This is a genomic window from Amycolatopsis sp. NPDC057786 (assembly GCF_042797905.1).
Taxonomy (GTDB): Bacteria; Actinomycetota; Actinomycetes; order Mycobacteriales; family Pseudonocardiaceae; genus Amycolatopsis.
Map to the genome: position 1 here is coordinate 1 of NZ_JBHVKW010000070.1, position 44,305 is coordinate 44,305.

The 44,305-nt window shown below is 70.0% G+C and carries 42 protein-coding genes and 1 pseudogene; 21 read left to right on the forward strand and 22 right to left on the reverse strand.

Features of this window, described 5'->3' with window-relative positions; all coding sequences use genetic code 11:
* Window positions 1-152: 152 nt before the first annotated feature.
* A complete protein-coding gene (locus ACFVM3_RS28800; RefSeq protein WP_378443107.1) occupies window positions 153-1,550 on the reverse strand; it encodes a class II fumarate hydratase in 1,398 nt (465 codons plus the stop codon).
* A gap of 113 nt (window positions 1,551-1,663) precedes the next feature.
* On the opposite strand from ACFVM3_RS28800, the gene ACFVM3_RS28805 reads away from it, so the two are divergent.
* Complete coding sequence (locus ACFVM3_RS28805; RefSeq protein WP_378443108.1) at window positions 1,664-2,653, forward strand: NAD(P)/FAD-dependent oxidoreductase; 990 nt, start codon at window positions 1,664-1,666, stop codon at window positions 2,651-2,653.
* A 61-nt stretch (window positions 2,654-2,714) separates the two neighbouring features.
* Here the strand turns inward: ACFVM3_RS28805 and ACFVM3_RS28810 are convergent, their stop codons facing one another.
* The 6 genes from ACFVM3_RS28810 to ACFVM3_RS28835 form a co-directional block, all read right to left on the reverse strand.
* On the reverse strand, window positions 2,715-3,494 hold the full coding sequence (locus tag ACFVM3_RS28810; protein ID WP_378443109.1) for a S1 family peptidase: 780 nt from the start codon (window positions 3,492-3,494) through the stop codon (window positions 2,715-2,717).
* A gap of 9 nt (window positions 3,495-3,503) precedes the next feature.
* Window positions 3,504-4,574 (reverse strand): class II fructose-bisphosphatase, encoded by a 1,071-nt coding sequence (gene glpX / locus ACFVM3_RS28815; RefSeq protein WP_378443110.1) that lies wholly within the window; start codon window positions 4,572-4,574, stop codon window positions 3,504-3,506.
* An 84-nt stretch (window positions 4,575-4,658) separates the two neighbouring features.
* A complete protein-coding gene (locus ACFVM3_RS28820) occupies window positions 4,659-4,880 on the reverse strand; it encodes an exodeoxyribonuclease VII small subunit (protein WP_125674025.1) in 222 nt (73 codons plus the stop codon).
* The gene (locus tag ACFVM3_RS28825; protein WP_125674024.1) at window positions 4,877-5,278 is read right to left on the reverse strand and encodes a hypothetical protein; all 402 of its coding nucleotides are present in this window, start codon (window positions 5,276-5,278) and stop codon (window positions 4,877-4,879) included. Before ACFVM3_RS28825 ends, ACFVM3_RS28820 begins: the two co-directional genes overlap by 4 nt.
* Complete coding sequence (xseA, locus tag ACFVM3_RS28830; RefSeq protein ID WP_378443111.1) at window positions 5,275-6,540, reverse strand: exodeoxyribonuclease VII large subunit; 1,266 nt, start codon at window positions 6,538-6,540, stop codon at window positions 5,275-5,277. Before xseA ends, ACFVM3_RS28825 begins: the two co-directional genes overlap by 4 nt.
* Window positions 6,537-7,193 (reverse strand): lipid droplet-associated protein, encoded by a 657-nt coding sequence (locus tag ACFVM3_RS28835; protein WP_378443112.1) that lies wholly within the window; start codon window positions 7,191-7,193, stop codon window positions 6,537-6,539. The genes xseA and ACFVM3_RS28835 overlap by 4 nt, the downstream gene beginning before the upstream one ends.
* Before the next feature lie 151 nt (window positions 7,194-7,344).
* On the opposite strand from ACFVM3_RS28835, the gene ACFVM3_RS28840 reads away from it, so the two are divergent.
* On the forward strand, window positions 7,345-8,358 hold the full coding sequence (locus ACFVM3_RS28840) for a 4-hydroxy-3-methylbut-2-enyl diphosphate reductase (RefSeq protein WP_185927417.1): 1,014 nt from the start codon (window positions 7,345-7,347) through the stop codon (window positions 8,356-8,358).
* A gap of 90 nt (window positions 8,359-8,448) precedes the next feature.
* On the opposite strand, the gene ACFVM3_RS28845 is transcribed toward ACFVM3_RS28840, so the two are convergent.
* Window positions 8,449-9,342, reverse strand: a complete 894-nt coding sequence (locus tag ACFVM3_RS28845) for a DUF6542 domain-containing protein (protein WP_378443113.1) — start codon at window positions 9,340-9,342, stop codon at window positions 8,449-8,451.
* A gap of 503 nt (window positions 9,343-9,845) precedes the next feature.
* A complete protein-coding gene (rmuC, locus tag ACFVM3_RS28850) occupies window positions 9,846-10,760 on the reverse strand; it encodes a DNA recombination protein RmuC (RefSeq protein WP_378443114.1) in 915 nt (304 codons plus the stop codon).
* 178 nt (window positions 10,761-10,938) lie between these two features.
* Between rmuC and ACFVM3_RS28855 the strand changes: the two genes are divergently transcribed.
* Together ACFVM3_RS28855 and ACFVM3_RS28860 are read left to right on the forward strand one after the other, a co-directional pair.
* Window positions 10,939-12,090 (forward strand): exonuclease SbcCD subunit D, encoded by a 1,152-nt coding sequence (locus ACFVM3_RS28855; RefSeq protein WP_378443115.1) that lies wholly within the window; start codon window positions 10,939-10,941, stop codon window positions 12,088-12,090.
* Window positions 12,087-15,038 (forward strand): AAA family ATPase, encoded by a 2,952-nt coding sequence (locus ACFVM3_RS28860; RefSeq protein WP_378443116.1) that lies wholly within the window; start codon window positions 12,087-12,089, stop codon window positions 15,036-15,038. The genes ACFVM3_RS28855 and ACFVM3_RS28860 overlap by 4 nt, the downstream gene beginning before the upstream one ends.
* A gap of 82 nt (window positions 15,039-15,120) precedes the next feature.
* On the opposite strand, the gene ACFVM3_RS28865 is transcribed toward ACFVM3_RS28860, so the two are convergent.
* Together ACFVM3_RS28865 and ACFVM3_RS28870 are read right to left on the reverse strand one after the other, a co-directional pair.
* Window positions 15,121-15,621, reverse strand: coding sequence for a methylated-DNA--[protein]-cysteine S-methyltransferase (locus ACFVM3_RS28865; protein ID WP_378443139.1), 501 nt, complete (start codon window positions 15,619-15,621; stop codon window positions 15,121-15,123).
* On the reverse strand, window positions 15,621-17,078 hold the full coding sequence (locus tag ACFVM3_RS28870; protein ID WP_378443117.1) for a DNA-3-methyladenine glycosylase 2 family protein: 1,458 nt from the start codon (window positions 17,076-17,078) through the stop codon (window positions 15,621-15,623). The genes ACFVM3_RS28865 and ACFVM3_RS28870 overlap by 1 nt, the downstream gene beginning before the upstream one ends.
* 105 nt (window positions 17,079-17,183) lie before the next feature.
* Between ACFVM3_RS28870 and ychF the strand changes: the two genes are divergently transcribed.
* On the forward strand, window positions 17,184-18,266 hold the full coding sequence (ychF, locus tag ACFVM3_RS28875) for a redox-regulated ATPase YchF (RefSeq protein ID WP_378443118.1): 1,083 nt from the start codon (window positions 17,184-17,186) through the stop codon (window positions 18,264-18,266).
* Here ychF and ACFVM3_RS28880 read toward each other — a convergent pair.
* On the reverse strand, window positions 18,256-18,816 hold the full coding sequence (locus tag ACFVM3_RS28880; protein WP_378443119.1) for a DUF4303 domain-containing protein: 561 nt from the start codon (window positions 18,814-18,816) through the stop codon (window positions 18,256-18,258). The genes ychF and ACFVM3_RS28880 overlap by 11 nt on opposite strands.
* A gap of 138 nt (window positions 18,817-18,954) precedes the next feature.
* On the opposite strand from ACFVM3_RS28880, the gene ACFVM3_RS28885 reads away from it, so the two are divergent.
* From ACFVM3_RS28885 to ACFVM3_RS28905, 5 genes and pseudogenes are all read left to right on the forward strand, one after another.
* Window positions 18,955-19,233, forward strand: a complete 279-nt coding sequence (locus ACFVM3_RS28885) for a hypothetical protein (RefSeq protein WP_378443120.1) — start codon at window positions 18,955-18,957, stop codon at window positions 19,231-19,233.
* A 349-nt stretch (window positions 19,234-19,582) separates the two neighbouring features.
* Window positions 19,583-20,065 (forward strand): hypothetical protein, encoded by a 483-nt coding sequence (locus ACFVM3_RS28890; RefSeq protein ID WP_378443121.1) that lies wholly within the window; start codon window positions 19,583-19,585, stop codon window positions 20,063-20,065.
* Window positions 20,066-20,097: 32 nt separating this feature from the next.
* A pseudogene (locus ACFVM3_RS28895) lies at window positions 20,098-22,055 on the forward strand (DUF6357 family protein).
* Window positions 22,052-22,933: a hypothetical protein gene (locus ACFVM3_RS28900; RefSeq protein ID WP_378443122.1), complete on the forward strand. Its 882-nt coding sequence runs from the start codon at window positions 22,052-22,054 to the stop codon at window positions 22,931-22,933. Before ACFVM3_RS28895 ends, ACFVM3_RS28900 begins: the two are co-directional and overlap by 4 nt.
* Before the next feature lie 11 nt (window positions 22,934-22,944).
* Window positions 22,945-24,006, forward strand: coding sequence for an ankyrin repeat domain-containing protein (locus tag ACFVM3_RS28905; RefSeq protein ID WP_378443123.1), 1,062 nt, complete (start codon window positions 22,945-22,947; stop codon window positions 24,004-24,006).
* A 47-nt stretch (window positions 24,007-24,053) separates the two neighbouring features.
* Here ACFVM3_RS28905 and ACFVM3_RS28910 read toward each other — a convergent pair whose 3' ends face one another.
* Both ACFVM3_RS28910 and ACFVM3_RS28915 read right to left on the reverse strand, forming a co-directional pair.
* On the reverse strand, window positions 24,054-25,415 hold the full coding sequence (locus ACFVM3_RS28910; RefSeq protein WP_378443124.1) for a M20/M25/M40 family metallo-hydrolase: 1,362 nt from the start codon (window positions 25,413-25,415) through the stop codon (window positions 24,054-24,056).
* A 91-nt stretch (window positions 25,416-25,506) separates the two neighbouring features.
* Window positions 25,507-25,881: a hypothetical protein gene (locus tag ACFVM3_RS28915; RefSeq protein ID WP_378443125.1), complete on the reverse strand. Its 375-nt coding sequence runs from the start codon at window positions 25,879-25,881 to the stop codon at window positions 25,507-25,509.
* Window positions 25,882-26,167: 286 nt separating this feature from the next.
* Between ACFVM3_RS28915 and ACFVM3_RS28920 the strand changes: the two genes are divergently transcribed.
* Genes ACFVM3_RS28920 through ACFVM3_RS28930 form a run of 3 tightly spaced genes read left to right on the forward strand, consistent with a single transcriptional unit; the run spans window position 26,168 to window position 27,104 of the window.
* Window positions 26,168-26,371, forward strand: coding sequence for a hypothetical protein (locus tag ACFVM3_RS28920; RefSeq protein WP_016337139.1), 204 nt, complete (start codon window positions 26,168-26,170; stop codon window positions 26,369-26,371).
* A complete protein-coding gene (locus ACFVM3_RS28925; protein ID WP_378443126.1) occupies window positions 26,368-26,748 on the forward strand; it encodes a type II toxin-antitoxin system death-on-curing family toxin in 381 nt (126 codons plus the stop codon). The genes ACFVM3_RS28920 and ACFVM3_RS28925 overlap by 4 nt, the downstream gene beginning before the upstream one ends.
* 17 nt (window positions 26,749-26,765) lie before the next feature.
* Entirely contained in the window at window positions 26,766-27,104 is a 339-nt protein-coding gene (locus tag ACFVM3_RS28930) for a winged helix-turn-helix transcriptional regulator (RefSeq protein WP_378443140.1), read from the forward strand.
* A 377-nt stretch (window positions 27,105-27,481) separates the two neighbouring features.
* Here ACFVM3_RS28930 and ACFVM3_RS28935 read toward each other — a convergent pair whose 3' ends face one another.
* Window positions 27,482-27,772: a 4a-hydroxytetrahydrobiopterin dehydratase gene (locus ACFVM3_RS28935; protein WP_257484417.1), complete on the reverse strand. Its 291-nt coding sequence runs from the start codon at window positions 27,770-27,772 to the stop codon at window positions 27,482-27,484.
* A gap of 77 nt (window positions 27,773-27,849) precedes the next feature.
* On the opposite strand from ACFVM3_RS28935, the gene ACFVM3_RS28940 reads away from it, so the two are divergent.
* The 3 genes from ACFVM3_RS28940 to ACFVM3_RS28950 all read left to right on the forward strand — a co-directional run bounded on the left by ACFVM3_RS28940 (window position 27,850) and on the right by ACFVM3_RS28950 (window position 31,750).
* A complete protein-coding gene (locus ACFVM3_RS28940) occupies window positions 27,850-28,902 on the forward strand; it encodes a thiamine ABC transporter substrate binding subunit (protein WP_378443127.1) in 1,053 nt (350 codons plus the stop codon).
* 221 nt (window positions 28,903-29,123) lie between these two features.
* Window positions 29,124-30,701 (forward strand): ABC transporter permease, encoded by a 1,578-nt coding sequence (locus ACFVM3_RS28945; RefSeq protein ID WP_378443141.1) that lies wholly within the window; start codon window positions 29,124-29,126, stop codon window positions 30,699-30,701.
* Window positions 30,701-31,750: an ABC transporter ATP-binding protein gene (locus ACFVM3_RS28950; protein WP_378443128.1), complete on the forward strand. Its 1,050-nt coding sequence runs from the start codon at window positions 30,701-30,703 to the stop codon at window positions 31,748-31,750. The genes ACFVM3_RS28945 and ACFVM3_RS28950 overlap by 1 nt, the downstream gene beginning before the upstream one ends.
* Here ACFVM3_RS28950 and ACFVM3_RS28955 read toward each other — a convergent pair.
* The 5 genes from ACFVM3_RS28955 to ACFVM3_RS28975 all read right to left on the reverse strand — a co-directional run bounded on the left by ACFVM3_RS28955 (window position 31,712) and on the right by ACFVM3_RS28975 (window position 37,461).
* The gene (locus ACFVM3_RS28955; protein ID WP_378443129.1) at window positions 31,712-32,611 is read right to left on the reverse strand and encodes a universal stress protein; all 900 of its coding nucleotides are present in this window, start codon (window positions 32,609-32,611) and stop codon (window positions 31,712-31,714) included. The genes ACFVM3_RS28950 and ACFVM3_RS28955 overlap by 39 nt on opposite strands.
* Window positions 32,612-32,788: 177 nt before the next feature.
* Window positions 32,789-34,360, reverse strand: a complete 1,572-nt coding sequence (locus tag ACFVM3_RS28960) for an alanine/glycine:cation symporter family protein (RefSeq protein ID WP_378443130.1) — start codon at window positions 34,358-34,360, stop codon at window positions 32,789-32,791.
* 148 nt (window positions 34,361-34,508) lie between these two features.
* Window positions 34,509-35,387, reverse strand: coding sequence for an ABC transporter permease (locus ACFVM3_RS28965; protein ID WP_378443131.1), 879 nt, complete (start codon window positions 35,385-35,387; stop codon window positions 34,509-34,511).
* Window positions 35,384-36,379, reverse strand: a complete 996-nt coding sequence (locus ACFVM3_RS28970) for an ABC transporter ATP-binding protein (protein WP_378443132.1) — start codon at window positions 36,377-36,379, stop codon at window positions 35,384-35,386. The genes ACFVM3_RS28965 and ACFVM3_RS28970 overlap by 4 nt, the downstream gene beginning before the upstream one ends.
* Window positions 36,376-37,461 (reverse strand): outer membrane lipoprotein carrier protein LolA, encoded by a 1,086-nt coding sequence (locus ACFVM3_RS28975; RefSeq protein ID WP_378443133.1) that lies wholly within the window; start codon window positions 37,459-37,461, stop codon window positions 36,376-36,378. The genes ACFVM3_RS28970 and ACFVM3_RS28975 overlap by 4 nt, the downstream gene beginning before the upstream one ends.
* Window positions 37,462-37,605: 144 nt before the next feature.
* Here ACFVM3_RS28975 and ACFVM3_RS28980 point away from each other — a divergent pair, with 144 nt between their 5' ends.
* The 3 genes from ACFVM3_RS28980 (at window position 37,606) to ACFVM3_RS28990 (ending at window position 40,115) form a co-directional block, all read left to right on the forward strand.
* On the forward strand, window positions 37,606-38,334 hold the full coding sequence (locus ACFVM3_RS28980; RefSeq protein ID WP_378443134.1) for a response regulator transcription factor: 729 nt from the start codon (window positions 37,606-37,608) through the stop codon (window positions 38,332-38,334).
* Window positions 38,331-39,662, forward strand: coding sequence for an ATP-binding protein (locus tag ACFVM3_RS28985; protein WP_378443135.1), 1,332 nt, complete (start codon window positions 38,331-38,333; stop codon window positions 39,660-39,662). Before ACFVM3_RS28980 ends, ACFVM3_RS28985 begins: the two co-directional genes overlap by 4 nt.
* A gap of 63 nt (window positions 39,663-39,725) precedes the next feature.
* Window positions 39,726-40,115: a (deoxy)nucleoside triphosphate pyrophosphohydrolase gene (locus ACFVM3_RS28990; protein ID WP_378443136.1), complete on the forward strand. Its 390-nt coding sequence runs from the start codon at window positions 39,726-39,728 to the stop codon at window positions 40,113-40,115.
* Between the two features lie 115 nt (window positions 40,116-40,230).
* Here ACFVM3_RS28990 and trpS read toward each other — a convergent pair whose 3' ends face one another.
* Complete coding sequence (gene trpS / locus ACFVM3_RS28995; RefSeq protein ID WP_378443137.1) at window positions 40,231-41,196, reverse strand: tryptophan--tRNA ligase; 966 nt, start codon at window positions 41,194-41,196, stop codon at window positions 40,231-40,233.
* Window positions 41,197-41,474: 278 nt separating this feature from the next.
* Between trpS and ACFVM3_RS29000 the strand changes: the two genes are divergently transcribed.
* Window positions 41,475-41,774, forward strand: coding sequence for a YciI family protein (locus ACFVM3_RS29000; protein ID WP_126737471.1), 300 nt, complete (start codon window positions 41,475-41,477; stop codon window positions 41,772-41,774).
* Window positions 41,775-41,781: 7 nt separating this feature from the next.
* Here ACFVM3_RS29000 and ACFVM3_RS29005 read toward each other — a convergent pair whose 3' ends face one another.
* Window positions 41,782-41,940, reverse strand: coding sequence for a hypothetical protein (locus ACFVM3_RS29005; RefSeq protein WP_007028942.1), 159 nt, complete (start codon window positions 41,938-41,940; stop codon window positions 41,782-41,784).
* 194 nt (window positions 41,941-42,134) lie between these two features.
* Between ACFVM3_RS29005 and typA the strand changes: the two genes are divergently transcribed.
* Window positions 42,135-44,057, forward strand: a complete 1,923-nt coding sequence (gene typA / locus ACFVM3_RS29010; protein WP_378443138.1) for a translational GTPase TypA — start codon at window positions 42,135-42,137, stop codon at window positions 44,055-44,057.
* Window positions 44,058-44,305 lie beyond the last annotated feature (248 nt).

Here is a 44,305-nt window from a genome sequence, read left to right on the forward strand (position 1 = left end):
CTCTCGCGACGGCCCGATCCGGCTCTCGTGCACGCGATCCTGCTCGGCCCGGTGCTGACGTGGCTGCACCTGTTCACCGAGACACCGCCTTCGGGTGGGCTGGCGGCTTCGCTCGCCTCACCGCTTCACGCGGCTGTGGTCGCTCTCGGCGCTTAGCGGCCTCCGCGCGCCATGCGGAGTACGTCGAGGGCTTCGTCCAACTGGGCTTCGGTGAGCTTGCCGTTCGCGACGTGACCGCGTTCGATCACGACCTCGCGGATCGTCTTCAGCTCCTTGAGCGCCTGCTTCGCGATGGCGGCGGCTTCTTCGTAGCCGATGTACTTGTTCAGCGGCGTCACGATCGACGGCGAACCCTCGGCGTACTCGCGCGCGCGGTCGGCGTTCACCGTCACACCCGCGAACACCTTGTCCGCCAACAGACGCGAGACCGCCGCGAGCAGCCTCGACGATTCGAGCACGTTGCGCGCGATCACCGGCAGGTTCACGTTGAGCTGGAAGTTGCCCGCCGCGCCGGCGAAGGCCACCGCCGCGTCGTTGCCGATCACCTGGGCGACCACCTGCAGCGTCGCCTCCGGGATCACCGGGTTCACCTTGCCCGGCATGATCGACGAGCCCGGCTGGAGATCCGGCAGCGCCAGTTCGGCGAGGCCGGTGCGCGGGCCGGAACCCAGCCAGCGCAGGTCGTTCGCGATCTTGTTCAGCGACACCGCGACCGTGCGCAGATGCCCGGACGTCTCGACGACGCTGTCCTGCGTCGCCTGCGCCTCGAAGTGGTCACGCGCCTCGGTCAGCGGGAGGCCGGTCACCGAAGCCAGCTCCTGCGAGACAGCCGCGCCGAAACCCTCGGGCGCGTTCAGCCCCGAACCGACCGCGGTCCCGCCGATCGGCAGTTCGCCGAGCCGCGGCAGCCCCGACTTCAGCCGCTCGACCCCGAACCGGACCTGCGACGCCCACGCGCCCGCCTCCTGGCCGAAGGTGATCGGCACGGCGTCCATCAGATGCGTGCGGCCGGATTTCACGATGTCCGCCCATTCGCCCGCCCGCGTCTCGATCGCGGCGGCCAGGTACTCCAGAGCGGGGATCACATCGGAGAGCACTGCTTCCGTCGCGGCGACGTGGATCGTCGTCGGGAAGGTGTCGTTCGAGGACTGCGAGGCGTTGACGTGATCGTTCGGGTGCACGTCGCGGCCGAGCGCCTTCGACGCGAGCGTGGCGATGACCTCGTTGGCGTTCATGTTCGACGAGGTCCCGGAACCGGTCTGGAACACGTCGATCGGGAAATGCGCGTCGTGCTCGCCCTCGGCGACCTCGTCCGCGCCCTTCGCGATGGCCTCGGCGACGTCGGCGTCCAGCACGCCGAGCCGCGCGTTGACCCGCGCCGCGGCGGCCTTCAGCAGGCCGAGCGCGCGGATCTGGGCGCGCTCCAGGCCCCGGCCGGAGATCGGGAAGTTCTCGACGGCGCGCTGCGTCTGCGCGCGGTAGAGGGCGTCGACGGGGACGCGCACCTCGCCCATGGTGTCGTGTTCGATCCGGTATTCCTGTTCAGCCATACCCCAAGTCTCGCGCAGCGCCCCGTGGCGCGCTCCGTGTCTTTCGGCACGCGAGGGCTAGGATCGAATGTGTTCTCGATCACGCCGCCCACCACCGGCCGGGAGAGTGCCGAATGAGCGAGTCCGCTGGGGAAACGTCGTACGACCTCGTCATCATCGGGGCAGGTCCGACAGGCCTGTTCGCCGCCTACTACGCGGGATTCCGCGGCCTTTCGATGGCCGTCGTGGATTCACTGCCGGAGGCGGGCGGGCAGGTCACCGCGATGTACCCGGAAAAGATGATCTACGACGTCGGCGGGTTCGCCGAGGTCCGTGGCCGCGATCTGGTGCAGGGCCTGCTCGACCAGGCCGCGCCGTTCAAACCCGCGTATCTGCTCGGGCGCAAGGCCGAGAAACTCGAGAGCGCCGAAGGCGGCATCACCGTGACGCTCGACGGTGGACAGGTCCTGCGCGCCGGTGCGGTGCTGATCACCGCCGGGATCGGCGAATTCACCCCGCGGCCGTTGCCCGCCGGTGACGGCTGGCTCGGGCGCGGCATGGTCCACTTCGTGCCCTCGTTGAAGGCGCACGAAGGGCAGCACGTGGTCGTCGTCGGCGGCGGGGACTCGGCGTTCGACTGGGTGCTCGCGCTGCACCCGGTCGCCGCGAGCGTCACCCTCGTGCACCGGCGCGCGAAGTTCCGCGCGGCCGAGTCGATCGTGCGGCAGGCGCGGGAACTCGGCGTCCGGATCGTCACCGACGCCGAAGTCACCCGGTTCCTCGACCGCGACGGCACGCTGGCCGAGGTCGAGATCCAGGTCAAGGGCGCCGAACCGGAGATCCTGCGCGCCGACACGGTCGTCGCCGCGCTCGGCTTCACCGCGGACCTCGGGCCGATCGAAAGCTGGGGACTCCAGATCGACCATCGGGCGATCGCCGTCGACTCGACCATGGCGACCCCGCGGGAGCGGGTCTACGCGGCGGGCGACGTCGCGGCGTATCCGGGGAAGGTGAAGCTGATCGCGACCGGGTTCGGGGAAGCGGCGACGGCGGTGAACAACATCGCGGTCATGCTGGATCCGGACGCGCATCTGTTCCCTGGGCACTCCAGTAACGCGGAGTAGCGCGCGCCAGGAAAGGCTCTTTCCTTGCAAAATTTGCAAGGAAAGAGCCTTTCATTGCACTTCAGGCAGGCGGAGCGGGCGTAGGCGGCGTGATCTTCTCGGCGATCCACTGCGCGTAGGCCACCACCGAAGTCGCGATCGACGGCGAGGTCGCGCACACCGGGTCGGCGTTGCCCGGACGGCTGATCGTGCCCAGCAGCACCCACTTCTCGTCGACCTTGGCGATCTCCGGCCCGCCGGAATCGCCGTAGCACGAGCCCGTGTTCCCGCCGGGATTGTCGGTGCACAACTCGACGGCACCGTCGAACTTCGCGGTGCACCGCACGCCTTCGACGATCTTCGTGTCCAGTTGCTGCAGCTTCGCCGGACCCTTGCCACAGCCCGACGTCGGGCAAGTCTGGCCCCAGCCGAGCAGCCGCGTCGGCGTGCCGGGCGCCACGACGGCGCCGATCGTGATCGGCGCCGCCTTCACCGGGGCGGCCAGCCGCACCAGGGCGAGATCACCGCCCGCGTGCTCGGGCTCGGGGTTGTAGGACGGGTTCACGACGATCTCGGCGAGTTTCGCGATTTCGCCGCCCTGAGTGTTGTCGGGGCTGCCGATCCGCGCGCTCAGGTTCGCCGGGTTCTTGCCCTCGACACAGTGCCCCGCCGTCACCAGCCAGTCCGCCGCGATCAGCGTCCCGGCGCAGAAAGCCTTGCCGGAGGCCGAATGCAGCGACGCGATGAACGGATAGGGCTCATCGGCCTCTCTGCCGCCGACGAGGTCGCCCGCGCCCGCGGCCTGCCCGGCAGGCGTGATGACCATCGCCGCGAGCAGGACCACGAGCACGCGCTTCAGCACGGGTTCTCCTTAGGGGAGCGGGGGAACTACGTCGTCTTCCAGCGAATCGTCGAGGTGGCCGTCGAAGTTGACGGACGAGTACGAGCGGAGCTTGGTCAGCCGGTGGTAGCCGTCGATCATCCGGACCGTGCCGGACTTCGAACGCATCACGATGGACTGGGTCGTCGCGCCGCCCGCCCGGTAGTGCACACCGCGCAGCAGGTCGCCGTCGGTGACGCCGGTGGCGCAGAAGAACACGTTGTCACCGCGGACGAGGTCGTCGTTCCCGAGCACACGGTCGAGGTCGTGGCCCGCGGCCAGCGCCTTCTCACGTTCCGCGTCGTCCTTCGGCCACAGGCGGCCCTGCAGTTCACCGCCGAGGCACTTCATCGCGCAGGCCGCGATGATGCCCTCGGGGGTGCCGCCGATGCCGAGCAGCATGTCGACGCCGGTGCTCGGCCGGGCCGCGGCGATCGCGCCCGCGACGTCGCCGTCGGAGATGAAGCGGATCCGGGCGCCCGCCTCGCGGACCTCGGTGATCAGCTTTTCGTGCCGAGGCCGGTCGAGGATGCACACGGTGACGTCGGAGACGCTGGAGTTCTTGGCCTTCGCGACCCGGCGGATGTTCTCCGCGATCGGGGCGGCCAGGTCGACCTTGCCCGCGGCGTCCGGGCCGACGGCGAGCTTCTCCATGTAGAACACCGCCGACGGATCGAACATCGCGCCGCGTTCGGCGACCGCGAGCACGGCGAGCGCGTTCGGCATACCCTTGGCCATCAGGGTCGTCCCGTCGACCGGGTCGACCGCGACGTCGCAGTCCGGCCCGTCGCCGTTGCCGACCTCTTCCCCGTTGAACAGCATCGGGGCTTCGTCCTTCTCGCCCTCGCCGATGACGACGACACCGCGCATCGACACGGTCGAGACCAGCTGGCGCATCGCGTCCACCGCGGCACCGTCCCCGCCGATCTTGTCCCCGCGCCCCACCCAGCGGCCCGCGGCCATCGCGGCGGCCTCGGTCACGCGGACCAATTCCATCGCGAGGTTGCGGTCGGGCGCTTCAGGGCGTCGAGAAGAGCTGGCGGACGAGGTGGGGGTGGGCATGAGGCCTCCCGGGTCAGGAACTCGGCGGGGTCACAGTCTCTCAGATACCCACGGCGGTTCGGTGGCGCAGGAGCATGGTGAACGTCACTGACCGTTGCCGGTCTCGTCCTCGACGGAGGACAGCGCCGCCTCGATCCGCTCCCGCGCGCCCTCGAGGTGGTGCTCGCAGACCTTCGCCAGCTGCTCGCCCTTCTCCCACAGGGCGAGCGACTGTTCCAGGGACAGCCCGCCCGCTTCGAGCTCGCGGACGACCTCGACGAGCCTGTCGCGGGCCTGTTCGTAGCCGAGTTCGGCGGTCTCGCTCACGCTGTGCTTCCTTCTACCGGACGTCGGTGCTTGCCGATACCCGCGCACACTACCGCGCCGGCCATGGCGTTGTCGTAACCCACGAAGGCGAGAGCGAACTCCTGGCCGTCACCCTCCGCGATCGCCGCGACCAGGTTCTCCTGGGCCCGCGCCACCCGTTTGCGGTGCACGGTGCCGTCCGCGAACCACCATCGGGTGCCGACGTGCTCGGCCGTCGCTTCGGAGAGTTTGCGCAACTGGGCGTCGAGACTCCGCTTCGTCGAAAACTCACATCCCGCGAGCAGCACCGTCCAGCACTCCCCGGCCGCGCGGTCGGTCAGCAGCGCGTTGCGCAGCACTTCGGGCGCGTCGGCACGTCTCGCGGCGTCGATGGTCAAAGGCAGGAAACTGGCCGTCAACGCTCCTCCTCCGGCGTATCCGACACGACGGCGCCGAGCGCGCCGTCGACCACGCGGACGCGCAGTTTCGCGCCGTCCGCGACTTCGGAGACGGACCGGAGTACCTGGAGGTTGCCTTCCGCGTCGGTGTACTGCACCACGGCGTAGCCGCGTTCGAGGGTCGCCGCCGGGCCGAGCGCGGTCAGCCGCGCGCGGGCGCTGGCGATCTCGGCCTGGTCCTTCGCGAGCAGGGTGAGCATCGCGCGCCGCCCGCGTTCGCGGTGGATCCCGACGTCGTCGGAGCGCCGCTGGATCGGGCCGAGCGGGTCGGCGAGCACAGGACGGCTGCGCATCTGGTTCAGCAGTCTGACCTGGGTGTCCACCCAGCCGTGCAGCGCGCGGCGGCCGCGATCGCGCATCTGGTGGACGCGCTGGGTCTCCTCGCGCACGTCGGGCACGATCCGCTTGCTGGCGTCGGTCGGCGTCGAACAGCGGAGGTCGGCGACGTGGTCGAGCAGCGGGGTGTCGGGCTCGTGGCCGATGGCGCTGACCACCGGGGTCCCGGCAGCGGACACGGCGCGGCACAACGCTTCGTCGGAGAACGGCAACAGGTCTTCCACGCTGCCGCCGCCGCGCGCGATCACGATGACGTCGACATCCGGGTCACGGTCCAATTTGGACAGTGCCTGGAGGATCTGCGGGACGGCCAGCGAACCCTGCACGGCGGTGTTGATCACCTTGAACGCGACATGCGGCCAGCGGGCCTGCGCGTTCACCAGCACGTCGCGTTCGGCGGCGGACGCGCGGCCGGTGATCAGCCCGATCCCCCTGGGCAGGAAGGGGATCTTGCGTTTGCGTTCCGGCGCGAACAGGCCCTCGGCGGCCAGCAGCCGCCGAAGCCGCTCGATCCGCGCGAGCAGTTCGCCGATGCCGACCGCGCGGATCTCGTTGGCGCGCAGGCTCAGCGAACCGCGGTTCATGAAGAACGTCGGTTTCGCGTGCACCACGACGCTCGCGCCCTCGCGCAGCGGCGGTTCGATCGTGCGCAGCAGGCCCATCGGGCAGGTCACCGACATCGAGACGTCCGCGGACGGGTCGCGCAGCGTCAGGAACGCGGTGTTGGTGCCTTGGCGGGCCGAGATCTGCGTGACCTGGCCCTCGACCCAGACCGCGCCGAGCCGGTTGATCCACTCGCCGACCTTGCGGGCGACCGTGCGGACCGGCCACGGGTTTTCGGCGGTGGTGGACGGACCCGCCGCCGCGGAGGTGGGTTCGGCGCTCACTGGCCTTCCGCGCCGTCGCCGTCGGCCTTCTTCACGTTCCCGATGCGCCGCGTGAGCATGCCGACGAACGAGGCCCTGTCGGCGTTCGCCCGTTCGTAGGTCAGGAGCTCTTCCAGCTGCGCGAGGTCGAACCGGCGCAGGCGGGCGCGCAGCTGCGGCAGGGTGAGCGTGTCGTAGTCGTCGAGCCCGGCCGGACCGGAGGTCACGGGCGCGCTCGCGCTGTCGAACTCACCGTCGGCGTGGTCCTCGGCGAGCGCGCGCTCCTCCTCCGCCCACGGGTCGTCGGTGAGGGTTTCGAGGTCGTGCAGGTGCCCGTTCGTCTCGGCGCGCGGCTCGGGCACCTCGGCGTCCTCCCGTAGCGGGACGACGCACGAGTCGCGCTCGTACCTGCGTTCGCCGAGGTCCGGCGGGAGATCTTCGTCGAAGGTCGCCCAGCTCGGCGTGTCCTCGACCGGGCGGAGCCCCGACAGCGCGTCGTCGCCCTTGATCGCGAGTTCGGTGACGTGCTGCTGGACACGCATGGAGAACTGGAGCACCTGGCTGACCACCGTGACGGGGAGCCCGGTGAGCTGCTTGGGAAGTTCGCGAACCCGCTCGGCGGTGGTGACGGCGAGGCCCGCGGCGACCCGGAGGGGGAGCGGGAGAGGCTTCATGCGTCTAGCCTGCCGTATTCGGCCCATCCTGCCCAACCGAACGGGTGTTTCGGCTCACCGGACGTGACTCCACGCACATCCTTTGGAGGGGTTCCCTGGTCACCTGAACGTGAGTGCGAGGGGCCCCTGGGGCAGCCCGTACCCTGGGGGCATGAGTTCTGCGAGTCCCGGAATCACGCCCGCCGGCAGTCCGACGATCACCGAGTCCGGTGTGCCGGCAGGTGGCAAACGTGTCCTGCTCGCCAAGCCACGCGGCTACTGCGCCGGTGTCGACCGCGCGGTCATCGCCGTCGAGAAGGCACTCGAGCTCTACGGCGCACCGGTGTACGTGCGCAAGGAGATCGTGCACAACCGGCACGTCGTGGACACCTTGCGCGAACGCGGCGTGATCTTCGTCGACGAGACCTCAGAGGTGCCGGAAGGCGCGCTCGTGGTGTTCTCCGCGCACGGCGTCTCGCCCGCGGTGCACGCCGAGGCCGCCGAGCGCAACCTGCGGACCATCGACGCGACCTGCCCGCTCGTGACGAAGGTGCACAAGGAAGTCAACCGGTTCGCGAAGGACGACTACGACATCCTGCTGATCGGTCACGAAGGCCACGAAGAGGTCGAAGGCACGGCCGGCGAGGCTCCCGACAAGGTGCAGCTCGTCGACACCGCCGAGGACGTCGACAAGGTCGAGATCCGCGATCCGTCGAAGGTCATCTGGCTGTCGCAGACCACCCTTTCCGTCGACGAGACCATGGAGCGCGTCGACCAGCTGCGGGACAGGTTCCCCGGCTTGGCCGACCCGCCCAGCGACGACATCTGCTATGCCACCACGAACCGTCAGGTCGCGGTCAAGGCCATGGCCGCCGAGTGCGACCTGGTGCTGGTGGTCGGTTCGCAGAACTCGTCCAACTCGAAGCGGCTGGTCGAGGTCGCGCTGAAGGCGGGGGCGCGCGCGTCGCACCTGGTCGACTTCGCGCACGAAGTCGACGAAGCGTGGCTCGAAGGTGTCGAGACCGTCGGCGTCACCAGTGGCGCTTCGGTGCCGGAGGTGCTGGTCATGGACCTGCTGGCGTGGCTGGCCGAGCGCGGCTGGGACAGCGTCGACGAGGTCACCACGGCCAACGAGAAGATCGCGTTCGCGCTGCCGCACGAGCTGCGCAAGGCCGCTAAGGCCTGACGTTCCTTACGAGAAAGGGCCGTCCGAGGAAGTCCTCGGGCGGCCCTTTCTGCTGGTCAGAGGCTCAAGTGAGAGCAAAGGTCCCTTGCTTCACCGCTCGTCGTCCCACGGACGGCGGCGGGGCGGCTGCCCTCCGCGGCGCGGATCGTCCGCACGCGGCGGACGGCGGCGCGGGGCACCGGGGGCGCTTTCGCCGCGGGGATCGCGACGGCGCGGTTCGCCGTCTTCCGGCGGACGCGGCCGCCGGGGCTGGCGTCCGGGAGGCGGCGGTTTGCGGGCGCCGGGCTCGGCGTCGCGGCGGGGACGGCGCTCGTCATCGGCCGGTGGGCGACGGCGCGGCGGCGCACCGTCACGCGGCCCGCCGTCTCGCGGGGCACCACGGCGGGAAGGTGGGGGCGGGGTCTGGCCGGTCCGGGACGCGGGACGGCCACGGCCCGGCGCGGCGGCCGCGGCGGGCCGGGCGGCGGGCTTGCCCTCGTCGCGACGCTCGGGTTTGGTACCCGGCTTCACCTTCACCGGAGCGTCGGGATCGCGCTCGCGGTAGATCCGGAAGATACCGATCGCCAAGGTGACGCCGGTGGTGATGGCCATCGTCGGGAAGCCGTTGATCAGCGGCGTGCCGACGTCGAAGGCTCTCGACAGCAGGTCCGTGCCCTTGCTGCCGTCCGAGGTCAGGAGGATGACCCCCGGGACGGTCACGGCGAGGACCAGGGGCGGCTGCACCATCGGGCCGAACAGCCCGCGGCGCTGGACGGCCACCACGGCGGCCACCGCGCCGAGCGCGTAGCACGCCTTGAACAGCAGGCCCAGGTCCTTCTGCATCATCATGTCGACGAAGGCGCCAAGGATGGCGAGCCCGAAGCCCACCAGGACGGCCGCCCACCAGGGCAGCCCCCGCCTGGCGCCGACGAGCGGACGCTCGTCCCAGGCAACGGGGACGTCGTCGGCATCAGGATCGCTCTGGCGATCGCGAATCGCGGTCACAGGTCCCACCGTATATCCAAGCTACGGGCATACCGCCAACAGGCGGTGTGTCTATCGCCTGGTAGTGGTCATTCCGGACCACCCGGACGGACTGTCCGGATGCTTACCGGAAGTACTACGAGTGAGGGACCCGCAAGGTTGTCGGACAGGCCGAACTGGAGCTTGCTCTTCCGGAAGTCGCAGGTAGGGAAGGTGCGGTCGGTGCGATGAGCACTCGGGAAGGTGGCGTGGTACTCGGATCGGCGGCGACTTCCCCTGTGGCTACTCGACGTGCTTGTGGAGCGCGTGAGCGCTACCGCGAGTGAGGGGTGTGTGGAAATAGGGACGTTCAACGTCCCTATTTCCACACACCTCCTCGCATCCCGGGGCGCGGCACGCGGGACTGTGTGGATTTCTGGTCGTCTAACGCCCCAAAATCCACACGGTGGACGTCCTTGGGGGCGACGTGACCTTGCCTTACCTCTTGTTGTTGCCTTGCCCCTCGAGAGAACGGTTCTGGCCACTCACGAGGCCGGGAGTTCGTCCGCCTTCCTGATCAGCGGGACCGGCGCCGGGCTGCCCGCGGCGTCGGTCAGTGGCGAGACCGTGCTCCGGAAGCTCTCGAGCGCCTCCAGCTCTCGCCGCCGGGCCGAGATGAAGCGCTGCAGGTGCGTGCTCGACAGGTTCAGCGCGTCGATCGCGTTGCCCGCGGCCCGGTGCGCGGCCGCGGCGCCCGCCCGCACCTGCTCGACGTCCTCGACCAGCGCCCGTTCGGTCGCGGCGAACAGCGCGGCGGACGCCAGTACGGCGAACCCCGTCGGCCCGCAGAGGAACACCCGCCGGTCCAGCATCCAGCGCAGTAGTTCCGGGTCGGTGTCCAGCGCGGCGACCACGGCCGCGTCGGACGGGACGAACATGATCGTCCCGTAGATCGCGTCGGCCCAGCGCTGGTAGCCCTTGCCCGCCAGCTCGGCCGCCCGCGACCGGAGCTGCCGGACGTGGACGCGCAGCGCGTCCAGCCGTTCTTCGGGGTCGTCGGTCTCGACGGCCTCGGCCCAGCAGGCCATGCTCGCCTTCGCGTCCACCGGCACGGTCCGGCCGCCGCCGACCCGCAGCACCATGTCCGGTTTCGCGGCGCCGCCGCCCGCCAGATCCGTTTGCAGCGTGAAGTGCAGCTCCTCGCGGAGCCCGAGCGCTCGTGCGGTCTCCAGGAGGACTTGCTCGCCCAGCTCGCCCCGGCCGCTGATCGACGCGAACGCGACCTCGTACCGGCGCAACGCGAGCTGCTGCTGATCGGCCTTCGCCCGCTCGGCCGCGACCTGTTTCGCCGCCGCGTCCGCCCTCCGCATGCCGTCGTTGTACAGCCGCCACAGCAGCGCGACGGCCGCGAGCAGCAGCAACGCGAGCACGACGGCCGCGGTGGTGATCACCGTCGCCACCGGTACCTCCCCTCCGGATTCGAGTCGGGGACATCATGGCGGACCCCACCGACAAAAACGGAGCTGCCCGGTCGCGCTCCGTATCTGACCTGCGCCGTCCCCGGCGTGTCGGAAAGCGCAGTGCCGACCAGGGCGCGCCTCCCCTCTCCGGCCGGTGCGCGGCCCTACCTTGGGCTGCGTGAAGCTCCTGCACACGTCCGACTGGCATATCGGCCGTACCTTCCACGGCGCCGATCTGCTCGCCGAGCAGGAAACCGTGCTCGGCCATCTCGCCGACCTCGTGGCCGCCGAGTCGGTCGACGTCGTGCTCGTGTCCGGGGACATCTACGACCGCGCGGTGCCCTCGGCGGAGGCCGTCCGCGTGGCCACGACCGCGCTGGGCCGGATCCGTCAGGCCGGGGCCGAACTGGTGATGACACCGGGCAACCACGACTCCGCGCCGCGGCTGGGCGCGTTCGCCGAATTCGCCGCGGCGGGCGGGCTGTACCTGCGCGCCACGATCGACGGGCTCGCCGAGCCGGTGCTGCTGTCCGACGAGCACGGCGAGGTCGCCCTCTACGGGATCCCGTACCTCGAACCGGAGCCCGCGCGGCACGCCCTCGGTGTGCCCGAGGCACGCGGCCACACCGGCGTGCTCACCGAAGCGATGCGGCGGGTCCGGGCGGATCTCGCCGGACGGCCGTCCGGAACGCGGTCGGTGGTGCTCGCGCACGCCTTCGTCACCGGCGGCGAACCGACCGAATCCGAGCGGACCATCGCGGTCGGCGGCGTCGAGCAGGTGCCGGGTTCGGTGTTCGACGGCGTCGACTACGTCGCGCTCGGCCACCTGCACGGTCCGCAGACCCTCGCCGAGCACCTGCGCTATTCGGGCAGTCCGCTGGCGTACTCGTTTTCCGAGACGCGCCAACGGAAATCGGTCTGGCTGGTGGAGCTGGGCGCCGACGGGCTCGCCGAAGTCCGGCGCCACGAACTGCCGGTGCCGCGCCACCTCGCGATGCTGCGCGGCGAGCTGGCGGATCTTCTTTCCGATCCCGAGCACGACGGGCTCACCGAACATTTCCTCTCCTTCACGGTCACCGACCGGGTCCGCCCGATCGACGCCATGCGCAAGCTGCGTGAGCGGTTTCCGTACGCGGTGCATATGGACTGGCAGCCGGAAGGCGGGCACGACGGTGTCACGCTGAAGTACGCCGAAGCCGTCCGCGGGCGGTCCGACGTCGAGATCACCCGGAGTTTCCTGGAGGACTGCCGCGGATCCGCGCCGTCGGAGAGCGAGGAGCGTCTGGTGCTGACGGCGCTGGGCGCGGCGGGCAGGGAGCGCGAAGTATGAGGCTGCACCGGTTGGAGGTCGCCGCTTTCGGTCCGTACGCGGGCCGCGAGGTGGTGGACTTCGACGTGCTCGGCGCCGACGGGCTGTTCCTGCTGCACGGTGACACCGGCGCGGGGAAGACGACGCTGCTCGACGCGATCGCGTTCGCGTTGTTCGGCACCGTCCCCGGCGCGCGGGGAGAGGTCAAACGGCTGCGCTGCGACCTCGCGGAGCCCGACCAGGTCACCGAGGTCGTCCTGGAACTGACCGTGCAGGGCCAGCGGATGCGGATCGCGCGCAACCCCGAGTACCAGCGGCCGAAGCGCCGTGGCGAAGGCATGACCGTCCAGCAGGCGAAGGCGGTGCTGAGCTGGGTCGGCACGGTACCCGCCGGACACGTGGCCGAGGGCATCACGCGGATCGACGAGGTCGCGCGCACGGTCGAGCGGCTCATCGGCATGACGCACGAGCAGTTCTTCCAGGTGGTCCTGCTGCCGCAGGGCGAATTCGCGCGGTTCCTGCGCGCGAACACGGCCGAACGCGAGGAGCTGCTGGAGCGGCTGTTCGGCACCGAGCGCTTCTCCGACGTCGAGGACTGGTTCGCGAATCTGCGTGCCGAGCGTGGCCGCGAGTTGCACGCGCGGCAGCAGACGTTGCGGGAGTGGGTCGCGCGGTTCGCGCAGGTCGCGGGGCAGGAAGCGCCCGAGGAAGGGCAGGCCGAGTGGGCCGGGGAGGTGCTCGCCGAGTCGGCACGGCGGGTCGCCGAGGCACAGGAGCGCGACACGAAGGCTCGCACGGCGGCCAAGAAGGCTGAAGCGGTCTGGCAGGAGAACCGGTCCATCGCCGAACGGATCCGCCGGGTGCGCACCGCGTACACGCGGCTGTCGGTGATCGCCGAGCAGGCGGGCCAGCGGGCGGAGTGGGCGGAAGAAGTCGAGGCGGCGCATCGCGCGGCGGGTGTCGTCGCGGAGGCGGACCTCCTTGAACGCAGACTGGACCAGCTCGCGGAGGCCGAAGCCGCCGAGGCACTCCGGGCTCGGGAAGTGCCGGACGCGGCGGAGAGTTCGGCCGCCGAGCTTCGCGCCCGCGCGGGCGGGTTGCGGGAAGAAGCGGGCGCGCTCGCCGAGCTCGTGGCGGAAAGTGAGCAGCAGCAACGGGATCTGGCGCGCCGTGAGCAACTGAACGCGGCCGCCGGGAAAGTGGAGAAGCAGGCCGAGGACTTCGCCGCCGAGCTGGGCGCGGCGCCGGAGAAGATCGCGGCTTTGCGGACCGAAGCGGCCGCTGCCGCCGAAGCCGAGGCGAAGCTCGACAGCGCCCGCGCTCGTGTCGACGAACTGACCGCGCTGGCTCGCGACGCCGGAGAGGTGCCCAGGACACAGCAGGCTGTCGAACGGGCGCGTGCGGCGGTCAGCGAGGCCGTGGACGGCCATCAGCGGGCCCGTCAGCACCGCCTGGATCTGCGGGAACGGCGTCTCGAAGGAATGGCGGCCGAACTCGCGGCCGGCCTCCGTGCCGGCGAGGACTGCCCGGTCTGCGGAGCGACCGAGCATCCGTCACCGGCGACGCACACCGGTGGTTTGGTCGACCCCGAGGACGAGCGTCGCGCCGAAGCCGCGGAGCAGCAGGCGCACGCGTGGCGCGAGAAGGCGAAAGCCGCGCTGCAGGAGGCCGAGAACCGCCTGGCCGTCCTGATCGAGCGGTTGGGCGAGCACACCGCCGAGACCCTGCGGGCGGGGCTCGCCGAAGCGCGCGACCTGGTCGCCACGCTGTCGGAGACGGCTCGCCGAAAGCCCGTTCTCGAGACGCGGCTCCTGGAACTGGAACGGAAGATCGAGCAGCTGACCGAACAGCGTGGAGCGGCCGAACGCCGCGCGGTCGAGGTCGCGACCGAGGTGCGCGGGCTGACCGAGCGGCTGGCCGAGCGCGAACGCCGGTTGGAGGCCGCGCGCGGTGAGTTCGCCGACGTCGCCACCCGGCGGCGTCATCTGCTCGGTTTCGCGACCCGCCTCGACGCGCTGGCCGAAGCGCGGCTGACCGTCGCGGGTGCCCGCGAGCGCCGTGACGAGCAAGCGAAACTGGTCAAGGAAGCGTTGCGGGCCAAGGGTTTCGCGAACCTCGACGAAATGCGCGCCGCGGCGCGGCCCGACGAGCAGATCATGAAACTGGAAGCCAGCCTCGCCGACGCGAAGGTGATGGAGCGGGCCGCCCGCGAGGAACTCGCGCAGCCCGAGTTGTTCGGCATCTCGCCGGAGGACGAGATCGACGTCGCCGCTTCGGCGGACGCGGCGCAGGACACGCGAGCCGAGGCCGAGCAGGCTTTCGCGGCATTGCGGACGGCGAAGACGCGGCACACGGACCTGACCGGGCTGGCCGAGCGGATGACGGCCCTGATGGCGGAACTGGCGCCGGTCGAAGAGGGGTATCTCGAACTGAAGGCGCTGGCCGAGGTCGTCAACGGACGCGGGCAGAACGCGCGGAAGATGTCGCTGCGCTCGTACGTCCTCGCCGCGAGGCTGGAGGAGGTCGCGGTCGCGGCGACGGCTCGCCTGCGGACGATGAGCCAGGGCCGCTACTCCTTCGTGCATTCCGACGCGGCCGGGGCGCGGGGCACCCGCGGCGGGCTCGGCCTCGACGTGCTCGACGACTACTCCGGCACCGTCCGGCCCGCGAAGACGCTTTCGGGTGGCGAGTCCTTCCTCGCGTCACTCTCGCTGGCACTGGGTCTCGCTGACGTCGTCGCCGCCGAAACCGGCGGAGCGCTGCTGGACACGCTGTTCATCGACGAGGGCTTCGGCACGCTGGACGCCGAGACACTCGACATCGTCATGAACATCCTCGACGAGCTTCGCGCCGGCGGTCGTGTGGTCGGGCTGGTCTCGCACGTGGAGGAACTGCGGCAGCGGATCCCGACGCGGCTGCGGATCCGGAAGTCGCGTGCGGGCTCCTCGGTGGAGATCCACGCCGCCTGACCCCTGCCCCCGCGCCATGAAAGGTCCTTTCCTTGCAAAATTTGCAAGGAAAGGACCTTTCATGGCATCCCGTGGTGCCGGTTCAGGCGGCTTCGTGCGTCAGCAGCCACTGCTTCGCCGGGACACCCCACCGGAAGTTCCCCACGCCGCCGCCGGTCCGCACCACCCGGTGGCACGGCACGAACAACGCCGCGGCGTTCTTCGCGCACGCCGACGCGGCCGCCCGCACTGCCGCCGGATTCCCCGCCAGCGCCGCGTATTCCGCATAGCTGACCGGCTCGCCAGCGGGCACCTTCCGCAGGATTTCCCAAGCGTGCTCCCGGAACGCGCCGGACCGCTGCCGCACCTCGACGTCGGCGACCGCGTCCAGGTCGCCGTCGTGGTAGCGGCGGATCGCGGTGCTCACCGGGCCGAGGTCCCGTCGCTGCTTCACTTCGCCGGGGGCGAGGGAAGGCGAGATCAGCGGCGTCAGTTCGCCGACGTCGCCGGTCCAGCCCGAGGCGAGCACGGCCCCGTCACCCGCCACCACGGCGGTGAACGGGCCGATTTCGGTGTCCATCGTGGACCAGTACGCGATGCTCATCATTCTCCCTTTTCGGCTCGCCACAAGTACATGCCGGCGTACGAGGACCAGGGCTGCCAGGCCCGTCCGCGTTCGGCCAGCGTCGTTTCGTCGTCCGTGATGCCCAGCGCCGCGGCTCCCCGGCGCAGCGCCGGATCACCGGTCAGCAAGACGTCCGGCGCGCCCAGCACGCGCATCAGGACGTAGTCCGCGGTCCCCGGCCCGATGCCCGGGACGTCCAGAAGTTCCGCCCGCAGCTCCGCGGGATCGCGGCCGACGTGGACCGCCACCCCGTCCGCCAGCGCGCGGGCCACCGCGGCCACGCGTTCCGGGCCGTGTTCGGCGACCTGGGCCGCCGTCGGGAACAGCGTGGTCAGCCCTTCCAGCGACTCGTCGCAGCTGGGCAGGCGTTCACCGAGTTCGTCGGCGAGCGCGGCCGCCTCGGCGCGGGACAGCAGCGCGCGCAGCACGAGCTCGTCTCCGTCGACAGCACCGGGCACCCGGATGCCGGGGATCGCCTCGACCAGCGGCGCGAGGGCGGGGTCGGCCCCGAGGACCCGTGCGACCGCCTCGGGGTCGGCGTCGAGGTCGAGCAGCCGCCGCACCCTGGCCACCGCGCTGCTCAGGTCACGCAGGTCGGAGAGCCGCAGGTCGCAGCGGACGTGGTCGTCCTTCGCCGTCAGCCACACGACGCCGGGGCCGTGCGCGAGCCGCAGCGTGCGCCCGTAACCGGTCACTCCGGAATCGTCGCGCGTCACGTGCTCGACGCCGGGGATCGCCTGGCAGGCCAGGAAGTCCAGCACCCCGCCCGCGTCGAACGGCTTGCGGAACGGCAGCCGCAGGCTCAACCGTGTCCCGGTCGGCAACTCCTCGGCCTTACGACGGCGCAGGCTCGCGGCGCGAAGCTGCGAAGGCGTCGTCGCGAAGACCTCGCGGATCGTCTCGTTGAACTGGCGGACGCTGGAGAAGCCCGCGGCGAACGCGACGTCGGTCAGCGGGAGGCCGGACATCTCGATCAGCAGCCGCGCCGAGTGCGCCCGGTGGGCCCTCGCCAGCGCCAGCGGTCCGGCACCGAGCTCCGCGGTGAGGACCCGGCCGAGCTGCCGTTCGGAATAGCCGAGCCGCCGCGCGAGCCCGGGGACGCCGTCGCGTTCGACGGTCCCGTCCGAGATCAGCCGCATCGCCCGTGCGGCGAGGTCGGCCCGGATGTCCCAGTCCGGGGAGCCGGGGACGGCGTCGGGCAGGCAGCGGCGGCAGGCACGGAAGCCGTTGGCCTGCGCGGCCGCCGACGTCGGGTAGAAGCGGACGTTCTGCTGCTTCGGCGTCGACGCGGGACAGGACGGGCGGCAGTAGATCCCGGTGGTGGCGACGGCCATGATGAACTGGCCGTCGAACCGGGAATCACGGGCGGCGACGGCGCGGTAACACCGTTCGGCGTCGCGCCACACGGCCCGTTCGGCCAAGGTCTGCTCGGTCATGACATCGATCGTGCCACCAGGTCGGGGGAGCGGCTGGCGGAAATCCGACACGGCGATCAAGGCCTCGGCGGATGGGGCGGCGGGCGGCACGTAGACTTCTGGCCCGTGAGTCTCACCCTCGGCATCGTCGGCCTGCCCAACGTCGGCAAGTCCACCCTGTTCAACGCGCTGACCCGCAACGACGTGCTCGCGGCGAACTACCCGTTCGCCACGATCGAGCCCAACGTCGGCGTCGTCCCGCTGCCGGATCCGCGGCTGGACAAACTCGCCGAGGTCTTCGGCTCCGAGCGGACCGTGCCCGCCGTCGTGTCCTTTGTGGACATCGCGGGCATCGTGAAGGGCGCCTCCGAGGGCGCGGGCCTCGGCAACAAGTTCCTCGCGAACATCCGCGAGGCCAACGCGATCTGCCAGGTCATCCGCGTGTTCGACGACCCGGACGTGATCCACGTCGACGGCCGCATCGACCCGGGCAGCGACATCGAGACGATCAACACCGAGCTGATCCTCGCCGACCTGCAGACCCTGGAGAAGGCGCTGCCGCGGCTGGAGAAGGAAGCGCGGACGAAGAAGGAGAACAAGCCCGCGCTCGACAACGCCCAGAAGGCGAAGGAGATCCTCGACGCCGGGCGGACCCTCTTCCAGGCGCAGAAGGAGGTCGACTTCGAGGCCCTGCGCGAGCTGAGCCTGCTCACCACGAAGCCGTTCCTCTACGTCTTCAACGCCGACGAGGGCATCCTCACCGACGAGTCGCGCCGCGAGGAGCTGGCCAAACTGGTCGCCCCGGCCGACGCGGTGTTCCTCGACGCCAAGGTCGAGGCCGAACTGCTCGAACTGGACGACGAGGAGTCCGTGCGCGAGCTGCTGGAGTCCGTCGGCCAGCACGAGCCCGGCCTCTACTCGCTGGCGCGCGCCGGCTTCCACACCCTCGGTCTCCAGACGTACCTGACCGCGGGCCCCAAGGAGTCGCGCGCCTGGACGATCCCGCAGGGCGCGACCGCCCCGCAGGCCGCGGGCGTCATCCACACCGACTTCGAGCGCGGCTTCATCAAGGCCGAGGTCGTGTCCTTCGCCGATCTGATCGAGCACGGCTCCATGGCGGCCGCGCGGTCCGCCGGCAAGGTGCGCATGGAGGGCAAGGACTACGTCATGGCCGACGGGGACGTCGTGGAGTTCCGCTTCAACGTCTGACGTCGACCTGCAAGAACTCCCGGAACTCCGCGGTGCCTGCCTGATCGTTCAACGCGGCGTTCCACTGTGCGATGTCGGCTTCCGAGACGTCGGCGTCGAGTGGCAGGAAGACCCGAACCGCGTTCGGCCACCGCTCGAAGAACCCGGCGGCGGCCGAAGCCGTCAACGCCTGTGCGATCGAGTCCCAGACCGTCCTCCGGAACTCGCGAAGGTCCGAATCGGTGCAGCGTCGCATCGCCCGTTCCGCTTCGGCGCGGATCGGCTCCAGCGGATCGTCGATCCCCTCGGCCCCGCGGATGTCCAGGTCCCACTCGCCGAGGTGCCATTTCGCGTCGATGGCGAACTCCGGGTCCTCGGCGATCATCTCGTCGAGATGTCGCCGCGAGTGCGCGAAGGCGACGATCGACGTGGCGTCGGCGTCGGTCGCGATGCCGACGCCGGCCACGTCGTCCGACGGCAGCTGTCCTGCGACCGCGGTGATGGCCTGCTCGAGCGCCGACCTGAGCCGATCAGACCAGTCGCGTGCCCACGCGCGGAGTTCAAGATCCATGGCTCCATTGTCGCCGTTCGCTCCTCGAATGGATCCTCCACGGAGGTAAGAGCACGGGTGCTGATCGCGAGGTCTGGTTCATCGAGCGTTGGGGTGCCCAGATCGAAGACGACATCTCCGTCGAGGGGTTTCGCCGCCTTGCTCGACAACGACGATGCCGAGCACGTCGTCGTCGACATCAACGACAGCGGCGACCGGTTCGTCGAGTTCACCGGCCGCTCGGTCTGTTTCCAGCAGGCAGAACGCGGCGGAGAAATCGTTGGCACTCTTGACTATGCCGACCGCGACGAGGCGCTCGCGATCGATCGCCACGCGGCGGGCTCGCATGAGGTGGGGACCGAGGCCGTTGCCTACGAGGAAACGGGCCAGCGCTCCTGGAACATCGTCGCCGGTGCCTTGCCGTGCCGCGCCGTGTAGGCGCCACGATCTCGTCCGTCGTGTCCTCCCCGCCCTGGAGGCGGACCAGGTACGGCACCACCCAGTGCAGGTCGGCCTCGTCGAACTCCTCCGTCCAGTTCGGACTGAGCCCGGTCCGGGACTCGTCGAGCACCTGGGAGAGCGCGACCTGCCCGCCCGCGTTCACGGGATGCGGGCCCACCGAGATCGAGACACGTGAAGCGGCGCCTGCCGGGTGCAGCGCCACCTCCATGGGGTGCGGGTGGCGGCCGGGTGCCGTGCGCGCGATCACGAGGAACCGCAGAGGCCCGCGTTTCGTCTTCTTCATGCGGCCATTCGAGCACGCCGCCACGGACCGAGGATGAACCGCATGACGAGCCCCGCCCTTTCACCGCTCGCCCATGCACTGGCGCGCACGGACTTCGCGGCGAACTGGTACCGCTGGTGCGACGCCCAGCGTGACTGGGCGGCCGAGGCGACGGGTACCTACGACGAAGACTCCCTGCTCACCGCCACTGGCGCGTACGCCGCACTCCCCGCGAGCGAGTTCATGCAGGCGTATCGCGCGGCCGGAGCCGAGGTCTCGCGAATATCGACGGGCCCACGCCATCGGTCGTTCACCGTGGAGGTCGCCGCGGGAGCCGTCGTGTGCGGCCTGGTGGTGCGGCTCGGACGGGGACTCAACTCCCAGGAGTGCCGCCTGGCGGTACTCGCGAACGGCGAGCGGCAGGGTGAGCCCGATCCGAATCCGCCCTACCCTCGGCCGATCATCGGCAGCCGCAGTCAGCTGGAGGTCGTTTCCCGCGGCATCGTCGACGTCCTCGGCCAGGTCGCCCGCGGCTGGGCGTCATGACCGAGGTCCTCTTCTCCCACGCGAGCCCCTGGATGCCGCGAGTGATCCGCGAGGCCGGTGAGCTCAGGCTCGAACTCGACGCCGGAGCCAACGCCAACCACGACCCTCGCACGTTCGCCTTCCCGGTCACCGAGGCCCACCTCGAGGTGATCCGGGAGGACCTGACCCGGTATCTGCTGCTGTGGAGCGCGATCCTGCCGCTGTGCGAGGCGGCCGGGACCCGGGGGCCTCTCGACGAGCCGGCGGCGGTCGCGTTGCTGGACCCGATCCTCTTCGGCGTTCCCGCCGACGTCGAGTCGTTCTTCCGGGACATCCGCTGGGACGAACGCCGGCTCGTCGCTCAGGGCGCGGACGTCGAGCTGCTCGAACGGGGCCGGATCTTCGACGCGCTGCGCTCCGCGAGCGCGTGGTCCGATTGGTCGCTCGTCGTCGAGTACGACGCGAACCGTGTTCCCGCCCGGCCGGCCCCGCTCGACGAGGCGCTCCTCAAGTACACGGGCCGCCACCCGTACGGCGGGAAGGCGGTCCGGGATCCGGGCGCCGTCGATCCCGGCCTGCTTCCCGAGGTGCTGCGGGTGATCGCCATCGCGGAACGGGCGTGCGCCGGGATGCGGATCCACCGCGACCGCCGAAGGGATGAGCACGGCGTGAATCAGCGTGACTGGCGGCGAATCGAGGAGAAGGTCCAGCTCGCGGTTCGCCGCGCCTTCCCGGACCTCGCCGACGACGCGGTGCGCACGGTGAGCTTCCTGAAGTGCTCCGAAGCCGCCGACCAGGCCAGAAAGCAAGGATGACGATGAGACCTCTGACCTTCCGTGACGCCAAGGACAACGAGCGGAAGTGGGCCCCTGGCGACGCTCGATCCGCGTCCGACGCGTTCCAGGAGTTCGTCGACCGGCACCGCGCCGCCGACAACGCGTCCTTCCGCGTCGAGGACGAGGAGAACGAAGAGGCGCTGTTGCTCGTGTTCGACTCCGGCACCATCTGCCGGGTCAAAGGAGCGCAGGCCTCGCGGATCGAGTACCGCCTCGTCACCAACCGCGGCGACTACCGGACCCAGGTGGCCAACTTCGTCCGCGGCGGTTTCAGCGCCCTCGACCACAGCGGTCTCTGGTGGCCCGACGTCGCTGCCTTCGAGCGTGCCCGGCTCCGCTCCCGGTTCGACGAGTCGATGCTCCGGCGGATCCATCCCCGCGAACTGCGCCATCGGCTGGACGTCCTGACCCGCATCGACGGGCACGAGCCGTCGACGGTCGACGGGGTCACGCACTTCGGCTTCGGAAACGGCGGAGGCGACACCGTCAACGCCTGGTTCACCGCCGAGGGCCGCGGTCTCGTGGTGACCTTCGATCACACCGGCGACCTCAACTTCTCCGAGGATCCGCAGGCGCAGGCGGCGCTCTACGACGGCGTACCGGCGGACCTTCTCGCTCTCGTGAAGGACGTGCCGGAGACGGACACCACGCTCAACGTCTCACACCCTGACGGCGGCACCCTCGTGGCCGCCGCCGGCATCTTCACCTTCTCCGGTCCCTGCGCGATGGCGGACGGGCTGGTGTCCCGTTTGCAGGAGGAAGAGCTGGGCGTCGAGGACACCGGAGCCGGTTGGCTGCTGGAGGGCTTCCTCTCGCCGGAGGACTTCACCCCGGCCGCGGTCGCCGAAGCCGTGGCCTGGTGGGGTGCCGAAGACATCGCGAGGGGTTTCGCCGCGGCGCGCGAGCCGGAGCAGGCCGCGCCGTTCGACCGGGAGCTGGTGGAAGGCTTCTGCAAGATCTGGGCCGACTCCGGGTACAACGACCGCTGGGATGTGCACTACGTCCTGTTCGACAGCTACTCCGTCGAGGACGCGGGTGCGGAGCGGGACGAGCTTCTGACGTTGGTCCGGACGCTCGGGCTCGAGCGCGTGGACACTCCGCCGGGAGCCGCCGACGGTGAGGTGTGGGTCCGCACGGATCCGCGTATCGACGCCGAACTCGAGCGCTGGTCATGATCACATCAGGAGATCGTTCCGGGTACCACCGTTTCGAACCCGAGGTCGCCGGGGGCCTCGGCCCCGGTATCGACCACGACCCGCGGCGCGGGGCCGAACCACTGGTCGGCCCGCTGCACTACGAGTTCGCCGGCTGGCTCGGCGACGACATCGTCACGACGAGCGGGTACTGGATCGTCACCGGCAGGCTCGCCGACGCGCTGAGGGAATCGCCGCTCACCGGCTACGAGCTCGGCGAGGTGGTGGTGACCACCGAAGAACAGTTCGACATGTTCCACAGCCACCTCGGCCTTCCCCGTGACTGGGAGCGGCTCGTCCCCACCGGCACGGAGGAGGGCGGCGAGGACTTCGTGCTCGAAACGGTCGTCGACCTCCTCGTCAGCGACGCCGCCCTCGAACTGTTGCGGCGGTTCACCATCGACGACGCCGACATCTCGCGGGCGGACGAGGAACCGGAGGTCTCCGAAGTCATGCGGAAGTTCCTCGACCTGCAGCGAGCGAAGGAGGGAACAGTGCCGGACGACGCCGCCGTCGATCTCATCGGATCGCTGGTCGAAGCCGCGGACCTGCCGGAATCGGTGGACGGCTGGGAATCGCTGGCGATGATCCTGGAGTTCGGCGAAGGGTTTCGCAGTGTGTACGGGTACGCGTACTCGCCCGGGGACGTCATCACGCCCGTGTCCTGCAAGTGGTCGAGTATCGAAGCGGCGGTGAACGCGTACCTGGGTGAGCGGCTGCCGGTGACGATCCTCGTGCAATACGACCGGACGGCCGGGAAGCACGAGGTGACCTTCGAGGACACCGACGAGGAGCGCTGGGCTGTGAAGCCAAAGAACTTCCGGCAGATGCGCGAACAACTGCGCCCGAAGTTCGACTGAGGAGAAGCACGATGGCACGGAAGCGGAAGACTCTTCCCAAGGATTTCCAGGAGATGTTGACCTCGGCCCCGCTGGAGGAGCTGAAAGCCGTCTTCGGCAAATGCGAGATCGACGCGCGGGGCGGTTATGCCAAAGGGACCGCCATCGGCTTCCCGGAATGCCCGGACGAGCTCGTCGTCTGGCTGAGCGAGCAGGGGCTCGCCGTCGACACCCCGGACAGCTACGGCAAGACACCCCTTCATACGCGGGCTTCCCGTGGGCTCCCGAAGCAGATTCCCTTGCTGCTCTCACTCGGTGCGGACATCGATGCGGCCGACACCTCCCGGCAAACGCCGCTTCAGTCCGCTGTGGGCAGGCTGAGGGTCGAGGCGGCGCGAGTCCTGATCGAGCACGGGGCCTCGACCGAGGTCGTCGACAGGCGCGGCAACACCTTGCTGATGTGCTGCCTGATCAGTACGGAGAACGCCTACCTCCGCGAGTCTGCCGAGATCGCGAAGCTGCTGCTCGAACGCGGGGCGAGCATCACGCCCGAGATGTGCCGGAAGGTCGAGCGGATCGGTAGCGGTTTCGAGTTCCACCGCGAGACCTTCAACCGCGACTTCCTCGAAGAGACCGACGCCGCGCTCAGCGAGCTGTACCGGATCTTCGGGGTCGAGCCCGTCGCCCGGCGGTCGAAGCACGACGGGGTTTCGCCGATCGTCGTTCCCGAAGGATCCTGGCAGGAGCGGCACAAAGCGCTCTGGGAGCTTCTCGTGCCGTCGAGCGGTGCGGGCGCGACAGTGCAGTGCGAGGCCATCCGCGTCACCGGCCGGATCGCCGACGAGATGTTCCGGAACGGCGGGGCGAACTGGGACCGCGCTTATCGTGCGATGGCCGACGCGTTCCCGGGTTTCCTGGCGCAGGGCGAGCCTCTCGGCGAAGAAGAACTCCTAGAGGCCAAGGAGATCGTCAAGCAGGTCAGAACGGGTCGCGGCGCGGACGGTCACCTCGATCGCTTGAGCGAACTAGCCGTCGCCTGGGTCGCGAAGAACCCGGCCCCGATCGCCTTGGGCGCGGTGGACTACTCACGCTGAGGACGGCCGGGTGTCCCCGATGGGTTCGGGGACACCCGGCACGGCCGCTACTTCCGCAGCAGGCTGTAGGCCGCCGAGCCGATCAGCTCCAGCGAAACCTGAAGCCGCTCAAGGGAGACGTTGTCCTTGATGGTGTCTTCCGGCGTGTGGTACGTCGGCTCCAGCAGCGCCGGACCGGATTCGCCACGCCAGCTGAAGTTGCCGGAAGCGATCCCGCGCTCGAAGAACGGCACGTGGTCGCTCGAACCGCGCGCCACCGGGCCCTTGACCCGCGGGTCGTAGCCGAGCCGCTTGGCGGCGGCGTTGACGGCGGCGGTCGTGGCGTTGTCGGCGCCGTCGACCGAAAGCAGCCAGTAGGTGATCGCCGGGTCCCAGCTGGTGGCGACCATGTCGTTCTGGAAGCAGCCCGCGATCCGCTTCGCCTCCTGGTCGGACAGGTTCTTGACGTAGTGCCGCGAACCGATCAGCCCGTACTCCTCCGAGCCCCACAGCGCGAACCGCAGCGTCTTGTTCGTCGGCAGGTACCGCAGGACACGCGCCAGCTCCAGGCACAGCACGGTGCCGCTGCCGTCGTCGTTGGCGCCGGGGGAGCCGGGGACGCTGTCGTAGTGCGCGGTCACCATGACCACGCCGTCGTCCTTGCCGGGGAACGTGGCAGGCCGCTCGGCGATGACGTTGTACGACGTCAGGTTCTTGTGGTGGGTGGCCGTCGCCTTCACCGTGACCGAACCCTTGGCGAGCCGTTCGCGCAGGCGCTCCACCTGTACCTGGGCCAGGCCGAGCACCGGAATGGTGACCGGGGTGGCCAGCGTCGGGGAGAACGCCGACAGCTTGCGTGCCGGGTCGGCGCCGATCCGGCCGAGCAGCACGGCGTCCGCTCCGCGCTGCGCGGCCATCAGGTACGCGTCGGCCTTGTTGGCCACGGCGGCGATCAGCACGATCTTGCCGGTCAGATCGTCGGGCAGCGTGCTGCCGTCACCGGCGTCGACGACGACGGCCTCGCGCGTGACGTCCTGCAGGCCCTGCGGCGACGAACCGGTCTGCCAGCTGTCCCGCCCGATCGACAGGCCGCCCAGGAACTTGTCGGCGATCGGGAACGGCTGCAGCGTGACCTGGTAGCGCAGGTCCCGAAGCACCTTCGCGATGTAGTCCTTGGCTCGCAGTTCGCCTTCGGTACCGGCGATCCGGGGACCGATCTTGTCGCTGAGCACCCGCAGGTGCTCCAGTGCCCGCCGCGACCGCACTCGCGCGACCACCGGGTAGTCGCCGAACTCCAGCGACGGCGGGAACTGCGCGCCAGGACGTTGCTGCGTGGCCGCGGCGGCGGTGCCGGGGTTCAGCCCGATCGTCGCCGCGCCCGCCAGTGCCACCGCGCCCGCGAGCACCTCACGTCTGCGCAGACCTGCCATGGAACACCCCTCACTTCTCGAAGAAACTCGTTCGAGTAGCTAAGAGTCACGAGGCCGCCAGGGCAACCTCCGATCGTCCCCTTTTTCCGGTTCAGCGGACGGCCACCCGGCGGTAGGCGTGCGAGACGGCGACGACACCCGAGATCGCCGCGGCGAGCACCCCGCCGATCAGCAGCACGGTCCCGACGAAGGGCCCGAAGTCGCCGACGTCGGCGAGCCGTACCCAGAACGAGCCTTCGAGCAGGGCGCCGACGAGGATGAACACCGGCGCGGCGACGCCGAGGAAGAGGATCCACCGGTACTTGGCGGCCAACGTCAGCACGAGGATCCCGGACACGCCGAGAATGAACGGGCCGGGCGGGATGTCCGGGAAACCGGGGACCCCCGAAGCGATCTGGATCAGCAGGCCCGCGACGCCGACGAAGAGGAAGAAGGCGTTGGCGACGGCGGCGGTGGAACGGTTCATGGCGAGCTCCTCACTGGATTTCAAGACCACTGAAGAGTCCTGCCCGCGGCCGCTCGGGGCGTCGGCCCGGAAGCGGCAATCGGGCCTACGCGGATCCGCGTAGCGGCTTGCCGAGGATCAGGGCGGGTTCGGCCGAAATCTCGGTCACCGGTCTTCGCCGAACACGCCGATCGTCTACGCCCAGGGGTGCCCGAACGTGCCGAGCCGGAAGTCCGGGGTCAGGTGGAGGTGGATCACGGAAACCATCCGGCGCGAAGGCGTGCTACCAGAGTGGTATCATCGACGGATGGCCATGACTCTGAGGTTGAACGACGAGCAGGAGCGCGCCCTCGCCCTGCTGGCCGAGGCCGACGGCGTGAGCAAGCACGAGGCGACCGTCCGCGCCATCACCGAGGCGGCCGCGCGCCGCGTCCGTGACGATCGTGTCCGGGCGCTGTCGAAGGACGGCCGGGAGCGCTACGCCGCTCTGCTCGACCGTCTCGCCCAGTGACCGAGTACCTCACCGTCGAAGACCTCCTCGCACTCGCGGAAGACCTCCGGGTGCCCGAGATCCGGGATCTCGGGCTGCTCGACTCCGCCGCGCACCGGCCGCTGGCTTCGCTGATGGGCCGGGACGCGTATCCGACGCTGCACGAGAAAGCGGCGGTACTTCTGGAGTCGCTGGCGCGTAACCACGCGCTCATCGATGGCAACAAGCGCCTGGCCTGGATGGCGACGTTCGTCTTCTACGGGCTGAACGGGTACGACCTCGACGCGCCGGAAGACGACGCCTATGACCTGGTGATCGCGATGTCCGTCGGCTCGCGCACCTATACCGAAGCCGCGGCCGGGCTGTCGGCGTGGGCGAGGGTAACTTCGGACGGGTGAAGCCGCTGAGTCCCGACATGTTCGCGCCCGGCTGCCCGTCGAACCTGACCCCGTTCCGGATCGGCGACAAATGGGCGGGCCTGGTCGTGCAGTGCCTGGAAGAAGGGCCGCGCCGGTTCTCCGAGCTGCGGGTGCCCTTGAGGGGAGTCACGCCGAAGGTCCTCACGGAGACACTGAGGGCTCTGGAGCGCGACGGCATGATCACGCGGACGGCGTACGACGAGACGCCGCCGCGGGTGGAATACGAGCTCACCCCACTAGGCCGGACGTTGTTCGAGCCGATGGAGGCATGCCGTGAATGGGCGGCGAAGCACCTTCCGGAGCTGGTCGCCGCCCGCGAGGCCTACTCGGGCTAGCCGAGCAGGCCGAGCACGACGATCGTCAGCAGCGTGATGGCGGCGGCGAACGTGGTCACCCAGGCGCGCTGGGCGGCGGTGATGGAGGCGTTGTTCACGGCGGTTCCCCGGGGGAGAGAAGCGACAGGTCCGCCCGGAACAGCGCGTTGATCAGACTCCGCGTTACCTCGCCGACGCCGGTGTGACCAACGTCACTGGTCGTGCTGGTGATGCCGTTCGCGCGCCGTGTACCAGAGCACGCCGGCGGCGGCCGCCACCATCGCGCCGAACGCCGAGAACCCCACCACGATCGCTTGCGTCATCACTCGTCCTTTCTCGTTGTGTCCCTACCGGGGTGACGTCCGAGAAGCGGAGTTGTGGCGCGGTCGTAGCGGACGTCACATGCCGTCGAGTACCCCGTCGATCTGCGACGCGAGCGAGAAGTCCTTCTCCGTCAGCCCGCCGGCGGAGTGGGTGCTGAGCCGGAACGTCACCGTCCGCCAGCGGATGTCGATATCGGGATGGTGGTCGGCCGCCTCCGCCAGTTCGGCCACCTTGTCCACCGCCTCGATGGCTTTCGGGAAGCTCGGCAGCTTCGCCGTGCGCTCGATCGTCACGCCGTCGCGGGTCCACCCGGAGAGCTTGGTCACGGCCTCGTCGGCCTGCTGGTCGTTCAAGATTTCCGCCATGACTCCATGGTGGTACGCCGTCGGCTACGCTGCACTTTTGCCACGGGTCCCCCCCCTTGAAGAACGCAGGAGGCTAGATGAAACGCGCCCTCCGCACGGTCGTTGCGGCTGGCACGGTGGCCGCCCTCGTCGCGGGCTGCTCGCTCTCCGGGAACACGGGGAACGACCCGCAGGCGCCGGCGACGGTCACGCTCGTGACACACGACTCGTGGCTCGCCCCCCAGGAGGTCCTCGACGCGTTCGAGCGGCAGTCCGGGATCAAGATCTCCGTGCTCAAGCAGGGGGACGCGGGCGCGCTGACCAACAAACTGGTGCTGACCAAGGCGAACCCGATCGGGGACGTCGCGTACGGCATCGATTCGACGTTCGCCTCGCGCGCGCTCACCGAGGGCGTTTTCGAGCAGTACACCAGCCCGGAGGCCGATCGCGGCCCACAGCGCTACTCCATCGACCCCGAGCACCGGCTCTCCGCGGTCGACCTCGGCGACGTCTGCGTCAACATCGACACCCGGTACTTCGCGGACAAGGGGATCCCGGAGCCGAAGTCGTTCGCGGACCTGGCCGACGCCAAGTACAAGGACCTGATGGTCACCGCGAGCCCCGCGACGTCGTCGCCCGGCCTGGCGTTCCTGCTCGGCACCGTCGCCCAGTTCGGCGAGCAGGGCTGGCAGGGGTACTGGACGCAGCTGAAGGCCAACGGGCTCAAGACGGTCAGCGGCTGGGAAGAGGCCTACTCCAAGGAGTTCTCCGGTTCCTCGGGCAAGGGCCCGCGCCCGATCGTCGTCTCCTACGCCTCTTCGCCCGCCGCCGAGATCGGTGACGACGGCAAGCCGCGCACGAAGGCACTGCTGGACACCTGCTACCGCCAGGTCGAGTACGCGGGGGTGCTGAAGGGCGGCAAGCAGGTCGAGAAGGCCCGCAAGGTCGTGGACTTCCTGCTGTCCCAGCAGTTCCAGGTGACGGTGGCGAGCAACATGTACGTGTACCCGGCCCGTCAGGGTGTCGAGCTCCCGCAGGGCTGGGCACAGGCCGCGCCGCAGCCGCAGCAGCCGAAGACGCTCGAACCGGCCAAGATCCAGGCCGGGCGCGAGCAGTGGATCGCCCAGTGGCGCACGCTAGTGGAAGGTTAGGGCGTGCCTCGTGAACTGATGCCGGTAGACCGCGCGACGATACGCGCGCGCGTCGTTCTTCGGCCGGAGGCCTCGGATTTGCGGAGACGGGCCGCTGACACGGCCAGGTGAGTGACCAGCCGATGCCGCGGCCCGGCTGCGGAAATCCGAAAGCGCGCCTTGGAAGGCGGCCGAGTTCGACCAGGCTGACCTTCCGTGGAGCCGGGCTGGCCGCGCTCGCCGTGCTGCCGCTCGGATTCCTCGTGGTGTTCTTCGCCTGGCCGGTCGCGGCGATCGTCGCGCGCGGATTCGGCTCCGGCGGGGTCGGCACGGCCATCGGTGACCCGCTGACCTGGAAACTCGCCGGATTCACCGTCGCCAGTGCCGGGGTTTCGACGATCGTGGCGGTGCTGGCGGGCCTGCCGGTCGCGTTCCTGCTCGCGCGGGTGCGGCTGCCGGGTGTCGCGCTTGTCCGGACGCTCGTGCTGGTGCCGTTCGTGTTGCCGACCGTCGTGGTCGGCCTGGCGTTCCGTGCGCTCTGGCCCGACGGCGGGCTGCTGCCACTGGTGCTGGCCAACGCCTTCTTCAACGTCGCCGTCGTCGCGCGCACGGTCTCGGGGCTGTGGAGCCATCTCGATCCGCGCACCGTGGACGCGGCGCGGGCACTCGGCGCGTCGCCGTGGCGCGCCTTCCGCTCGGTGACGCTGCCCGCGCTCGCCCCGGCCGTCGCGTCTTCGGCCGCGGTGGTGTTCCTGTTCTGCGCCACCAGTTTCGGGGTCGTGCTCATCCTCGGCGGGGCGAAGTACCGCACCCTGGAGACCGAGATCTACCTGCGCACGGTCGACCTGCTCGACCTCTCCGGCGCGGCCGCGTTGTCGCTGGTGCAGTTCGCCGCCGTCGTCGCCGCGCTGGCCGTCGGCGCGCTGGCGAGGCGGCGCCGGGAGAACGCGGTGCGGCTGCGTTCGCGGAGCGAGACCGCGCGGCGGCCGAGGGGTGGCGAGTGGTGGGCGGTGTTCGCCGGGCTCGCGGTGGTCGCGCTCCTGATGACGCCGATCGTGGCGCTGCTGGTCGAGTCCGTGTCCACTTCGGACGGTTGGAGCCTCGCCGGATACGCGGCGCTCGCCGGGCAGGGCTCCCGTGGCGCCCTTCAGGTTTCCGGCTGGGACGCGGCGTCGATGTCGCTGCGGACGGCGTTCGACGCGACGACGCTCGCCATGATCGTCGGCGTACTGGCCTCGGTCGTGCTGGTGGCGTTGCGCCGCACGCCGGGCAGGCTGGCCAGGGGGATGGGCGAGACGATGGACGCCGCGCTCATGCTGCCGCTGGGCGTGTCCGCGGTGACCGTCGGTTTCGGTTATCTCGTCACGCTCGACGCGCTCCCCGGCGACCTGCGGACGTCTCCGCTGCTGGTGCCGCTCGCGCAGGCGCTGGTGATCATCCCGCTGATCGTGCGGATGGTGCTGCCGGTGCTGAGGTCGGTCGACGTCCGGCTGCGGCAGGCCGCGTCGACGCTCGGCGCGAGCCCCGGCCGGGTGTGGCGGGAGATCGATCTCCCGCTGACGGCGCGTTCCCTGGTCGCGGCGGCGGGCTTCGGTTACGTGGTCGCGCTCGGCGAGTTCGGCGCGACGAGCTTCCTGGCCAGGCCGGACGCGCCGACGTTGCCGGTCGCCGTCGCGACGCTGATTTCGCGGCCGGGGGAGCTGAACAACCAAATGGCCTACGCGGCCTGCGCGCTGCTCATGATCGTGACCGTGGTGGCGGTGGTGCTGATCGACCGGTTCGGCGCGGTCCGCGGGCAGAATTCGGTAGGGGAGTTCTAGTGTCGCTGTCGGTACGGGATCTGACCGTCCACTATGGATCCTTCGCGGCCGTGAAGAGCGCTGGGCTGGACATCGCCGACGGCGAGGTGCTGGCGCTGCTCGGCCCGTCCGGTTCGGGGAAGTCGACACTGCTGCGGGCGATCACCGGTCTGGAGCCGCTGACGTCGGGCACCGTGCGGTGGGACGGCGAGGACCTCTCCGGTGTCCCGGTGCACCGGCGGGAGTTCGGGCTGGTGTTCCAGGACGGGCAGCTGTTCCCGCACAAGGACGTCGCCGCCAACATCGCGTTCGGGCTGCGGATGCACGACGTCCCCCGCGCCGAGCACGCCGAGCGGATCCGGGCGCTGCTCGATCTGGTCGGACTGGCCGGTTACGAGCGGCGGAGGGTGACCGAGCTGTCCGGAGGACAGGCACAGCGGGTGGCGCTGGCCCGCGCGCTGGCGCCGGAACCGCGGTTGCTGCTGCTGGACGAGCCACTGTCCGGTTTGGACGCCGGGCTGCGGGAACAGCTGGCGATCGACCTCGCGGCCCTGTTGCGGCGCAACAAGATCACCGCGCTGCTGGTCACGCACGATCAGGAGGAGGCGTTCACGCTCGCCGACCGGGTCGCCGTGCTCGACGACGGTGAGATCCGGCAGGAGGGCGCGGTGCGCCGCGTCTGGCGGCAGCCGGTGGACGAGGACGTGGCGCGGTTCCTCGGCGTGACCACCTTCGTCGACGGCGAGGCGTCGGGCGGGACGGTGCGAACCGCGCTCGGCGAGGTCGCGCTGCCCGACGTCGAGGACGGCGCGGTGCGGCTGGGCCTGAGGCCGCACGGTCTGCGGGTCGCCCCGGAGGGTGTCGAGGGCGAGGTCGTCGCCGTGGTGCACCGGCGGGAGCACGTGCGGCTCGTGGTCGCCCCCGGCGGCGATCTGTCCACTGTGGACGCGGTCGCGCCGGTGACGGCCGATCTGCGTCCTGGCGACACTGTGCGGCTCGCCCTGGACCCGGACGGCGTCGCCCGGCTCCCGCTAACGCTCGGGGGAACGGGCGACGATGACCGGGCATAGCGCGTACGAAAGCACCTGCTGGCTGGTCGACCCGAGCAGCATCCCGGCGAATCCGCCCCGTCCCCGGGTACCGACCACGAGGAGCTGGGCACGGTCGGCGTATCCGAGCAACACTTCAGTCGGCTTCCCTCGGGTGACGACGCGCTCGACCGAGACGTTCGGATACTGGCCTTGCCAGCCGGCGAGCCGCTCGGCCAGCACTTCGCTCTCGCGCTCCTCGATGTCGCTGGCGTTGTACGTCCACTCTGTTTCGTCGAACAGTGCCGACGGGAGGACGTCGTTCCAGGTGTGGACCGAGACCAGCGGCGCGTCGCGCGTTGAAGCCTGTTCGAAGGCGAGTGCCAGCGCGGCATCGCTGGTGTGCGAGCCGTCGACACCGACCACGACCGGGCCTTCCGTGGGCGGGTCGTCCTCGGCTACGTGAGAGCGCACCACCGCGACCGGGCACTTCGCGTGCGCCGCGAGGGCGATCGACACCGAGCCGACCAGCAGCCTGCCCAGCGGACGGATCTGTTCCGGGCCGAGCACCAGCAGGCCGGCGTCCTCCGACATCGCCAGCAACGCCTGCGCCGGCTTCTCGTGGCGCAGGTCCAGGGCGACCTGCAGGGAAGGTTCCACCTTCCGTGCCACGTCTTCGGCCTCGCGGAGCAGGCGGTGTCCTCGCATCTCCGCCATTTCCGCGAGCTCTTCGCGCGTCGGCAAGGGTTGTGGATACTCCAGGGAGTCCTTGTCGAACGCGAGTACCAGCCGGAGTCCGGCCCCTCGGCGACGCGCTTCCGCCGCCGCCCAGCGGACCGCCAGTAGCGAGGACGCGTTTCCGTCGACCCCGGCGACCACGGGCCTGCCCGCTTGTTCGTTCACGACGATTCGCTCCTTACCTCGGACAGTGCGTCGGCACGACTATGTGCCTTCGCGCGGCGCCGGCGGCAGATCCGGACGGCTCGGGTCGTCGGGACCAAATACCCGGAGTGGCGGGCGCCGAAACTGGTGCCCGCTTCGCGGTGCGTGAGGCCGGACAAGGCCTCACGCACCCGCGGGTCACTTGACGCGGACGACCTCCCCCTCACGGCGGCGCTGGCGGTACTCGGTCATTTCCCGTTTGACGATCGGGGCGAGCAGGTAGAGCCCGATGATGTTGAACAGCGCGAGCAGGAACAGCACGGCGTCGGCGAAGTCCAGGACACTGCCGAGGGTGAGCACCGATCCCACCACCACGAAGAGGCAGAACACCACGTGGTAGAGCCGCTCACTGAGCACGCTCTTCCCGAACAGGTAGGTCCAGGCCTTCTGTCCGTAGTAACCCCACGTGATGATGGTGGACACGGCGAAGAGCACCACGGCCACGGTGAGCACGTAGGGGAACCAAGGCAGCGCGCTGGCGAACGATTCGGAGGTGACCGTCACCCCGTCCGGGGTGGGGCCGCCCGCGGCCACGGTGGCCTTGGCGTCGGTCCAGAACTGGGTTTTGGCGATGATGACCGTCAGCGCGGTCATCGTGCACACGATCACGGTATCGACGAACGGCTCGAGAAGAGCCACGTAACCCTCGGTGATCGGGTGCTTGGTCCGCACCGCGGAGTGCGCGATGGGCGCGGAGCCCAGGCCGGCCTCGTTGGAGAACGCCGCACGCTGGAAGCCCACGATCAGCGCGCCGATGGCGCCACCGGCCACGCCTTCGGGAGCGAAGGCGCCGCTGACGATCTCGCCGAAGGCGGCGGGCACCGAGGTGATGTTGGCGCCGATGACGACCAGGCAGGCGACCACGTAGACGACGCCCATGGTGGGCACGAGCTTGCTGGTGACCGCGCCGATGGACTTGATACCGCCGACGATCACGAGGCCGACGAAGACGGCGAGCACTATCCCGAAGATCAGGGCCGCGCCGTCGCCACCGAGCAAGCCGTCGTCACCGCCGGTGACATTGCGCAGCTGGGCGAAGCTCTGGTTGGCCTGGAACATGTTGCCGCCGGCGATGCCGAAGAACAGGATCATCACCGCCGCGCCCGCCGCGAGGACCTTGCCGAGGGTGCGTCCGCCCGCGGTGGGGAAGCGTTCGGCGATGCCTCGGCGCAGATAGTGCATCGGACCGCCGGAAACGGTCCCGTCGGTGTGCACCTCGCGGTACTTCACCCCGAGCGTGCACTCGACGAACTTGGTGCACATGCCCAGGAGACCGCAGATGATCATCCAGAAGGTGGCACCGGCTCCGCCGATGGTGACCGCGACGCCGACACCGGCGATATTGCCGAGGCCGACCGTGCCGGACAGGGCCGAGCTGAGGGCCTGGAAGTGGGAGATCTCGCCCGGCTCGTCGGGCCGGGTGAACTGGCCACGGGCGATCCGGGTGGCGAGGCGGAAGGCCCGGAACTGGACGAAGCCGAAGTAGACGGTGAAGGCGGCCGCGGCGACGACCAGCCAGGCGACGATCCAGGGGAAGGTGACGCCGAAGACGGTGACCTCGGCGAACACGAATCCGGACAGTGCGTCGGAGATCGGCTTGAACACGCTGTTGATCGTGTTCTCGATCCCCGAAAGCATGCCACTTTCCGCGGCGAGCACCTGGTCGGATGCGGACTGGGGATGTGGCAGGGACCACGTTGTCGGGAACATGGGGGACAAGTCGACACAAACCGGACCGAGTGCACAAGGGTGCGGCTGATTAGTCCGTGGTTCGTTACCTGCTGACAGGGTTCCCTTAAGGTTGACCCGGTTTCCGCTCGACCGCCGCGCTCAACTGAGCGCGGCGGTCATGGATCCTTCAGCCGTCTCGTGTCGTGAGACGGGCGTAGGCGATCGAGAGGCCGATGGCGATGTAGCAGGCGGCGCGCAGCGCGCCTTCGCCGAGCATCGCGGTGTCCACCGGGTCCATCAGCACCGACGCGGGCGCCTGCGTCCAGTTCTCGTTGAGCAGGAACGGATGCAGCCATGACACCGCGTCCAGGAAGCCGAGGATGGTGAACACGATAGTCCCGGCCAGCACCGAGGCGACGACCAGCATCGGATGTTCGGTGAACGCCGAGATCGCGAGCGCGACCGCGCCGACCGCCCACAGCTGCAGCACCACCCACGCGGCCACGAGCAGGACGCGGCCCAGCGCGTCCCAGACGCTCAGCGTGGACCCGGTCAGGGTGAACATCGAGTCGGTGCCGCTGATGACCAGGCCGGTGACGAAACCGGTGAACGTCATGGCCAGTACGGCGATCGTCGAAACCGTCGCGACGCCGAACGCCTTGATCGCGAGCAGCCTGCCCCTGCCGACCGGTGCGACCAGCCAGCCGCGCAGCGTCCCGTGGGCCGCCTCGCCGGCGATCGCGTCCGCCCCGGCCATCGCCGAGGCGAGCGGGAGCAGCAGCCCCAGCGTCATGGTGAGCGCGGCGACCGGCAGGATGAATCCGTTGCTGACCGCGGACGCGAGCAGCGCCCCGTCACCGTCGCCGCCGCCGCCGCTCGTCTCCGCCGGGTCGACGAGCGTCAGCGCGACCCCGATGATCACCGGGATCAACGCGAGCAGGCCCAGTACGGCGAGCGTGCGGGGCCGCCGGAAGATCCAGCGGAGTTCGGCGCGGTACAGCCGGAGCAGCCCGACACTGTCCTGCCCGGTCCGTGCCGCGGGTGCCGCGGCCAGAGCGTGGGTCACGACTCCCCCTCACCGTCTACAGTGGACTCCGGCTGGGTCAGCCGGGCGAACAGGTCTTCGAGTCCGGTCCGCGCCCTCGCCGCCTCGTGCACGGCCACCCCGGCGGTCACCAGATGACGCAGCACGTCGGGGGCTTCGGCGGCGGTCAGGTCGACGCGGACGCCGTCCGGCGTGAGCCTGCTGCCGATCCTGTTCTCCCGCAACGTCTCCACCGCGAGTTCGGCGTCCGGCGTCCGCACCAGCAGCGCCGCGTTCCCCGACTCCAGCAGTTCGGAGAGCTCGCCCTGGGCGATCACGTTCCCGGACTGGAGCACCGCGACGTGCGTGCAGGTCGCCTCGACCTCGGCCAGCAGATGCGACGACACCAGCACGGTGACACCGTCGGCGTGCAGTTCGCCGATGATCCGCCGGATCTCCCTGGTGCCCGCCGGGTCGAGGCCGTTCGTCGGCTCGTCGAGCACGACCATCCGCCTCGGCACGAGCAGCGCGCTCGCCAGGCCCATCCGCTGCTTCATCCCCAGCGAATAGCCCTTGTAGCGCCGGGTGGCGGCGCCGGTCAGGCCGACGCGCTCAAGGGCCGTGTCGACCGCCCCGGGGATCCCCGCCGTGGCCAGCCGCGGTTCGGCCGCGGCCACACGCAGCAGGTTCTCCCGCCCGGAAAGAAAAGGGTGGAAACCCGGCCCTTCGACGAGCGCGCCGACGTCGGGCAGCGCGTGCGCCGCCTCGTCGGGCATCCGTTTGCCGAAGAGTTGGACCTCGCCCTCGGTAGGCCGCACGAGACCGAGCAGCATCCGGATGGTCGTCGTCTTGCCCGAACCGTTGGGGCCGAGCATCCCCAGCACGGCGCCTTCGGGAACGTCGAGATCGACGTGGTCCACGGCCACCGTGCGGCCGTAGACCTTGCGCAGGCCCCTGGTGCGGGCCGCCATGGGTACCGCCGGAGCGGACGCCTCCTGGGAAGCGTCCGCTCCGGCTTCGAACGTGGTGGTCACTTCGCGGCCAAGGCCTCGAAGAGAACCTGCTCCGGCACCGCGCCGACGGCGTAGCGGCCGTCGTCGGTCAGCACGCCGCTGCCGACCTTGGTGGTCACCAGCCAGCCGCTGCCCCAGGCACCGCTGACCGGCTTGGCGAACCGCGAAAGCAACGCCTTCGGGTCGACCTGGCGGCCCTGCTCGTCCTTGGCCTCGCCGGCCTTCGCCAGCGCGTCGGCCGGGATCTTGCCGGTGATCGCGGTGTCCCAGCCGTCGCCGACGACCTTGATCTCGGACTTCGCCTGCTCGGCAAGCTCACGGTTCTTCGGGTCGACCTCGGCGGCCTTCTCGGTCACCTTCGCGCCCTTGGGCGGGGTGAACTCGAAGTTCGACGCGGGCTGGTTCGCGAAGTTGATCTCGCTGAACGAAGCCTCGAACGCCGGGGCGGACGAGCCGTTGGCCAGCACCGTGACCCGCAGCGGCATCCGGGTCTGGTCGTCGATCGCGACGCGGATCTCGCGCAGGAGGGTCCGCTCGGTCGGCTTCGGGGTCAGCACCAGTTCGTACGCGGCCCGGTTCGCCACCGAGGCCGTCCCGTCGACGGCGATCGTGCTGCTCTCGCGCACCTTGCCGAGCAGTTCCGAGGCGACCGTGGCCGGGTCGACGGCCTCGGCCTTGTCCTGGTGCTCCTTGGCCAGCTCGGCCGGGACGGTGATCTTGGTGGCCGAGTTGTCCTTGGAGTTGTACTCCCAGACGGTCTGGCCGTTCCGGACGATGGTCTGCTGGCTCGAGCCCTCGGTGAGCGAGATCTTGCTCTTGCCCGCGCCGTCGGTCGAAACCTGCGCCGAGTCGACGTCGAGCGCCGAGACACCGGGCAGGGCGCCGCCGACCTGCGGCAGGCCGAGGTCGTTGCTGACCTTGACCCTGCCGTCGAACGCCGACGGCTTCGCGTTGAGCGTCGACTGCACCAGCTCTTCGGCACTGATCTGCGGCAAGACGGGCGCGTCGCCCGCGGTGGCCGGCATCGCGACGACGACGAGCCCGCCGACGCCGAGAGCCGTCCCCACCACCGCCGCGGTGATGGCCTTCCTCTTCGGATCCATGCTGTCTCTCCCTGTTTCCCCGAACCCCAGTGTGCTCGGGTCTTGGCGACAACGCTTCCCCGGAAACGCTGAGACACCACTCAGACTCCGCCGCCCGAGCTGAGATGGCGCTGAGAGGTCGCGCGTGAGCTGGTGAAAGCGTGAATGATGAGTGACGTGAAACCTCGAGTACTGGTGGTCGACGACGAGCCCGGCGTGCGCAAGGCGTTGCAGCGTGGGCTGCGCGCCGAGGACATGGACGTGGTCACGGCGGCCGACGGGCCCAGCGGCCTGCGGCTCGCGCAGACGGGCTCCTTCGACGTCGTCCTGCTCGACATCATGCTTCCCGGTCTTTCCGGCTACCGCGTGCTCGAACGTCTGCGCGCGCTCGGCGTCACCACCCCGGTACTGATGATCTCCGCGAAGGACGGCGAGGTCGACCAGGCGGACGGCCTCGACCTCGGCGCCGACGGCTACCTCGTGAAACCGTTCTCGTTCGTCGTCCTGGTCGCGCAGGTGCGCGCGGTGCTGCGGCGGGCCTCGCCGGACGCCATCCGCGGGCCGCTGCGCATCGGCGCGCTCGAAGTCGACCGGAGCCTGCGGCAAGTCCGCTACGACGGCGTCGAGGTGGCGTTCAGCCCGCGCGAGTTCGCGCTGCTGGAGGTGCTGGCCGGCCGGGCGGGAACGGTCGTCACCAAGGACGAGCTGCTGCGCGCCGTCTGGGGTGACGAGCAGGCCGCGACCCGGAACGTCGTCGAGGTCTACGTCGGGTACGTGCGCCGCAAACTCGACGCCGTCGGCGCGGGCGCGGTGGTCCGGACCGTGCGCGGGCACGGCTACCTGGCCTCGGACGCGCAGCTCGACGAAGTGATCGCCCCGGCGGGACAGGGGTGATCGGCTCGCCGTCTTGGTGGCGCCGCCGTTCGCTCCAGGTCCGGATCACCCTGCTCACGGCCACGGTCACGCTCGGCTTCCTGCTGGGGCTGGCGGCGGTCGCGGGGGACAACCTCCAGCCGCTGCTCATCGGCTCGGTCGACGACGAACTGAGTGCCCAGCTGAACACCGCGAAGGCCGACGTCGCCGCGGGACGGCCGCCGTCGGGATCGGCGGTCACCGTCCGCGTCCTCGACACCGGTGGCGGCCCGGTGGACGGCCTGCCGCCCGCGAACCTCGGCCCGGCGGACGTCCGCGCGCTGAAGGCGGGAGAACCGGTCACGACCGGCGGTGAGCACAGCTGGCGCTGGGCGGGCACCGTGGTCACCGCTCCCGACGGGCAGCAACGGCTCGTCGTCGCGGGCGCGGGTCTGGTCGGCTTCGCGACCGCTGTGCACTCCGGCGGGCTGTGGCTGTTCGTGGTCGCGTCCGTCGGCGCGGTGGGCGCCGGGATCGCGACGTGGTTGCTGGTGCGGTTCGCGCTGCGGCCGGTGGCGCGGATGCGCGGGTCGGTGCGGGCGCTTCCGCCGGGCTCACGGCTGCCGCTCCCGGATTCGCACGACGAACTCCGCGCCCTGGCGGAGGAGTTCAACGCGTTGCTGTCCAGGCAGGAGGAAGGGGCCGAACGGCTTCGCCGGTTCACCGGGGACGCCGCGCACGAGCTCCGGTCGCCGGTCGCGTCGATCCGCGTGCAGGCCGAGGTCGCCGTCGCCAATCCCGATCCCGACCTCTCGCAGGAGACGCTTTCCGACATCCTGGAGGAGGCGGAACGGCTTTCCGCGCTGCTCGACGGACTGCTGGCGCTGGCGAGGTCGGACGCGGGGGAGGTCCCGCCCGCGGAACCCGTCGAGCTGGTGAGCGAGGTGCGGGCGGCGGTCGCGCGGATACCCGCCGGCGCGCCGGAGATCCGGGTGAGCGGCACGGTCGGGACCGCGTGGGCGCTGGCCACGCACGCCGAGGTCGAGCTGGTGCTGAGCAACCTGCTGCGCAACGCCTGCCGGTACGCGCGGGGCCAGATCGTGGTGTCGGTGCTCGCGGCGCGGTCCACCGTGCGGGTGGTGGTCGACGACGACGGGCCGGGTATCGCGCCCGAACACCGGGATCGGGTGTTCGACCGGTTCTACCGCGTGTCCGATTCGCGGGCCCGATCGTCCGGCGGCACCGGGCTGGGGCTGGCGATGGTCGCGGAAGCCGTCCGGCGCCGAGGGGGCCGCGTCCGCGTCGGTGAGTCACCCGATGGCGGGGCACGTTTCCAGGTGGTCTGGCAGGCGGCGCGGCCTGGCGCGTGACTCGCGGACACGGCGTCAAGCACGCGTCTTACGCCTTCACGCCCGGTCAGTAGGGTGTGCCGCGTGGTGATCGTGGGTGCCGCCATCGTGCGGAACGGACGGCTGCTGGCGCAGCAGCGGGCTTGGCCCGCCGACCACGCCGGGCAATGGGAACTGCCGGGCGGGCGCGTCGAGGACGGCGAAAGCGACGAAGCCGCGTTGGCCAGGGAATGCCTGGAGGAGCTGGACGTCGCGGTGACGGTCGCGGGCCGGGTCGGCGAAGACGTGCCGTTGCCCAAGGGCAAGGTGCTGCGGATCTACGCCGCGACGCTGGTCAGCGCGGGGGACGAGCCGCGAGCCGTGGAGCACAAGGACGTCCGGTGGATCTCCACGCACGAACTCGACGGCCTCGATTGGCTGCCCGCCGACCGCGTCCTTCTGCCCGCCCTGCACTCCTTGCTCTCAAGTCCGTGAAGGGGGCCTTCACGGACTTCGAGGGACTGGTCGCGTGTGTCATGAAAGGGTCGTTCAGGACGAAATATGTCCTGGACGACCCTTTCATGACACTTGGAGGAGCGGCGCGAGACCTTCAGCCGGCGCCGATGAGCCGCAGCGCGGACTGCAACCGATGCTCACCCCGTTCCGCCGCCCGGACGGCACCCGCCTTGCGCACCCGCTCCAGCTCGCCGGGGTCGGCCAGCAGCGCCAGCGCGCGGTCCCGGACCGGCCGCAGCTCCTCGATCAGCGCCTCGGCGACGGCCTCCTTCACCTGGCCGTAGGAGTCGAACCGGTCGGCGAGGTCCTCGGGCTTCTCCCTGGTGCACGCCGCGAGGATGTCCAGCAGGTTCGCCATCCCCGGCCGCGTTTCCGGCGCGTAGGCCGGTTTCGACCCGCCGTCGGTCTTCGCCCGCTTGACCTTCCGCCGGACCTGGTCGGGCTCGTCGAGGACGAAGATCACCCCGGCCTCTTCCTTCGTCGACTTCGACATCTTCCGCGTCGGTTCGGCGAGGTCCATGACCCGCGCGCCGGCGGGCGGCAGCACCGCCTTCGGCATGGTGAACACGTCGCCGTAGGTGGAGTTGAACCGCTTCGCCAGCGTTCGCGCCAGCTCGACGTGCTGCCGCTGGTCCTCGCCGACCGGGACCTCGTCCGCGCCCTGCAGCAGGATGTCCGCCGCCATCAGCACCGGATAGGTCAGCAGGGACAGCCTCACCCCGGCCCGCCCCTTCGACTTCTCCTTGAACTGGATCATCCTGGCGGCCTCACCGTAGTTGCAGGTGCACTCCAGGACCCAGTTGAGGGCGCCCAGCTCGCGGGCGATGTCGGACTGCACGAACACGCGATCCGGCTCGATCCCGGCCGCGATCAGCACGGCCAGTTGTTCGGAGGCCATCGAACGCAGCTTCGCCGGATTGTGCGAGTTCGTCATGGCGTGCAGGTCGGAGACGAAGTACAGGTCGTCCGGCCCGCCCTCGTCCGCCCAGCGCCGGATGGCCCCCAGGTGATTCCCCACGTGGACGTGGCCGGACGGGGTGATCCCGGACAACCTGATCATCTGCCTTCTTCCTTCCGGATTCGGGCCGCCCCAGGGTCCGGGCACGAAAAAGGCCGCCCGGTGGGGCGGCCTGGTGGTGCGCTCGTCTGGTTCAGCGCAGGACTTCGGGGCCGCCGGAGGGCGGCCACCACTGGGCGTTCTGCGCGCGCATGCCGACGATCGTACCGCAGCCGGAAAAGCAGGCGTGGATCACTCATTACGGGCACGTAGCGTCAACACTTCATATCAGCCGGGGCAGTACACCCGTCATATTGGCGATGCGGGTCTACCTTCATCTCATGTTTGTCGTCCTGCTGACCTACACAGCGCCCATCGAAGAAATCGACTACGTGCTCCCGGACCACGCGGACTGGCTGACCAAACAGTACGAGCACGGTAATTTCCTCGCCTCCGGCAGGCGTAACCCGCGTATCGGCGGCGTGATCATCACCAAGCCCATGGCCAGGGGAAAGCTGGACGCGATCCTCGCGACCGACCCCTTCTCGGTCAAGCACATGGCCGCCTACGAGGTGATCGAGTTCTCGCCGACAAGGACCGCCCCGGAACTGCGGGCGATCAACGAGGCGGTGGTGCATTGACGATCTTCTAAGCGGCCTTCGCGATCTTCGTCTTCGCCTTTTTCAGGGCGAGGACGGGGCATTTGCCGCACCTCGACTTCGACCGGCAGCATTTCTTCTTGACCTTGCCGGACTTCATCCATTTGCGCACGAGCTTGTGCGGGTCGTCAGGTAGTTTCTTGCCCACGCGCGCTCCTTGTCCGACCGTGTCGGCGACCTCTACACGTTAGGTGAGCCTAACCGATCATGGGGCGTGGGGCTGCTCACATCCGGGGTAGCGGTATCCTGGTGTGGTCCGCGTATGGCCAAAGTCGGCCGGGCGTGTCTCGAACGCGCGAGCGCGGGCACCACACCCGAACTTGAAACCTTTGGAGCCTTCGCGTGCCCGCAGCCAGCGCCACCGCAGTCGATGCCGGCCGCTCGTCCGGCAAGACCCGGCCCGACCTGCGCAACGTCGCCATCGTCGCACACGTCGACCACGGCAAGACGACCCTCGTCGACGCGATGCTCCGGCAGTCCGGCGCCTTCGAGGAACGCGCCGAACTCGTCGATCGCGTGATGGACTCCGGGGAGCTCGAGCGGGAAAAGGGCATCACCATTCTCGCGAAGAACACCTCCATCCGCCGCAAGACCGACGAGGGCATGGTGACGATCAACGTCATCGACACCCCCGGTCACGCCGACTTCGGCGGTGAGGTCGAGCGCGGCCTGTCCATGGTCGACGGGGTGGTGCTGCTGGTCGACGCCAGCGAGGGCCCGCTCCCGCAGACCCGGTTCGTGCTGCGCAAGACCCTCGAAGCCGGCCTGCCGGTGATCCTGGTCGTCAACAAGACCGACCGGCCCGACGCCCGGATCTCCGAGGTCGTCGAAGAGACCCACGACCTCCTGCTCGACCTGGCCGGTGACATCGAGGACGCCGACCTCGACGCGATCCTCGACCTGCCGGTCGTCTTCGCCTCCGCGCGTGCGGGCAAGGCGAGCCTCGAGCAGCCCGCCGACGGCGCGGTGCCCGAGAGCGAAAGCCTCGACCCGCTGTTCGAGACCCTGATGCGCCACGTGCCGCCGCCCTTCGCCGACCGCGAAGGCCCGCTGCGCGCGCTGGTCACCAACCTCGACGCGTCCAACTTCCTCGGCCGGATCGCGCTGATCCGCATCCACTCCGGCAGCCTGCGCAAGGGCCAGACGGTGGCGTGGATGCGCGAGGACGGCACCATCCAGAACGTCCGCATCTCCGAACTGCTGGTCACCGAGGCGCTCACCCGTGTCCCGGCGACCGAGGCGAGCGCGGGCGAGCTGGTCGCCATCGCCGGTATCCCCGAGATCACCATCGGCGACACCCTCGCCGACGTCGAGAACCCGGAGGCGCTGCCCCGGATCGCCGTCGACGAGCCCGCGATCTCGATGACCATCGGTGTCAACACCTCGCCGCTGGCGGGCCGCAGCGGTGGCGACAAGGTCACCGCCCGCCTGGTGAAGGCCCGCCTGGACCAGGAACTCATCGGTAACGTCAGCATCAAGGTGCTGCCGACCGAGCGTCCCGACACCTGGGAAGTCCAGGGCCGTGGCGAGCTGGCGCTGGCGATCCTCGTCGAGCAGATGCGCCGTGAGGGCTTCGAGCTGACCGTCGGCAAGCCGCAGGTGGTCACGAAGATGATCGACGGCAAGCTGCACGAGCCGTTCGAGCGGCTGTCGATCGACTCCCCGGAGGAGCACCTCGGCGGCATCACGCAGCTGCTGGCCGCCCGCAAGGGCCGCATGGAGCACATGGGCGGGCACGGCACCGGCCGCATCAAGCTCGACTACGTCCTCCCGGCGCGCGGCCTGATCGGCTTCCGCACCGACTTCCTCACCGAGACCCGCGGCACCGGTATCGCGAACCACGTGTTCGAGGGGTACTTCCCGTGGGCGGGCGAGATCCGCACCCGGCACTCCGGTTCGCTGGTCGCCGACCGGTCCGGCCCGATCACCGCGTACGCGATGATCCAGCTGGCCGACCGCGGCACCTTCTTCGTCGAGCCGGGCGCCGAGGTGTACGAGGGCATGGTCGTCGGCGAGAACCCGCGCGCCGAAGACCTCGACATCAACATCACCAAGGAGAAGAAGCTGACCAACATGCGTCAGTCCTCCGCCGACGTGATGGAGACGCTGGCCCGCCCGCGCAAGATGGGCCTGGAGGAGGCGCTGGAGTTCTGCTCCGTCGACGAGTGCGTCGAGGTCGCCCCCGACGTCGTCCGGATCCGCAAGGTCACGCTGGACGTCAACCAGCGCGCCAAGGAGCGCAACCGCAACAAGAACCGCGGCTGACCCCGCCAAGCGCGGGACGGAGGGGCGGTACCGGTTCCGGCCAAGGGTGTCCTGGACACCTGCTGGTTCCCGGCCACTGGTGATCCCGGGGGCCTGCTCCGTGGCCGCCTGTAGCCGGTGCCGCGAAAGCCACTTTCAGGACATCAGACGTCGCGAAAGATGCTCCTATTGATGTCAAGGGGTGTGGGTGAGGTTGGCGAGGTCTGCGATGAGGGTTTGGTGGATTTCGCGGGCTATGTAGCGTTTGA

Coding starts and splice junctions, on each gene's coding strand:
- ACFVM3_RS28915 (WP_378443125.1), bottom strand. CDS start 25,881: ATGAACCGTTCCACCGCCGCCGTCGCCAACGCCTTCTTCCTCTTCGTC.
- ACFVM3_RS28930 (WP_378443140.1), top strand. CDS start 26,766: ATGTTCGCGCCCGGCTGCCCGTCGAACCTGACCCCGTTCCGGATCGGC.
- ACFVM3_RS28900 (WP_378443122.1), top strand. CDS start 22,052: ATGATCACATCAGGAGATCGTTCCGGGTACCACCGTTTCGAACCCGAG.
- ACFVM3_RS28960 (WP_378443130.1), bottom strand. CDS start 34,360: ATGTTCCCGACAACGTGGTCCCTGCCACATCCCCAGTCCGCATCCGAC.
- ACFVM3_RS28910 (WP_378443124.1), bottom strand. CDS start 25,415: ATGGCAGGTCTGCGCAGACGTGAGGTGCTCGCGGGCGCGGTGGCACTG.
- ACFVM3_RS28920 (WP_016337139.1), top strand. CDS start 26,168: ATGGCCATGACTCTGAGGTTGAACGACGAGCAGGAGCGCGCCCTCGCC.
- ACFVM3_RS28870 (WP_378443117.1), bottom strand. CDS start 17,078: ATGACCGAGCAGACCTTGGCCGAACGGGCCGTGTGGCGCGACGCCGAA.
- trpS (WP_378443137.1), bottom strand. CDS start 41,196: ATGATCAGGTTGTCCGGGATCACCCCGTCCGGCCACGTCCACGTGGGG.
- ACFVM3_RS28935 (WP_257484417.1), bottom strand. CDS start 27,772: ATGGCGGAAATCTTGAACGACCAGCAGGCCGACGAGGCCGTGACCAAG.
- ACFVM3_RS28800 (WP_378443107.1), bottom strand. CDS start 1,550: ATGGCTGAACAGGAATACCGGATCGAACACGACACCATGGGCGAGGTG.
- ACFVM3_RS28860 (WP_378443116.1), top strand. CDS start 12,087: ATGAGGCTGCACCGGTTGGAGGTCGCCGCTTTCGGTCCGTACGCGGGC.
- ACFVM3_RS28880 (WP_378443119.1), bottom strand. CDS start 18,816: ATGGATCTTGAACTCCGCGCGTGGGCACGCGACTGGTCTGATCGGCTC.
- ACFVM3_RS28835 (WP_378443112.1), bottom strand. CDS start 7,193: ATGAAGCCTCTCCCGCTCCCCCTCCGGGTCGCCGCGGGCCTCGCCGTC.
- ACFVM3_RS28840 (WP_185927417.1), top strand. CDS start 7,345: ATGAGTTCTGCGAGTCCCGGAATCACGCCCGCCGGCAGTCCGACGATC.
- ACFVM3_RS28940 (WP_378443127.1), top strand. CDS start 27,850: ATGAAACGCGCCCTCCGCACGGTCGTTGCGGCTGGCACGGTGGCCGCC.
- ACFVM3_RS28905 (WP_378443123.1), top strand. CDS start 22,945: ATGGCACGGAAGCGGAAGACTCTTCCCAAGGATTTCCAGGAGATGTTG.
- ACFVM3_RS28975 (WP_378443133.1), bottom strand. CDS start 37,461: ATGGATCCGAAGAGGAAGGCCATCACCGCGGCGGTGGTGGGGACGGCT.
- ACFVM3_RS28865 (WP_378443139.1), bottom strand. CDS start 15,621: ATGAGCATCGCGTACTGGTCCACGATGGACACCGAAATCGGCCCGTTC.
- glpX (WP_378443110.1), bottom strand. CDS start 4,574: ATGCCCACCCCCACCTCGTCCGCCAGCTCTTCTCGACGCCCTGAAGCG.
- ACFVM3_RS28890 (WP_378443121.1), top strand. CDS start 19,583: ATGACGAGCCCCGCCCTTTCACCGCTCGCCCATGCACTGGCGCGCACG.
- ACFVM3_RS28805 (WP_378443108.1), top strand. CDS start 1,664: ATGAGCGAGTCCGCTGGGGAAACGTCGTACGACCTCGTCATCATCGGG.
- ACFVM3_RS28980 (WP_378443134.1), top strand. CDS start 37,606: ATGATGAGTGACGTGAAACCTCGAGTACTGGTGGTCGACGACGAGCCC.
- ACFVM3_RS29000 (WP_126737471.1), top strand. CDS start 41,475: ATGTTTGTCGTCCTGCTGACCTACACAGCGCCCATCGAAGAAATCGAC.